The 55564-nt window shown below is 68.8% G+C and carries 54 protein-coding genes and 2 tRNA genes (1 of these 56 cut by a window edge); 26 read left to right on the top strand and 30 right to left on the bottom strand.

What is annotated here, in order from left to right; all coding sequences use genetic code 11:
• The 3 genes in view from ACFXN1_RS32180 to argS are tightly spaced (each overlapping or abutting the next) and all read right to left on the bottom strand, a layout consistent with a single transcriptional unit that may run on beyond the window.
• A protein-coding gene (locus tag ACFXN1_RS32180; RefSeq protein ID WP_379402848.1) for a homoserine dehydrogenase crosses the window boundary here: on the bottom strand, positions 1–434 show its start. Its footprint begins 898 nt before the window's first position; only the first 434 of its 1332 coding nucleotides appear in the window; its start codon is at positions 432–434; its stop codon lies off the left edge, out of view.
• Positions 431–1852 carry a diaminopimelate decarboxylase gene (gene lysA, locus ACFXN1_RS32175; RefSeq protein ID WP_379402849.1) on the bottom strand — a complete coding sequence of 474 codons (1422 nt, stop codon included), beginning with the start codon at positions 1850–1852 and terminating at the stop codon, positions 431–433. Before lysA ends, ACFXN1_RS32180 begins: the two co-directional genes overlap by 4 nt.
• The gene (gene argS / locus ACFXN1_RS32170; protein WP_379390880.1) at positions 1853–3511 is read right to left on the bottom strand and encodes an arginine--tRNA ligase; all 1659 of its coding nucleotides are present in this window, start codon (positions 3509–3511) and stop codon (positions 1853–1855) included. It abuts the gene before it with no gap.
• Between the two features lie 122 nt (positions 3512–3633).
• On the opposite strand from argS, the gene ACFXN1_RS32165 reads away from it, so the two are divergent.
• The 3 genes from ACFXN1_RS32165 to ACFXN1_RS32155 all read left to right on the top strand — a co-directional run bounded on the left by ACFXN1_RS32165 (position 3634) and on the right by ACFXN1_RS32155 (position 5515).
• Positions 3634–4593, top strand: coding sequence for a DUF3105 domain-containing protein (locus ACFXN1_RS32165; protein ID WP_379444136.1), 960 nt, complete (start codon positions 3634–3636; stop codon positions 4591–4593).
• A gap of 11 nt (positions 4594–4604) precedes the next feature.
• The gene (locus ACFXN1_RS32160) at positions 4605–5318 is read left to right on the top strand and encodes a DUF305 domain-containing protein (protein ID WP_379402851.1); all 714 of its coding nucleotides are present in this window, start codon (positions 4605–4607) and stop codon (positions 5316–5318) included.
• A gap of 124 nt (positions 5319–5442) precedes the next feature.
• Positions 5443–5515: transfer RNA gene (locus ACFXN1_RS32155), tRNA-Arg, on the top strand.
• A gap of 57 nt (positions 5516–5572) precedes the next feature.
• On the opposite strand, the gene ACFXN1_RS32150 is transcribed toward ACFXN1_RS32155, so the two are convergent.
• From ACFXN1_RS32150 to ACFXN1_RS32135, 4 genes are read right to left on the bottom strand one after another with little or no spacing between them, the layout of a single operon-like run.
• Positions 5573–6772, bottom strand: coding sequence for a tyrosine-type recombinase/integrase (locus ACFXN1_RS32150; protein ID WP_379441231.1), 1200 nt, complete (start codon positions 6770–6772; stop codon positions 5573–5575).
• On the bottom strand, positions 6765–6938 hold the full coding sequence (locus ACFXN1_RS32145; RefSeq protein ID WP_379441229.1) for a helix-turn-helix domain-containing protein: 174 nt from the start codon (positions 6936–6938) through the stop codon (positions 6765–6767). Before ACFXN1_RS32145 ends, ACFXN1_RS32150 begins: the two co-directional genes overlap by 8 nt.
• Before the next feature lie 14 nt (positions 6939–6952).
• Positions 6953–8671, bottom strand: a complete 1719-nt coding sequence (locus ACFXN1_RS32140; protein ID WP_379463738.1) for a replication initiator — start codon at positions 8669–8671, stop codon at positions 6953–6955.
• 16 nt (positions 8672–8687) lie between these two features.
• Entirely contained in the window at positions 8688–8825 is a 138-nt protein-coding gene (locus ACFXN1_RS32135) for a hypothetical protein (protein ID WP_379441226.1), read from the bottom strand.
• Between the two features lie 397 nt (positions 8826–9222).
• Between ACFXN1_RS32135 and ACFXN1_RS32130 the strand changes: the two genes are divergently transcribed.
• The 3 genes from ACFXN1_RS32130 to ACFXN1_RS32120 all read left to right on the top strand — a co-directional run bounded on the left by ACFXN1_RS32130 (position 9223) and on the right by ACFXN1_RS32120 (position 12069).
• Entirely contained in the window at positions 9223–10065 is an 843-nt protein-coding gene (locus ACFXN1_RS32130) for a sigma-70 family RNA polymerase sigma factor (protein WP_379441224.1), read from the top strand.
• The gene (locus tag ACFXN1_RS32125) at positions 10056–10847 is read left to right on the top strand and encodes a hypothetical protein (RefSeq protein ID WP_379441223.1); all 792 of its coding nucleotides are present in this window, start codon (positions 10056–10058) and stop codon (positions 10845–10847) included. Before ACFXN1_RS32130 ends, ACFXN1_RS32125 begins: the two co-directional genes overlap by 10 nt.
• Before the next feature lie 832 nt (positions 10848–11679).
• Positions 11680–12069 (top strand): hypothetical protein, encoded by a 390-nt coding sequence (locus tag ACFXN1_RS32120; protein ID WP_379441221.1) that lies wholly within the window; start codon positions 11680–11682, stop codon positions 12067–12069.
• 420 nt (positions 12070–12489) lie between these two features.
• Here ACFXN1_RS32120 and ACFXN1_RS32115 read toward each other — a convergent pair whose 3' ends face one another.
• Positions 12490–12624, bottom strand: a complete 135-nt coding sequence (locus ACFXN1_RS32115; protein ID WP_379441220.1) for a hypothetical protein — start codon at positions 12622–12624, stop codon at positions 12490–12492.
• Positions 12625–12635: 11 nt separating this feature from the next.
• The gene (locus tag ACFXN1_RS32110; RefSeq protein ID WP_379402852.1) at positions 12636–12983 is read right to left on the bottom strand and encodes a DoxX family protein; all 348 of its coding nucleotides are present in this window, start codon (positions 12981–12983) and stop codon (positions 12636–12638) included.
• A gap of 176 nt (positions 12984–13159) precedes the next feature.
• Between ACFXN1_RS32110 and ACFXN1_RS32105 the strand changes: the two genes are divergently transcribed.
• The gene (locus tag ACFXN1_RS32105; protein WP_379441219.1) at positions 13160–13582 is read left to right on the top strand and encodes an alpha/beta hydrolase family protein; all 423 of its coding nucleotides are present in this window, start codon (positions 13160–13162) and stop codon (positions 13580–13582) included.
• Between the two features lie 4 nt (positions 13583–13586).
• Here the strand turns inward: ACFXN1_RS32105 and ACFXN1_RS32100 are convergent, their stop codons facing one another.
• The 6 genes from ACFXN1_RS32100 to ACFXN1_RS32075 form a co-directional block, all read right to left on the bottom strand.
• Positions 13587–14186: a TIGR03086 family metal-binding protein gene (locus ACFXN1_RS32100; RefSeq protein ID WP_379441218.1), complete on the bottom strand. Its 600-nt coding sequence runs from the start codon at positions 14184–14186 to the stop codon at positions 13587–13589.
• Positions 14187–14195: 9 nt separating this feature from the next.
• Positions 14196–15599, bottom strand: a complete 1404-nt coding sequence (locus tag ACFXN1_RS32095; RefSeq protein ID WP_379402856.1) for a hypothetical protein — start codon at positions 15597–15599, stop codon at positions 14196–14198.
• A 157-nt stretch (positions 15600–15756) separates the two neighbouring features.
• Positions 15757–16110 (bottom strand): hypothetical protein, encoded by a 354-nt coding sequence (locus ACFXN1_RS32090; RefSeq protein ID WP_379441216.1) that lies wholly within the window; start codon positions 16108–16110, stop codon positions 15757–15759.
• Positions 16111–16233: 123 nt separating this feature from the next.
• Positions 16234–17352 carry an ABC transporter ATP-binding protein gene (locus ACFXN1_RS32085; protein ID WP_379441214.1) on the bottom strand — a complete coding sequence of 373 codons (1119 nt, stop codon included), beginning with the start codon at positions 17350–17352 and terminating at the stop codon, positions 16234–16236.
• Positions 17349–18887, bottom strand: a complete 1539-nt coding sequence (locus ACFXN1_RS32080; protein ID WP_379441233.1) for an ABC transporter permease — start codon at positions 18885–18887, stop codon at positions 17349–17351. Before ACFXN1_RS32080 ends, ACFXN1_RS32085 begins: the two co-directional genes overlap by 4 nt.
• Before the next feature lie 77 nt (positions 18888–18964).
• On the bottom strand, positions 18965–19987 hold the full coding sequence (locus ACFXN1_RS32075) for an iron ABC transporter substrate-binding protein (protein ID WP_379402859.1): 1023 nt from the start codon (positions 19985–19987) through the stop codon (positions 18965–18967).
• Between the two features lie 179 nt (positions 19988–20166).
• Between ACFXN1_RS32075 and ACFXN1_RS32070 the strand changes: the two genes are divergently transcribed.
• Positions 20167–20610: a hypothetical protein gene (locus ACFXN1_RS32070; RefSeq protein WP_379441212.1), complete on the top strand. Its 444-nt coding sequence runs from the start codon at positions 20167–20169 to the stop codon at positions 20608–20610.
• Positions 20611–20617: 7 nt separating this feature from the next.
• Positions 20618–22024 (top strand): metallophosphoesterase, encoded by a 1407-nt coding sequence (locus tag ACFXN1_RS32065; protein ID WP_379441211.1) that lies wholly within the window; start codon positions 20618–20620, stop codon positions 22022–22024.
• Between the two features lie 41 nt (positions 22025–22065).
• On the opposite strand, the gene ACFXN1_RS32060 is transcribed toward ACFXN1_RS32065, so the two are convergent.
• A tRNA-Cys gene (locus ACFXN1_RS32060) sits at positions 22066–22140 on the bottom strand.
• A 127-nt stretch (positions 22141–22267) separates the two neighbouring features.
• On the opposite strand from ACFXN1_RS32060, the gene ACFXN1_RS32055 reads away from it, so the two are divergent.
• Complete coding sequence (locus ACFXN1_RS32055; RefSeq protein WP_379441209.1) at positions 22268–22810, top strand: MarR family winged helix-turn-helix transcriptional regulator; 543 nt, start codon at positions 22268–22270, stop codon at positions 22808–22810.
• A 76-nt stretch (positions 22811–22886) separates the two neighbouring features.
• Complete coding sequence (locus ACFXN1_RS32050) at positions 22887–23942, top strand: hypothetical protein (protein WP_379441207.1); 1056 nt, start codon at positions 22887–22889, stop codon at positions 23940–23942.
• A gap of 177 nt (positions 23943–24119) precedes the next feature.
• Here the strand turns inward: ACFXN1_RS32050 and ACFXN1_RS32045 are convergent, their stop codons facing one another.
• The 5 genes from ACFXN1_RS32045 to ACFXN1_RS32025 are packed head-to-tail and all read right to left on the bottom strand — an operon-like array spanning position 24120 to position 29569.
• Positions 24120–24896 (bottom strand): enoyl-CoA hydratase, encoded by a 777-nt coding sequence (locus ACFXN1_RS32045; RefSeq protein WP_364623263.1) that lies wholly within the window; start codon positions 24894–24896, stop codon positions 24120–24122.
• Positions 24893–25795 (bottom strand): 3-hydroxyisobutyrate dehydrogenase, encoded by a 903-nt coding sequence (gene mmsB, locus ACFXN1_RS32040; RefSeq protein WP_379402862.1) that lies wholly within the window; start codon positions 25793–25795, stop codon positions 24893–24895. The genes ACFXN1_RS32045 and mmsB overlap by 4 nt, the downstream gene beginning before the upstream one ends.
• A gap of 18 nt (positions 25796–25813) precedes the next feature.
• On the bottom strand, positions 25814–26929 hold the full coding sequence (locus ACFXN1_RS32035; RefSeq protein ID WP_379402863.1) for an enoyl-CoA hydratase/isomerase family protein: 1116 nt from the start codon (positions 26927–26929) through the stop codon (positions 25814–25816).
• Positions 26926–28065, bottom strand: a complete 1140-nt coding sequence (locus ACFXN1_RS32030; RefSeq protein ID WP_379402864.1) for an acyl-CoA dehydrogenase family protein — start codon at positions 28063–28065, stop codon at positions 26926–26928. The genes ACFXN1_RS32035 and ACFXN1_RS32030 overlap by 4 nt, the downstream gene beginning before the upstream one ends.
• Before the next feature lie 4 nt (positions 28066–28069).
• Positions 28070–29569 carry a CoA-acylating methylmalonate-semialdehyde dehydrogenase gene (locus ACFXN1_RS32025; RefSeq protein WP_379402865.1) on the bottom strand — a complete coding sequence of 500 codons (1500 nt, stop codon included), beginning with the start codon at positions 29567–29569 and terminating at the stop codon, positions 28070–28072.
• 127 nt (positions 29570–29696) lie between these two features.
• Here ACFXN1_RS32025 and icmF point away from each other — a divergent pair, with 127 nt between their 5' ends.
• The 4 genes from icmF to ACFXN1_RS32005 all read left to right on the top strand — a co-directional run bounded on the left by icmF (position 29697) and on the right by ACFXN1_RS32005 (position 35856).
• The gene (icmF, locus tag ACFXN1_RS32020; RefSeq protein ID WP_379463737.1) at positions 29697–32972 is read left to right on the top strand and encodes a fused isobutyryl-CoA mutase/GTPase IcmF; all 3276 of its coding nucleotides are present in this window, start codon (positions 29697–29699) and stop codon (positions 32970–32972) included.
• Positions 32973–33110: 138 nt separating this feature from the next.
• Complete coding sequence (locus tag ACFXN1_RS32015; protein ID WP_379441204.1) at positions 33111–33506, top strand: hypothetical protein; 396 nt, start codon at positions 33111–33113, stop codon at positions 33504–33506.
• A gap of 216 nt (positions 33507–33722) precedes the next feature.
• Entirely contained in the window at positions 33723–34799 is a 1077-nt protein-coding gene (locus ACFXN1_RS32010) for an amidohydrolase family protein (RefSeq protein ID WP_379441203.1), read from the top strand.
• Between the two features lie 70 nt (positions 34800–34869).
• Entirely contained in the window at positions 34870–35856 is a 987-nt protein-coding gene (locus tag ACFXN1_RS32005) for a methyltransferase (RefSeq protein ID WP_379441201.1), read from the top strand.
• A gap of 27 nt (positions 35857–35883) precedes the next feature.
• Here ACFXN1_RS32005 and ACFXN1_RS32000 read toward each other — a convergent pair whose 3' ends face one another.
• Positions 35884–36561, bottom strand: a complete 678-nt coding sequence (locus ACFXN1_RS32000) for a TetR/AcrR family transcriptional regulator (protein ID WP_379463736.1) — start codon at positions 36559–36561, stop codon at positions 35884–35886.
• A gap of 104 nt (positions 36562–36665) precedes the next feature.
• Between ACFXN1_RS32000 and ACFXN1_RS31995 the strand changes: the two genes are divergently transcribed.
• Genes ACFXN1_RS31995 through ACFXN1_RS31980 form a run of 4 tightly spaced genes read left to right on the top strand, consistent with a single transcriptional unit; the run spans position 36666 to position 40805 of the window.
• Positions 36666–37502, top strand: coding sequence for an SDR family NAD(P)-dependent oxidoreductase (locus tag ACFXN1_RS31995; RefSeq protein WP_379441197.1), 837 nt, complete (start codon positions 36666–36668; stop codon positions 37500–37502).
• Between the two features lie 23 nt (positions 37503–37525).
• Positions 37526–38449 (top strand): ferritin-like domain-containing protein, encoded by a 924-nt coding sequence (locus ACFXN1_RS31990; protein WP_379441195.1) that lies wholly within the window; start codon positions 37526–37528, stop codon positions 38447–38449.
• The gene (locus tag ACFXN1_RS31985) at positions 38446–39222 is read left to right on the top strand and encodes a hypothetical protein (RefSeq protein ID WP_379441194.1); all 777 of its coding nucleotides are present in this window, start codon (positions 38446–38448) and stop codon (positions 39220–39222) included. Before ACFXN1_RS31990 ends, ACFXN1_RS31985 begins: the two co-directional genes overlap by 4 nt.
• Complete coding sequence (locus tag ACFXN1_RS31980; protein ID WP_379441192.1) at positions 39219–40805, top strand: flavin-containing monooxygenase; 1587 nt, start codon at positions 39219–39221, stop codon at positions 40803–40805. Before ACFXN1_RS31985 ends, ACFXN1_RS31980 begins: the two co-directional genes overlap by 4 nt.
• Here the strand turns inward: ACFXN1_RS31980 and ACFXN1_RS31975 are convergent.
• Both ACFXN1_RS31975 and ACFXN1_RS31970 read right to left on the bottom strand, forming a co-directional pair.
• Entirely contained in the window at positions 40764–41534 is a 771-nt protein-coding gene (locus ACFXN1_RS31975; RefSeq protein ID WP_379441191.1) for an SWIM zinc finger family protein, read from the bottom strand. The two genes, ACFXN1_RS31980 and ACFXN1_RS31975, sit on opposite strands and share 42 nt — an antisense overlap.
• Positions 41531–44356, bottom strand: coding sequence for a DEAD/DEAH box helicase (locus ACFXN1_RS31970; protein WP_379441190.1), 2826 nt, complete (start codon positions 44354–44356; stop codon positions 41531–41533). The genes ACFXN1_RS31975 and ACFXN1_RS31970 overlap by 4 nt, the downstream gene beginning before the upstream one ends.
• Positions 44357–44585: 229 nt before the next feature.
• Here ACFXN1_RS31970 and ACFXN1_RS31965 point away from each other — a divergent pair, with 229 nt between their 5' ends.
• A complete protein-coding gene (locus ACFXN1_RS31965; protein ID WP_379402877.1) occupies positions 44586–44948 on the top strand; it encodes a hypothetical protein in 363 nt (120 codons plus the stop codon).
• A gap of 70 nt (positions 44949–45018) precedes the next feature.
• Positions 45019–45726, top strand: a complete 708-nt coding sequence (locus tag ACFXN1_RS31960) for an HNH endonuclease family protein (protein ID WP_379402878.1) — start codon at positions 45019–45021, stop codon at positions 45724–45726.
• Here ACFXN1_RS31960 and ACFXN1_RS31955 read toward each other — a convergent pair.
• The gene (locus tag ACFXN1_RS31955; protein WP_379441188.1) at positions 45667–46296 is read right to left on the bottom strand and encodes a TetR/AcrR family transcriptional regulator; all 630 of its coding nucleotides are present in this window, start codon (positions 46294–46296) and stop codon (positions 45667–45669) included. The genes ACFXN1_RS31960 and ACFXN1_RS31955 overlap by 60 nt on opposite strands.
• A 54-nt stretch (positions 46297–46350) precedes the next feature.
• On the opposite strand from ACFXN1_RS31955, the gene ACFXN1_RS31950 reads away from it, so the two are divergent.
• On the top strand, positions 46351–47052 hold the full coding sequence (locus tag ACFXN1_RS31950) for a methyltransferase domain-containing protein (RefSeq protein WP_379441187.1): 702 nt from the start codon (positions 46351–46353) through the stop codon (positions 47050–47052).
• On the opposite strand, the gene ACFXN1_RS31945 is transcribed toward ACFXN1_RS31950, so the two are convergent.
• From ACFXN1_RS31945 to ACFXN1_RS31935, 3 genes are all read right to left on the bottom strand, one after another.
• Positions 47053–47910: a sulfurtransferase gene (locus ACFXN1_RS31945; protein WP_379441186.1), complete on the bottom strand. Its 858-nt coding sequence runs from the start codon at positions 47908–47910 to the stop codon at positions 47053–47055. It abuts the gene before it with no gap.
• Positions 47911–47977: 67 nt separating this feature from the next.
• A complete protein-coding gene (locus ACFXN1_RS31940) occupies positions 47978–49183 on the bottom strand; it encodes a benzoate/H(+) symporter BenE family transporter (RefSeq protein WP_379441184.1) in 1206 nt (401 codons plus the stop codon).
• 77 nt (positions 49184–49260) lie between these two features.
• Positions 49261–49791, bottom strand: a complete 531-nt coding sequence (locus ACFXN1_RS31935) for an Lrp/AsnC family transcriptional regulator (protein ID WP_354849423.1) — start codon at positions 49789–49791, stop codon at positions 49261–49263.
• Between the two features lie 179 nt (positions 49792–49970).
• Between ACFXN1_RS31935 and pdhA the strand changes: the two genes are divergently transcribed.
• From pdhA to ACFXN1_RS31920, 3 genes are read left to right on the top strand one after another with little or no spacing between them, the layout of a single operon-like run.
• Positions 49971–51050, top strand: a complete 1080-nt coding sequence (pdhA, locus tag ACFXN1_RS31930) for a pyruvate dehydrogenase (acetyl-transferring) E1 component subunit alpha (protein WP_379382042.1) — start codon at positions 49971–49973, stop codon at positions 51048–51050.
• Positions 51047–52030 carry an alpha-ketoacid dehydrogenase subunit beta gene (locus ACFXN1_RS31925; protein WP_379402884.1) on the top strand — a complete coding sequence of 328 codons (984 nt, stop codon included), beginning with the start codon at positions 51047–51049 and terminating at the stop codon, positions 52028–52030. Before pdhA ends, ACFXN1_RS31925 begins: the two co-directional genes overlap by 4 nt.
• A gap of 24 nt (positions 52031–52054) precedes the next feature.
• Positions 52055–53521 carry a dihydrolipoamide acetyltransferase family protein gene (locus tag ACFXN1_RS31920; protein WP_379441183.1) on the top strand — a complete coding sequence of 489 codons (1467 nt, stop codon included), beginning with the start codon at positions 52055–52057 and terminating at the stop codon, positions 53519–53521.
• Here the strand turns inward: ACFXN1_RS31920 and ACFXN1_RS31915 are convergent.
• Positions 53518–53961 carry an acyl-CoA thioesterase gene (locus ACFXN1_RS31915; RefSeq protein ID WP_379441181.1) on the bottom strand — a complete coding sequence of 148 codons (444 nt, stop codon included), beginning with the start codon at positions 53959–53961 and terminating at the stop codon, positions 53518–53520. The two genes, ACFXN1_RS31920 and ACFXN1_RS31915, sit on opposite strands and share 4 nt — an antisense overlap.
• A 42-nt stretch (positions 53962–54003) precedes the next feature.
• Positions 54004–54960, bottom strand: coding sequence for a cupin domain-containing protein (locus ACFXN1_RS31910; protein ID WP_379441180.1), 957 nt, complete (start codon positions 54958–54960; stop codon positions 54004–54006).
• 74 nt (positions 54961–55034) lie between these two features.
• Between ACFXN1_RS31910 and ACFXN1_RS31905 the strand changes: the two genes are divergently transcribed.
• The coding region (locus ACFXN1_RS31905; protein ID WP_379463735.1) for an SDR family oxidoreductase at positions 55035–55564 on the top strand (530 nt) is incomplete at its 3' end.

The raw sequence follows: 55564 nt of genomic DNA, 5'->3' as shown, positions 1-55564 counted from the left end.
GCCCCGGCGACGGCGGCCTCGAAGTACAGGTCGGCACGGTTGGATTCGGCCGCGGCGGCCAGCTCGCCGGTGTAGTCGGCGAGCAGCGCCTTGTTCGCGGTGATCACCGACTTGCCCTTGGTGAGCGCGGACTTGATCAGGTCGCGGGCCGGGTCGATGCCGCCCATGACCTCGACCACGATGTCCACGTCGTCGCGGGTGACCAGGGCCTCGGCATCGGTGGTGAGCAGCTCGGCGGGCAGGCCGCGGTCCTTGCTCAGGTCGCGCACCGCGACACCGCGCAGCACGACCGGAGCGCCGACCCGGCTGCACAGGTCGTCGGCGTGGTCACGAATGATGCGGACCACCTCGGTGCCGACCGTGCCCATGCCGAGGACGGCCACGCCAATGGGATGATCCTGTCCCCACACGCCGCCGTTTCTGTTCTCGGTCATGCCTTCACCTCCAAGCTGAGTAGGTCCTCCACCGTTTCGCGGCGAAGGATCAAGCGCGCCTTGCCATCTCGCACCGCGACCACCGCGGGCCGGGTGAGCATGTTGTAGCGGCTCGACATCGAGTAGCAGTACGCGCCGGTCGCGGCCACCGCCACCAGGTCGCCCGGGCCCACATCCGCCGGGAGCCAGGTGTCACGGATGACGATATCCCCACTCTCGCAATGCTTTCCGACCACTCGCGCGACCACCGGACCGGCCTCGCTGGAGCGCGAGACCAGGCGGCAGTCGTACTCGGCCTGGTACAGGGCGGGGCGGATGTTGTCGCTCATGCCGCCGTCGACGCTCACATAGCGTCGGCGATTACCACCGTCGAGCACAACATCTTTGATGGTGCCGACCTCGTAGAGGGTGACGGTGCCGGGACCGGCGATGGCGCGGCCCGGCTCGACCGCGATGGTCGGCACCGGCAGCCCGGCCCGCTCGGCCTCCTCGGCCACGATGCGGCGCAGGTTGGCCGCGAAGCCGTCCAGGGCCGGCGGATCCTCGTGCGGCAGGTACGAAATGCCCAGGCCGCCACCGAGATCCAGCACGTGCATCTGTTCGGCGCGTTCCATGCCGAACTTGTCGGCGACCTCGCGCAGCAGGCCCAGCATGCGGCGGGTGGAGATCTCGAAGCCGTCGATCTCGAAGATCTGCGAGCCGATGTGCGAGTGCAGGCCGACCAGGCGCAGATTGTCGGACTCGAAGACCCGGGCGATCGCCTGCATGGCGTCGCCGCCGGCGATGGAGAAGCCGAACTTCTGGTCCTCGTGCGCGGTCGAGATGTACTCGTGGGTGTGGGCCTCCACGCCGACGGTGACGCGGATCAGCACGTCCACCACCTGGCCGGCGCGCTTGGCCACCGCCTCCAGGCGCTCGATCTCGATCAGCGAGTCGACGACCACGTCGCCGACGCCCGCCCCGACCGCCATCTCCAGCTCGGGCACCGATTTGTTGTTGCCGTGCAGGGCGATCCGCTCGGCCGGGAAGCCGGCGTGCAGCGCCACCGCCAGCTCGCCGCCGGAGCACACGTCCAGGTGCAGGCCCTCGTCACGGATCCAGCGGGCGACCTCGCCGGACAGGAATGCCTTGGAGGCGTAGTGCACTCGCGCGCCGTCACCGAAGGCGCGGACCATGTCGCGGCAGCGGGAGCGGAAGTCGTCCTCGTCGATCACGAACAGCGGGGTGCCGTACTCGGCGGCCAGCTCGTGCACCGGCACACCCGCCAGCCGCACCACGCCGTCGGCGTCGCGAGAGGCGTTGCGCGGCCACACATTCGCCGGCAGTTCGATCATCTGCGCGGGTGCGCTGGGACGCTCGGCGAGCGTGGGCGCGTGCGGGATGTCCGCGTGGCGGGGTCCTGCGGGGTGGGCACTCATCTACATACGCTCCGGTGCACTGACGCCTAGGAGGCCGAGGCCGTTGGCGAGAACCTGACGGGTGGCTTTGACCAGCTCGAGGCGAGCGGCATTGAGCGGGGTGACCACGTCGTCGCCCTGCGGGATGACGCGCAGCGTCTTGTCGGACTGGAAGGGGTGGTAGGCCCCGGCGAGTTCCTCGAGGTAGCGCACGACCCGGTGCGGCTCCCGCATCTCGGCGGCGGTGGCCACCACGCGCGGGTACTCGCCCAGCGTGCGGATGAGCGCGCCCTCGCGGTCATCGGTCAGCAGCGCGAAATCCGGTGTCACCGAGGCGTAGTCGAACGCGGCCGCGTTGCCGAGGATCTGGTTGGTGCGCGCGTGCGCGTACTGCACGTAGTAGACCGGGTTCTCGCTGTCCTGCCGGGTCCACAGGTCCAGGTCGATGTCGATGCTGGAGTTCACCGAGGAGCGCACCAGCGAGTACCGCGCCGCGTCCACGCCGATCTGCTCGACCAGGTCGTCGAGGGTGACGACGGTGCCCGCGCGCTTCGACATGCGAACGGCGGCGCCATCTTTCACCAGGTTCACCATCTGGCCGATGAGCACCTCGACGGTGTCCGGGTTGTCGCCGAACGCGGCCGCGGCGGCCTTGAGACGGCCGATGTAGCCGTGGTGGTCCGCACCGAGCATGTAGATGCACAGATCGAAACCGCGCGAGCGCTTGTTCTGGAAGTAGGCGATGTCACCGCCGATGTAGGCGGACTTGCCGTCGCTCTTGATGACGACGCGGTCCTTGTCGTCGCCGTATTCGGTGGAGGCGATCCACCAGGCGCCGTCCTTCTCGTACAGCTTGCCGGACGCCTTCAGCGTCTCGATGGCCTGCTCGACCGCGCCGGAGGCGAACAGCGAACTCTCGTTGAAGTACACGTCGAAGTCGGTGCCGAAGTCGTGCAGCGTCTGCTTGATGTGCGCGAACATGAGCTCGACGCCCTCGCGGCGGAACAGCTCGTGCCGCTCGGCCTCCGGGAGTTCCAGCACACCCGGGTTGGCCTTCACGACGGTGTCGGCGATCTCGTTGATGTACGCGCCCGCGTAACCGTCCTCGGGGGTCGGCTGTCCCAGCGCGGCGGCCACCAGCGAGTTGGCGAAGCGGTCGATCTGCGCGCCGTGGTCGTTGAAGTAGTACTCGCGGGTCACGTCCGCGCCCTGGGCCGCCAGGATCCGGCCGAGCGCGTCGCCGACCGAGGCCCAGCGGGTTCCACCCAGGTGGATCGGGCCAGTCGGGTTGGCGGAGACGAATTCGAGGTTGATCTTCGTGCCGCCGAGAGCGTCCGCGGTGCCGAACTTCGCACCGGCCTCGAGGATCTTCTCGACGATCGCGCCCTGCGCGGCCTTGGCCAGGCGAATGTTCAGGAAGCCGGGTCCAGCGACTTCGGCGGCCTCGACGCCCTCTGCGGCCGACAGCGCCTCGGCCAGCAACGTCGCGAAATCGCGGGGGTTCATTCCCGCCTTCTTGCCTACCTGCATGGCCACATTCGTGGCATAGTCACCGTGCTCGGGGTTGCGGGGACGCTCCACCTTGACCTCGTCGGGCAGGATCGCAGGGTCTGATCCGCGTTCGACAAGTACCTTCGCTGCGGTAGCCCGAAGGAGATCTGCAAGGTCAGCTGGAGTCACGAGTCACTATCCTATGGTCTGAGCAGGTGAACGCCGCGAGCGGGCACCACCGGGCAGGTGCCCAGCAAACGATGCGGCCGCGTCGTTTGATTGTCCGACACGTCGAAAAGAGCACAACAAGCATGCCGAGCAAGACCAGTGCCAAGTCGGCCAAGGCCATCAAGGCCGCGGGCAAGTCGGCCGGATCGTCCAGGAAGGGCGGTCGCGGGGGCAGCCTGGGCGGTAAGCGTCAGATTCCGTGGCTCATGATCGGGGCCGTGGTCTGCATCCTCGCCCTTATCGGCGGCATCGCCTGGGTGCTGGTGCCCAAGATCCAGGACAAGCAGGAGCAGGACAAGTACACGCCGTCCGCCCAGAAGAAGGATCCCTCGGATCAGATTCCGGGCGTGGTGAAGAAGGACTACGCGGCGGGCATGCACGTCGCGGCCACCCAGCGCGTGAACTACGACCAGTCCCCGCCCTTCGGCGGTCCGCACGACGGCTCGTGGGCGGTCTGCACCGGCGTGGTGTACGCCAAGGCGATCCGCACCGAGAACGCGGTGCACTCGCTCGAGCACGGCGCGATCTGGATCGCCTACAACCCGGACAAGGTCGATCAGGCCGGCATCGACACCCTGAAGTCGAAGGTCAAGGGCAAGCCCTACAGCCTGATGTCGCCCTACCCCGGCCTGGACACCCCGATCTCCCTGCAGTCGTGGGGTCACCAGCTGAAGCTGAACAGCGCCGACGACAAGCGCGTCGGCGAGTTCATCACCGCGCTGCGCCTGAACCAGTACGCCTACCCGGAGGTCGGCGCGGACTGCGCGAACCCGACCTTCAACACCGACAACCCGCCGGCCTTCGACCCGACCCCGCCCGGCCCCGACGCGGTGCCGATGGACGGCAAGGGCCTGCAGCAGGATGCGAGTGAGCTGGGTGGCGGCGGCGGTATTCCGGGCATGCCCGCCGGCGGTATCCCGGGTCTCCCGAACGGCGTGCCGGGTCTGCCCACCGATGGCACGAGCCTGCCCGGCGGCATCCCGTCCATCCCGGCCCCGACCGACGGCCCGACCCAGCCGGATCAGCCGGCTCCGACCCAGTAGTGCCGCCGTTCATGTCCGACATTCCAGATCGCAGCTCGGAGCCCGATCCCGCCGCTGAACCGGTGCCGCAAACACGCCGCAATCAGCAGCCCGCCCTGCTGGCGATCGGGGTGGTCGCGGTGCTGCTCATCGGTTTCATGGCCGGACTGTTGGTGGGCAATGCCATGCACCACGGCCCGGAGACGCCGGGCGCGGTGGATGTCGGCTTCTCCCAGGACATGTCGGTGCATCACGCGCAGGCGGTGCAGATGTCGGGCGTCGCGCTGTCGGGGACCACGGACCCGGCGGTGAAGCGGCTCGCCTACGACATCCTCACCACGCAGGCCAATCAGGCCGGCCGCATGCAGGGCTGGCTGCAGCAGTGGGACAAACCGCTCCTCTCCTCCGACGGCTACATGGGCTGGATGACGGACATGTCCACGCACGAGCATTCCGGCACCGCCATGCACTCCGGTGCGGTGCAGACCATGCCCGGCATGGCGTCCGATCAGGAGATGGCCGCCCTGGGCCAGGCCACCGGCCCGGCCCTGGACGCGCTGTATCTGCAGCTCATGCTGCGCCACCACCAGGGCGGCATGCCGATGATCGAGTACGCCGCCCAGCGCGCGGACACCGACGCGGTGCGCTCGCTGGCCGAGAGCATGGCCAAGACCCAGAAGAGCGAGGCCGATCTGATGACCCAGATGCTGGCCGAGCGCAAGGTCTCCCCACTGCCGATGAACTGACCGAGCACCTCCGACGAACACGGACCGGGCACAGAAACGCCCGGTCCGTGTTCGTTTTTGGCGCAGCGCGAGCGATGCGATACGCTGTCCCAGCCCGACCGGGAGACCGGACGGGACCATCCCCGCCCTCGTAGCTCAGGGGATAGAGCGTCTGCCTCCGGAGCAGAAGGCCGCAGGTTCGAATCCTGCCGAGGGCACGCGAAACTGTTTGGCCCCGACCAACTTCCAGGTCGGGGCCATTCGCGTCTCCGGGGTTATCCAGCCTCAGTGTCACGAGTTGTCACAACCTCCCCCAAGGTTCGGCCCGCAGCCGCCAGCGCATCGGCCTGCGAATGGGCGTAAGTCCGCTGAGTGAAGCTCGCATCCGCATGGCCCAGCCAGGCCGCGATGACCGCGATCGGGACATGCCGCAGATGCATCGTGGTGCCCGCAGTGTGACGACAGTCATGCAGCCGGATATGCCGAACACCGGCCGCCTTCGCCACCTTGGCCCAGCGATGCGTCAGGGTGTCCGGGTGGTACGGCCGGCCCGCCTCGTCACACGCCACGTACCCGCCGGCGCCGTAGCTCTCCCCCACCGCCAGCTTGTCCGCCGCCTGGCGCCGGGAGGCCCGCTTCAGCACCTCGCACATGTCGTCGTCCATGGGAAGGGTCCGCTCGGAGCTCTCCGTCTTCGGAGTGTCCTCCACGGCCTTCCCACCGGCCGCCGCCCGACCGATCTCCACCGTCAGCGTCCGGGCCTCGAAATCGATGTTCCGCCACCGCAGCCCACCCAGCTCGGCGCGCCGAAGGCCCCGCAGCGCCAGGTACCAGACATGCTCGTTCCGGTCCTCGGCCACACTCGCCAGCACTCGCCGCACCTCGTCCTCGGTGTAGGTGTCCGGCTTCCTGCGCCGCCGCGGAATCGACTTGATCGGCTCAGCGACGTTCTGAGCCACCAGCTTCCGATCCCGCGCGTAGTCGAGGACCATCTCCATCGTGCCGACAACCCGGTTCAGCGACCGCGGAGCCCAGGGCCGACGCACCCGCCCCTTGGCGGTCACTGTGCCCCCCGCACGCAATGCCACGATCAGTTCATCGAGGTGCTTGCGGCTCAGCTTCTGGAGCTCCAGCGAGCCGTACCGTTCCCGGATCGGCGCGAGGTTGTAGCGATAGCCCGCCAAGGTGGTCGGCCGAGCCCAGTGCAGACTCGTCTCCCAGTCGTCGATGATCTCGGCCACCGTCATGTCACGCCGCGCGACGTAGGAGCCCTTGGCCGCCTGGTCCTGGATCTCCGCCAGCGCATGCCGGGCCTCCTGCTCGGTCCGGAAGCGCCGGCGCACCTGAATCCGCTTGCCCGTCTCCGGATCTCGGCCGGCATCAGCGACCATCGAGTACCGGACCACCGGCTTCTTCGTCCGGCGATCGGTCACCGTCAGCTTGGTGATCTGCGGCGGCAGTTGCTGCCTACCCATGGGCTTCCAGCCTCGAAATGTATTCGACCACAGCCGCTTCGGTCACGAACCGACGACGGCCAATCTTCACCGAGCGCAGCTCACCCGAGACGATCAGCTCGTAGTACTTGCTGTGCCCGATCGGAATCCGCTTCCGAACTTCCTGTTCGGTCAATAGCTGCGACATGTCTTGTCTCCCTCCTATGCCGCCGGAACTTGCTTAACCGCTTCTCCCCCTGGTGGTCCCGCCGACATCTGCGCCATCAACACCTGGGCGCGCTGGCGTTGCTTCTGAGCGAGCAGGGACATGATCAGGTGAGCACGAGGCGGGACGGTCGGGTCACCCGGTTCGGCCACCACCACCGTCACCTCGTCCGGGTCCCAGCCGTCCGCCTCGTCCGGAGTCATGCCCACGCCTTCAAGGAGTTGCTTAACGAAGTCGCGACGCTCAGCCGCGTGATCCTTCAGGGTCTTGCCCGTCCACAGCTTCGAGACGAACTGACGGTTACCGGCCACGCCGAGGGAGTCCCGCGAGTGGGCCTTGTTGCGGCAGTGGCCCGGCTGAGTCTTCGAATTCACGCCCTTCGGCACGATGCCGTAGCGCAGCCACACCGGGCAGTGATCCGAGCACGGCGTTCGCAGCAACTCCGCATGCAGGCGTTCGTAGTGCTCCGCGGTGCGCTGGTTCGGCGGCTCGAGGATCTCGGCCACCGACTTGGTGAGGTACTTCGCCAGGTAGCCGATCGCGGCATCGGCCTTCTTGGTGCCCTTCACGATGCCCTTGGGCTTGATCTGCTCACCGAAGCGGATCACATGCGCCGGTTCCATCTCGTCACACGAATCCAGGATGTCTTGAGCGTCCTCCCACTGGTGCAGGGGCACACCGGATTTCGGATCCACGAACGTCCGCGCCTGGTAGTCCCAGACCGGCATGTTCGCGCCCGTGTAGATCTCCTGATCGTGGTGGGGCCACCACACCCGCACGAAGGTCGCCGCAGTGACCTGCCGCAGGACCTCGTTCGGGATCGCACCACGCAGCAGCAGATGCACATGCGGAGCTCCCCGCCGCTGCGGCTCCACCGTGCCGAAGTACTGGACGTTCCAGCCCAACGCCCGCCGTAGATTCTGGGTCCAGCGGTTGAACAGCGCCGAGAAGTGAATGATGTCCCGGGCCGCCCGCACGTAGTCGTAGGAGTCCGGATCGACCGGGGAACCGTCCCCGCACACCTCGCCCTTCTTGTTCACTGCGCCGTCCCGGTGCACACGCCCGTAGCTGTCCATCGTCAGAGTCGCGAACATCCCGGGCCGGTACTTGCCCTCCGCGAAGGTCGCCCCGATCGTGCGACGTTCGACCTTCTTACGCGGCAGGTTCGGGGCCTCCTGAAGACGACGGGTAGAGCGCCGGCGCTTCTTCCCCGGAGCGTCCAACGGCGGCAACCGACGCGCCCCGTTCTCGCGGAGCTCCTTGTCCAGGTCGGCCACGATCTCACGGATACCGGCCATGAGTTCGGTGTCGCCGTCCTTCTTGGCCTGCTGATAGTCCGCAAACAACGACGAGCGAGCACACACCAGATCTTGCTGAAGCTCAGTGACCGGGCGTTCCTCGATCTCGGGTTCCTGGTCCAGGTGCCAGCCCTCCCGACACTGCTGAATCCGGATGGCACGCTTGCGTTTCGAGCACGCCGGGCACACCGACTCCAGAGTGTTGCCACACGCCGCACCGATCGCCTTGCGCTCCCCTGTCACGTGGTTGGTCATCCACATCGCGATCGGCTTGCGGCAGGAACCGAACTTGTCGGCCGCCGACGCTGCGATCTCCAGGAAGTCCTGGGAGGCGACCAACTGTTTCAGCCGAGCCTGGTCGCTCTCCGCGTGTTTCGTAACGCCTTGTGCGGCCGCAGGTTTCGTAACGGCCCTCATGACAGCGGCTGTCACGTCAGAACCACTGCGCCGGATCGTCGATGTCGAAAACCTCGTGAGCTTTCCCGTTGATCCACTCGACAGGGAGACCGAACACCGATACCTCCCGGACAGCAGGGACCTCCGCCACCGGCTCATCCAGAGGGGACAGCATCGAGGCAGCGTCCGCCCACGCCCGATCAGCCTCGGCCCGAGTCGGATATTCGATCAGGCCGTCCGTGCACAGGCAGTTCGAGTTGCCCTGGACCCCGGTCCCGCCGCACCGATCGCACGGACCCCAGATCGTGTCCTGGTGCGCAGCAATGCATTTCGGATCCTCACACCACCGACGGAGGCAGAGGAAGCACCAGCCGACCGAGTTCAGACGAGGCGGACGAACCGCAGTAACTGACGAACGCTCCCGAACCTGCATGATGACCCCCTGGTCACGTTTTCCCTGTTTACACCCCCTAAACTCTTGGTCCGCAGTGTCAGCGGGTCGATTTAGGAGGTATAAACACTGAAGATACACCCGAAGGCGACCTGTCGTAAAGGGGCTCTAAACTCACGCCGTGGCTGCCAACGCTGATGACTTCGAACAGGTCCGGAACGACCCGGATCCGATCCGACGTGGCCAGCGAGCGTCTGCGCTGATGACCATCTATCAGCAGCGGGCCACCGAGCTAGCAAGACTTCGAAAGGCCGCGATCGAAGAAGCCCATCGGGGCGGCCTGAGCTACACAGAGATCGCCGATCAGCTCGGGATCACGAAGGGCCGCATCAGCCAGATCCGGTCCACCGCGCCACAGCCTGAGCGCGCGTTCTTCGGGGTAGGCCCCGTTGCTGTTGGTATCCCCCGGCGAATCGGGTTCGAAGAGGGGCGCGAGCGACCGTTCTTCGACGCCAACGACCAGGCCACACAGGAGGCAGTCGAAGCCACACTGCTACGACTTTCGTTGGCTACCAACCGATTTGCCATCGATCCTGATCGTGAGGAGCTCCCAGAGGGTGACACTGTGATCATCTGCGGACCCAAGTCAGCTCCAGTCGCACGCCGCCTCCTGGACACCGACCCGGTACTTGACTTCGAGCGAACAGACGAAGGCTGGTGGATCACCGACGCCAAGACCGGCCAGCGCCACAGCTCGCCCTATCGGCGTGACAGTTCGATCCGGACAGACATCGGGTACTTCTCCCGGAGAACGGATGCCGGCCGAGCCATCGTCCACATCGCTGGCATCACCAGCGTCGGCTCAGGAGGTGTAGCCCGGTGGCTCGACCAGCATCTCGCCGAGGTATTCAGCCTCACCGCGGAGTTCGTCAGCGGCGTAGTCGAATGCGACTTCGATCCTGACTTTGCCGTCACCGATAGCCGACTCATTGTCGGCCCCTACATGGAAGCCTCATGGACGTAGCCGCCGCACAGCTCGCCGCACAGCCCGACGAAGACCGGCTATTCGTCACGTCAGGCGGTGTCGTCGTACTAGACGGCGCAACCGCGCATGATCCCGAGATGCCGCCAGCGGGAACATACGTCGATGTCCTCGGCGGCGAACTCCGCGACCGCCTTGACTCTGGTCGAGATCTCCGGACCATCCTCGCCGAGTCAATCGAGGCCGCCGCAGAACGACTGAGCTTGCAGCCCGGCAATGCACCATCCAGCACTGTTGCGATCGTTCGAACCAACTGCGGAGCCGTGGACGCCCTTGTCCTCGGAGACTCCCCGATCGCCATCGGCCGCATCAACGGATCGTTCGACGTTCTCAGTGACACCAGACTCGCCGAGCTCAACTTGCCTGAGTCTCAGGGGTACCGAGAACGACTCGCGAGCGGAACGGGCTACGACGAGATCCATCGCAGCCTGCTCCAAGAGCTCCAGCGCAAGCAGCGATCACGCCGGAATCGGGATGATGGCTACTGGATAGCTGAAGCCGACCCGGAGGCCGCCTATCACGCTCTTACCGCCCACTACCCGATCGAGGAGGTGGAATGGGCCGTGCTAGCCACAGACGGAGCATCCACACCTCTGGAGCCACTGCACGTCTCGTGGCCACAGATCGCTCGGATGAATTCCGACGATCTTGATCGTCTTCTCGATCGATGCCAACGCTGGGAAGCCGATCACGATCCTCATGGACAGCTCCAGCCTCGATCAAAGCGCCACGACGATAAGACCATCGCTGTCGCACATCCGTAGGCCAATTCTCACCGTCACGACTGTGATTCTCCGCCCACGTTCTCAGCAGGCAGGAGCCCCAGCCGTTCCCGTCTCCATGGTCATCCCCGTCGCGATGTCGTCGCTTTGCCTAATTTAGCTATACAGACTCAAGAGCGGCGCGCATGCGCGCGCCGCCCCGCGCTAACGCCGCACACCGCACTCCCTCGCTGCGCTCGGTCGCGCGGTGCGTCGGCGCGTTGCGGCACACGCCAGCACGCCGCAAAGGTGCTGAATCGCTCTCCAGGCCAACAACTTCCGCGAGGGGATAGGGAACAGGATCAGGGAAGGGAGCTCCCCCGGCTCCTCCTGCGCGTGCGAGTCCCAGCCTGATCGGGTGAGGATGCCGAGTCGATCACGCCTCACCGAGTCGAGTGCTGGCGCATTCCCGAGGTGGATCACCAACGAGCTGCCGCACGGCTCTGCCGCTTGCCACGAAGCCGCCCGGGGGGCTTCGGCCCCCGCTCCCCCGGTCCATCGGCAACGACGCCGACAGCGAGCCGCCACCGCCGCCGGCTCCAGGACCGGCCCCGATCAGCCCGCTATCCGGTCACGGCCCCGTCCTTCCCGCCGGTCCGGATAGCGAGGCACTCGACACCGGGAACCCCTGCCTCCTCATGGCCCGATTGTCTCGCTCCAGGAGGACGCGTCAAGGACCACCTTCGGTGTCCGCTACGCGGTGGCTTCGCCATCCTTGACCCGCCCTCCTTCCGCTGAGAGCGGCCAGTATGAGGAAGCAGGGAAGAAGAAGTCTTCAGACACCTATCAGCCGAATGTTGCTCCAGCTACCAAACGAACCGCTCACACTTGTCGCGTGGCAATTGGAAGCAACCAAACGCTGACGGCCGAGATGAACCGAGAGCTCACCAACTGGAAACATGGCACGGTCTACTACGCCGTCACCTACTACGCGAGCCGTCTAATCCTTATCACCGCATCCGCGGTCGTAGCAGCGAAGGACAACCTCCATTCCGGACACGTCCTCTCCGCGGTACCCTGGCTCGCCATTCTCGTTGCCGTGCTCACCGCACTCGACACCTGGATGAAGCCGCAGCAGAAATGGCGCGGTTTCATGGAGTCTCGGGACGCACTACAGGACTTGATCTTCAAGCAGCAAGACCCTAACGGGACACTCACTGAAGGCGAGATTATCGACCAGTTCAAAGCGATCCGCGCCGGGCACCACGACAAGAACGTGTTTTGAAGCCTGCCCGCAGTACGTCCGCAATGGCCTCCAGCCCAGAGTGTCACATAGCTGTCACATGTGACAGAGACGCAGGCGGACACACAGGGACGGCACGCCGACAGTACGAGACTCCGCTGAACGATCGAACACCCCTCTGACCGGGCAAAGTCTGCCTCCGGAGCAGAAGGCCGCAGGTTCGAATCCTGCCGAGGGCACCACAGTAGGGCCCCGACCGTGGATCACGGTCGGGGCCTTACTCGTTCGCGGGAGCGGCGGGCCGTTTCGGCACCGAATGACTGACTTATCGTGCCATCGTGACCGATTGGGATTCCGATTCGAGGACTCGGGAGCAAAGGTAGTAACTGTGCATCGCGGTGTCCGGTTGTGCAGGAGGCAGCCGGACACCGCGAGCGCGTTTTCGGGCCACGATCAGAGGTTTCAGGCCGCGGCGAAGGTGCCGCCGCCGATCGACTCCAGGATGATGTCGAATTCCGCTGCGTTGGAATCGATCTCGGCGATGACCCGGGCGCCGAGGGCGGCCGGCCGGGCACCGCGTTCGACGGTGCCGGTCACGCACTAGGCGGTCAGGCCGCGTATTCCAGGGCCATGGCCGCAATCACCGGGACCATGTAGGTCATGGGGAACGGGACGTGGCCGTAGGACTTGGCGCGGACGATGGTGATGATGGCGCCGGTGAAGTACAGCACGATGCCGATGGCGGCCGCGACGCCGAGCGGCGGGTAGAACAGCCCGGCGATCAGGCCGATGGCGCCGGCTGCCTTGGCCAGGCCCAGCCACGGCCACCAGGATTCGGGGACGCCGTACTCGGCGAGGGGCTCGGCCACGAACTTGGCCTTGCGCAGCAGGGAGACGGCCGAGAAGCCCACCCAGAGGGCGGCCAGGACGGTGACGATGTGGTACGCGGTGGACATGGGCGGGGCTCGCATTCTGCTGGATCCGGGTGGCTTCTGCCGATCGGAATGGTGCGGGGGCGAATTCATAGATCCGCGATCCGTTTTCGATCCATCCCCGATACGCCCGCTGTAGCCGGCCGTGCGCACCGCGCACCCGGCCGCCACTCACCGGCAGCGCGGTATCGTTCCTGCCCTTGATCATTCGCGGCGCGCAGACGGTCACGCCGCTGGATCCGGCCCGATTCCTCACGCCTCGTGCGCAATCCATGCTCGCCCAAGCCGATACCGGATGCATCGGCCGGCTGCGGCAACAGGATTCGTGGGGCGGCCGCACCGCCGACGACGTCTTCAACCGTGACGGGGACATCTCCGCACTGATCCGGGTGCTGAACGACAACGACCCCGGCGCACTGACTTTGACGCAGCCGCTGCTGGTATTGCAGGGCCGCGCCGACACCACGGTGCCGGCGCTCGCCACCGACGCCATGGTGGTGCAGCAGCGCGCGGGCGGTCAGCCCGTGCAGTACCACAGCTATCCGGGCGCGGACCACCGCGGCGTGCTCGACGCGTCGTTCGATGACGCACTGGCCTGGGTGGATACCCGGTTCGGCCGGTAGGCGGTCAGGCCGCGGGCTGCCAGCCCGGATCGCGACCGAACCAAGCGGCCAGCCGGTCGTAGGCGGGCGCGTCGGTGGCGATCGGCACCTCGTGCCCGAAAGCCTTTCCGGGACCGCGGAATTCGGGCTTCAGCAGCTTTTTGGACCAGGCCAGGCCATGCTCGGCGAGCTCCGGATCCAGGGTGCGGCCCTGACCGGTGGCCCGGGTGAGATCCCAGGCGTGCATGGCGAATTCGGTGATCTGCTGATCGGCGCGACCGCGCAGCGGGGCCTCCCCGCCCATGCCGGGCACCAGCCGCTCCGGATCGGCGGCGCGCCACGTCTGGAGCAGCGGCTGCGCGCGGGTGCGGAACTCGGCGGCCCAGTCCGCGCCGACCGGGTCGGGCGGTGCGCCCCAGTCCGGCATCTCGCCGCGCGCCGCGATAGTGAAGTCGCGCAGGATCTGGCCCACGATGTGGTCCAGCAGCCCGCGCACGTGCCAGTCCTCGCACGGCGTCGGCAGGGCTGCCTGGTCCGGGGTGACGGCGGCGATGACATCGCCGATCTGGGCGACGGCCCGTTCCAGGAGATCGATCGTCGGGTCCACCGGTGACTTGTCGGCCATGCGGCCAGACTAGCCCTGCGGCAAGACGTTCCGCGCCCCATCGGGCATGACGATCACCCGTGGCGGGAGAGCGGGTTCCGGCGCGGCCACGGCCCGTGGGGATCGGATCCGCCACAGCAGGTACAGCGCGGCCGCACAGCCCAGGGTGATCACCAGGGCCACCGTGCCGGGCATCGCGGAGACCGCCCCGTGCGGATCCCGATACCAGCGCGGCGAGTAGGCGACCCGGCCGAAGCTGCTGCCCCGCAGCGCCACCACCAGGCACGGCACCACCAGTACGGCGAGCGCCACCACGGCGCTGCCGGCGGTCTTCGGGACCGCCGCGCCGAAGCAGAAGCCGATGGCCAGCGCGGTGAGGATCACACCGAGCACCGGGATCACCGCGTACTGGTGCGCGATGCCCGCGGTGCCGGCCGCGAAGACCGCCAGCCCGGCGGTCGCGGCCAGCGCGATCCAGGGCGTGCGCCATCGGCGTCCCACCGCCAGCCCGGCCACCACGGCCAGGACCGGGAATGGTGCGGTCCAATCCGGCCGGGGCACCGCGATGATCGCGCTGCCCGCATTGGCCACCGCCACCGTCAGCAGCACCAGGGTGCCCTCGCGCCCGGGCAGCAGCAGCGCCGCGGCCAGCGCCGCGCCGATGGTGATGGCCGCGGCCACCCCGGCCTGTGCGACGGTGCCGGCGTGCTGCACGAACCACTGCGTCGACAGTGTGGTCGCGGTGACCAGGATCAGCGCGGACAGGATCGGGCCCATCGCCAGATCGGTGTTCTCGTGTTCGCCCGCCGGTTCCGGCTGCTGGACGGCGATCCCCGCGACCAGCAGCGCACCGGCCAGCACGAGCAGCCACGCCGGCGGCGTTCCGGTCGACGCCCATTCGGTGAGGGGATTGCCCCGGCCGCCCGTGGGCGGCAGCGAGGTCTGGTCGGCGATCAGGATCGCGGACAGGGCGCCGATCAGGTATGCGCCCGTCGCGATGGGTTTGCCGAATACCGCGACCGCGAGCGCCCCGAGCAGGATGCCACTGAAGATGGAGTCGATGTAGTTGGCCGTGGTCAGGTTTCCCGGGATCGCCGCGTCGCGGTTCCACAGCTGGTCGATCACCAGCACCACCGCGCTGCCGCTCGAGGCGATCCAGGCCGTCTTGCGCCCGAGCGCGACCACCAGCGCCGCCGAGACCACCGCGAACGCCGCGCCGGCGGCGGCCGCGCGCGGCATGTTCAGCACCAGCAGATCCAGCTGCAGCACCGGGCCTTCGGAGGTCCAGCCCAGATCGAGGGGGGCCATGAGCAGCAGTCCGGCCACCGCCGCGCCCAGCAGGGCGGCCATCGCCTCGATCGGAACCGCGTAGCGTCGCAGCGCCAGGGGCGCGGTCCTGCCCGGCGGGTCTGCCAACGCGAACCTCGCGCCCATTTCGTCACCTACTCCCTCGGTGATGCGACGCCTTCCGCGTTACAGCAATAACGAGCAGCTATCTCTCGCGACACTAACAGCTGCGGTATGTGGGAACCCTGAGAAGTGGAGTCGGTCACAGTCCTTCGGCGGGCCGGGGAGCAGGCCCGGGAGACCGTCAGGCGCAGCGGAAACGGAAGGTCGCCGGCGGGGTGACGCCCGGCACCGAGGTGACCTGAACGGCCGGATCACTGTCCAGCGCACAGCCGATCGGGGTGCTGACCTGAACCCGGTAGCAGCCGAGCGCGCCGTTGTAGACGGCCGTGCCGTCGACGCCCGTGGTGAGAGTCGCCACATTCGCGCCGCCGCCGCAGGGCGCGATGTCGGCGGCCACGCCCGCCATGGGGAACTGCTCGGGGCCGTAGACCGCCTGCACCTTCACCGCGGGATCGGCGGGCGGTTCCGCGGACGCGAGCGGGGCCAGGGCGCACGCGGCGGCGAGAGCGGATGTGACGAGCAGCGTGCGGCGCACCTTGTCTCCTTCGGGACGAGCTGAGGCAGTTCGCCTCTGCGGCCGACGATTCGGCCTCCGCGCCACTATAGGGACTCCCCGGTCCGATCGGTCACATTCCGACCGGCCGGACGGGCCGATCGCTCAGACCGCGGAGACCGCGCCGACCCGGCTCACGGCGGCCGCGCCGGTTGTCCGGCCGGCGGCGGCGCACTGCTCGGCGGTGAATGCGACTGCCGCGCCGAGGACTTCGAGCTCGACCCGGTCGCCGACCGTGGGCGCGTCCACGCTCACCCGGCGCACCTGGACAGGTTCGGGGCAGCCGTCGAGGTCGAGGGTGAGCAGGACATCCGCACCCCGGAACTCGAGGGCGCGCACGGTGGCGCAGCCGGCGCGACCGTCGGTGGCCGCCCGGGCCAGCAGCTGTTCGGGCCGCATCATGACCGCGCCCGCACCGGTCGGCGCGTTCACCTGCACCGAGATGCGGCCGAGCACGGTCTGAGCGGTCTCCGTGCCGATGGTGGCGTCGAGAAGCACTGTGTCGCCGAGGAATCCGGCCGTGAACAGGTCCGCGGGGGCCGCGTACACCTGCTCCGGCGTGCCGACCTGGGTGAACCGGCCCGAGCACATGACCGCGACCTGATCGGCGAAGGACAGCGCCTCCTCCTGATCGTGGGTGACCAGGATGCTGGTCATGCCCGCGGCGCGCAGGGTCTCGGCGACGGCCTGCCGGGTGGCGGCGCGGAGTCCGGTGTCCAGGGCGCTGAAGGGCTCGTCCAGCAGCATGAGATCGGGTTTGCGGGCCATGGCGCGGGCCAGGGCGACGCGCTGCTGCTGGCCGCCGGAAAGCTGATGCGGCCGCCGATCCGCGTAGGACGGGTCGAGCGAGACCATGTCGAGCAGTTCGGCGACGTGCTGCCGGTGCTTGCGCCGCGCACCCAGTCCCCCGCCGAGCCCGTAGGCGATGTTCTGCCCCACCGTCAGGTGCGGGAACAGCGCCCCGTCCTGTGCCACGTAGCCGATTCTGCGCCGGTGCGACGGCACCGAGAAGCCCTGGCGGGTAATGGTTTCCCCGCCGACGGACACCGATCCGGCGTCCGGGTTCTCGAATCCGGCGATTACCCGCAGCAGCGTGGTCTTGCCGCATCCGGAGGATCCGACCACCGCCGTGGCGCTGCCGTCGGCGACGTCGAGGCTGATGCCGTCGAGCACCGGCGCCTGTCCGAAGGTCTTGCGAACCTGGTCTACGACAAGACGACTCACAGTCCCGCCGCCTTCCTGGATTGGGTGAACAGCAGATAGGTGACCGGCACCGAGACGATGATCATGATCAGCGCGTACGGCGCGGCGGCCGCGTAGTCCAATTCGCCCGACAGCTGCCAGAACTGCATGGCGAGGGTGTTGGTGCCGTTGGGGGCCAGCAGCAGGGTGGCGGTCAGCTCGGTGGCCACGGCCACGAACGCCATGGCCGCCGCCGCGGCCGCCGCGGGCGCGGTGAGCCGCAGGGTGACGCGGAAGAAGGTGGCGGCCGGGGATTTTCCGAGCGCCTGCGAGGCCTCCTCCAGCCCCACCGGCACCTGCGCCAGCCCGGCACGCACGCTCACCAGCGCGCGAGGCAGGAACATGAGCGTGTAGGCGGCCAGGATGGTCGCGGCCGTCTGATAGAGCACGGGCAGCCAGCGAATCGACACGGTCACCAGTGCCAGCGCGATCACGATGCCCGGCAGCGAACTGGTGATGTAGTTGGCCCCCTCGATGATCCGCGCGAACCGCGAGGTGGAGCGCACCGCGACCCAGGCCACCGGGAAGGCGCACAGGGTGGTGATCACCGCGGCGGTGGCGGCCAAACCGATGGTCTGACCGAGAGATTCGCCGATATCGGTGGTGTTCCACACCGCCGAGCCGCCGATCTTCAGCCACCGGCCGATGGTCCACAGCGGCACGCCCAGCGTCGCCGCCAGCGCGGCGGCCAGCAGCGCGAACAGGGGAATCTTGGCCAGGCCCAGGCGAATCCGGTTCGCGCCCCGCTGCGCGCCGCCGCCGATCCGGGCGTAGCGGGCCCGGCCGCGCACGGTGGCCTCACCGGCCAGCAGCACCAGGCACAGCACCACCAGCACGCCCGAGAGCGTGCTGCCCGCCGCGCCCGCGAAGCTGGACTGGTACTGCTGGAAGATGGCGGTGGTGAAGGTGTCGAATCGGATCATGGCGAAGGCGCCGTACTCGGCCAGCAGGTGCAGCGAGATCAGCAGTCCGCCACCGAGAATCGCCAGCCGCAGCTGCGGCAGCACGATGCGTGTGAAGACGGCGACGGGCCCGGAGCCGAGGGCCCGGGCCGATTCCTCCACGGCGGGATCCAGCCGCCGCAGGGTGGCCGCCGCCGGGAGGTACACCAGCGGGAAGTACGAGACCGTCGAGACGAGCACCCCCGCCCAGAGCCCGTGCAGCGAGGGGATGGCGCTGACCCAGCCGTAGCTGTTGACGAAGGCCGGAACCGCGAGGGGGGCCGCGAAGATCGGGCCCCACCAGGCCGCGCCCGGCACGTCGGTGCGTTCCACGATCCAGGCCAGGCCGATGCCCAGCGCCACGCAGATCGGCACGGTCAGCACCACCAGTTCGGCGGTGTTGCGCAGCAATTCGGCCACGCGTGGGCGGAACACCAGCTGTGCGGTCTCGTGCCATCCGGTCGAGACCAGCGTGGACACGATGTACCCCAGCGGCACGAAGGTGGCCGCCACCATGAGCAGGGCGGCGATCGTGACGATCGCCCCGGGCCGGATGGCCGATGCACTCGGGACCATCCTGGTCAGCGCCCGAGAGACCCTGCTGGGCAGGTCCTTCGCGGCCGGGGTGGGTACAGCGGTCCGAACAGCCACGGTTAGAGCAGACCCGCCTCGGTCATGAGCTGCGTGACCTTCTTGGCGTCCAGCTTGCTCGGGTCGATCTTGGGCGCGTCGAGCGAGGCCAGCGGCGGCAGCGCCGGGTTGGCCGCGACGTCGGCGGCCACCGGGTACTCCATGGAGTCACCGTCACGCAGCACCTCCTGGCCCTGCTTGGAGGTGATGAAGGCCAGGAACTTCTGGGCGTTGGCCTGCTTCTTGCTCGACTTCAGCACGCCGCCACCGGAAATGGAGACGAACGCGCCCGGGTCCTGGTTCTTGAAGTAGAACAGCTGGGTGTTGCCGCTGTTCTCCTTGGTCTTGGCCTGGTCGCGGTACCAGTAGTAGTGGTAGATCACGCCGCCCTCGAACTGGCCGGAGTTGGCGCCCTTCATGACGGTGGTGTTGTTCTGCGAGGTGACCGCGTTGTCCTTCATGCCCTTCAGCCACGCCTTGGTGGCGTCCTCGCCCTTCTGGGCGAGCAGGGCGGCCACGATGGCCTGGAAGTCCGCGCCGGAGGCGGCACCGCTCCAGCGGCCCTTCCACTGCGGCTGCTGCAGATCCAGCAGCGACTTGGGCAGCTGGTCGGCCGGGAGCTTGGCGGTGTTGTAGACGAAAACGGTGGAGCGCGCGGCGATTCCGGTCCACTTGCCGGTGGACGGGCGGAACTGGTCCGGCACCTGGGCCAGGGTGTCCTTGTCGACGTCGGAGAACAGGCCGGCGTTCTCGACCAGCGCCATGGCCGGGGAGTTCTCGGTGAGGAAGACGTCGGCGGGCGAGTTCTTGCCCTCGGCCACGATCTGGTTGCCCAGGTCGGTGTCACCGCCGTTGCGGAGGGTCACCTTGATGCCGGTGTCCTTGGTGAACGCGTCCACCCACTCCTTGGTGAGGGATTCGTGTTGCGCGTTGTAGACCAGGATCTCGTTGTCGTTCTTCGACGAGCTGGAGCAGGCAGTGGTCGCGCCGAGCACCGCGATCGCCGCCAGCGCACCGGAGACCAGTTTCCATCGAGCCGCCGTCATGACCGTCCTTTCGCTTGCCCAGCCTCGTCTATGAGGTTTGCCTAACCAACGTACCGTCCCATGTCACGGGTTCAAATGCCACCCCACCAATCGACACGGAATCGCTGTAGTCTGCGTGCGTTCCGGGGACGGCCCCGGACGGACAGCAACCGAAGATCGGCCGGAGTCGAAGGATCTCGATGAGCTTGCAGCGGCGTACCCCCTTGACCATCGGACTCGGCGTGGCCGCCGTGGTGCTCGTGGGAGGTGGCATCGCCACCGCGGTGACGTTGAACGGCAAGGACTCCGGACCGAGCGACGACAAGCGTGTCGAGACCGCGGTGCGCGATTTCTACGACGCGCTCTCCGTCGGCGGCGCGTCGCAGGCTGTCGGCAAGACCTGCGCCGGCGACCGCGCCCAGTACGACGCGCTGCCCGAGGCCCAGCGGAAGGCCATGGACCAGGGCAAGATCTCCATGAAGGTCGATTCGGTGCAGGGCATCACCATCACCGGCGACCGCGCCACGGCTGTCACCCTGGGCACGCTCACCCTGCCCGGCACCGCCGACAGCAAGCGTTCCACCGATGAACACCTGCGCAAGGAAGACGGCGTATGGAAGGTCTGTTCCACCGACGCGAAGTAGGACGGCCATGAGCTGCTGCGGCCCGAACCGGCGGCAGCTGCTGGGCCTGCTGGCGGCGGCCGCGGCCCTGCCGCTGGTGGCGCCGAGTCCGGCTCGGGCACAGCCGGATTCGCTGGTGGCGACCGATCTCGAGGTCGTCACCATCACCGAGCAGTCGGCCGTCTTCACCTGGACGACGCTGGGCCCGGACGCGGCCGGCAACCCTGTTCCGGTGGAGACCGGCGGCGAAGTCTGGCTCGGTCCCGCGGACGGGACCGGGCTGCGGCAGGTCTTCGGCGACCCGCAGCCGACCGCCTGTCACTACGCCGAGGTCACCGGGCTCGAGCCCGGGCGCGCCTATCGGTTCGAGGCGCGTTCCCAGGGCATCGCGGCCGCGCCCGCGCTGAATGTCGCCACCCGCCTGCCGAATACGCCGGAGGCGCAAGGGGTCTTCACCACGCTGGTGCCGCCGCCGGGCCGGCTGCTGCGAACCCTCGCCCTGTCCAATGACATTCACTTCGGCGAGGAGGTCAGCGGGCTCATCACCGCCGGCCTGCCGCCCGGAGTGCGCCAGGAGCCCGGTCTCGCACCGTATCCCGAAGTCATGCTGACCGCGCTGCTCGACGATATACACCGGCCCGACCGTGCCGTCGACCATCTGCTGCTCGCCGGTGACCTCACCGCCGAGGCCACCCCGGACCAGGTGCGCGGCGTCCACACCCACCTCGCGAACTGGGGTGCGCCGGGCCGGGAATGGTTCGCCGCCCGCGGCAATCACGACCGCCCGCACCTGGGCTCGGACTACGCGGACTGCAGCCCGTACCTCGACCACTACGACTGCTGGGGTGATTCCTTCACCGCCCGACAGCAATTGGCGGCCTACGAGGTCGGCGAGCTGCGCCTGATCGCCCTGGACACCACCCAGCTCGACGCCCCGGGCGGCACTTTGGACCGGTCCCAGCTCGACGAGCTGCGGGACCGGCTCACCGGCGACCCGGACCGTCCCACACTCGTTTTCGGTCATCACCCGGTCACCACCGAGTCCGGCGGGTCCAATCTGGCCGGACCGAGCTTCATTCTCGATGCGGCGAATGCCGCCGAGCTGCAATCGATCTACCGCTCCGCGCCCGGCGTCTTCCTGCACCATGCGGGGCACACCCACCGCAACCGCCGTACCCGGCCCGATCTGCCCATCCCGGTCGAATTCCTGGAAGTGGCGGCGGCCAAGGAATATCCGGGCGGTTACTCGCTGCTGCGCCTCTACGAGGGCGGCTACATGCTGAATTTCTACAAGACCCGCACCGAGGCCGCGCGGCGCTGGAGCACGCGGTCGCGGGGCGAATACTTCGGTCTGCTGCCCGAATACACGCTGGGCACGACCGCCGACCGCAATTTCGTGGTGCCGCGCGATCTCTCCGGCGTGATCGCGAGCTGAATGCGAAAACGCCTCCCGGGTGTACGGGAGGCGTTTTCCGATGGAGCGACCGACGGGACTCGAACCCGTGTGACAGGCTTTGCAGGCCTGCTCCTGACCAACTCGGACACAGCCGCAGGGTGTACCCAATAGTGCGGCGAATCGGGCCTGCGGCCGAGGTTTTGAATCACCGTGATTCGTATGCTCCCCGGGGATCGGCTCGGCGCTGCGACCAACCGGTTCGCGACGTGCGATGATCGGGTCATGTCTCGACCACGTCCACTGCCACTCGACCCGATCGAGGAGGCGCACCGTCAGTGGACCGAGCACGGCTGGGGTGACGTGGCCGACGGAATGGCGGCGGTGACGTCACTGGTGCGGGCGCAGCAGATCGTGATGGCACGGGTGGACGAAGCCCTGCGGCCGTCCGGTTTGACCTTTTCCCGGTACGAGTTACTGATGCTGCTGAGCTTCAGCAAAACCGGCGCGCTGCCGATGGCGGTGGCCAGCGCCCGCCTGCAGGTGCACCCCACCTCCGTCACCAACACGGTGGACCGGCTGGAGGCGGCGCACTTGGTGAAGCGTGTGCCACATCCCAGTGACCGGCGGGCGACGCTGATCGAAATCACCGATGCCGGAAGAGAATTGGTGGCCAGGGCCACCACCGAGCTGAACCGGCGAGTTTTCGCCGAGGCCGGACTGCCGTCGGAACGATTGCAATTGCTGCTGCAATTGCTGTCGGAGTTCCGGCAGAGCGCCGGCGACTTCGATCCAGGTAGCTCGCCGACACGATGGGCCGGTCAGTAACCGGTCAGCGACCCAGCAGCCAATTTCCTGCGTCATAGTCTTGGATTCGGCTCGCAAAAGGTTCACCATTGAGCGCATGGTGCTGGTCCTCGGGGTGTCGGCGGGCGCTGCTGGCGCACGTGCCATGCTCACCCATTCCGACCAGCCTCACCTGCCTCCCATCGACCGTTGCAAGGTCCTGCGCCGGGCCGGTGATCGCGGCATGGAGGACCCCGTTTTCGAGGCCATCCAGCAGATGCGCAAGTCGGCCGCCGAGCGCGACGAATTCATTACCGGCATTGCCGTGACCTGCCGCTCGGCCACCCATGCCGAGGCGATTCGCACCGCCGCGGGCCGCAACCGCCTCACGGTCATCGATGAGCCGGTGGCCCAGCTCCGATATCTCCGATTCACCCGGAAGCTACCCAGCGAGGGTTCGGTCCTGCTCTACGACCTGGGTGCTTCGGGACTGACCCTCACCCAGATCGACTGCCGCAACGATGCCGTCCTCGCCACCAAGCGCAGCACCGTCCTGGGTGGTGACGGCCACGACGCGCTGTTGCGCTGGCTGCTCACCCGCGCCGGGGTCACCGTGGATCTGGCCACCACCCGCCGCCAGAAGGAGGCGCTGGCCTCCGAGCGCGTCCTGGCCATCTGCGACCCGATCACCGGGCAGCGCACCGTGGTCACCCGCAGTGATTTCGCCGAACTGGTCGAAGCGGGCATTCATCACTCGGCGTCCTTCGTCCGCCACATGATCGACGAGACCGGCATCCAGCCCGCCGGAATGGCGCTGCTGGGCGGCTGCACCCGCAACAAGAGCATCCGGGACGAGCTCAAACAGCAGCTGGGCTATCCGCTCATCTACGATCCCGAACCCGAATTCGTCTCCACCCGCGGCGCGGTCCTGCTGGCCGCCGAACGGCCATCGGCCCGCAGCATCCGCAGCGTGCACCTGGCCCAGGCCGCCACCTCCCACGAGGCCCCCGCCACCTCCCCCGTCTCCCGCCGCAAACTCGTTGCGGCAGTGGCGGTTACCGCCACCCTGGGCGGCACCATCGTCGGCGCGCTGGCCATGAACCGCGACGGCGGCGAACACCCCGACGGCAAGCCCCCGACCGTCGAAGTGGTCGGCCCGCCCAAACACGGCTGACGCCGGCGCCCACATCGATGACCTAGAGCACGAGGCCCACCCAAACACGCCTGACGCCGGCGCCCGCGCCGATGACCTCGAGCACGAGGCCCGCCGGGCAATACCTGCCCGCTCTCGTCAACGTGCCCCGCTGCCTCAGGCAGCGGGGCACGAGAGCTCCGAGAGTGGTTGCGGCGCTTACTTGTTGGTGAAGTTCGCCGGGCGCTTCTCGACGAAGGCGGTCATGCCTTCCTTCTGGTCCTCGGTCGCGAAGAGCGAGTGGAAGACGCGGCGCTCGAAGCGCAGGCCCTCGGTGAGGGTGGTTTCGAAGGCGCGGTCCACCGCTTCCTTGGCGATCATGACCGACGGCAGCGACATGGACGCGATGGTCTCGGCGACCTCCATGGCGGTGGCGACGAGGTCGGCGGCGGGGACGATGCGCGAGACCAGGCCCGCGCGTTCGGCTTCCTCGGCGTCCATATTGCGGCCGGTGAGGATCAGGTCCATGGCCTTGGCCTTGCCGACGGCGCGGGTGAGGCGCTGGGAGCCGCCCATGCCGGGGATGACGCCGAGCTTGATCTCGGGCTGCCCGAACTTGGCGGTGTCGGCGGCGAGCAGGATGTCGCACATCATGGCGAGTTCGCAGCCGCCACCGAGGGCGTAGCCGGCGACCGCGGCGATGATGGGCTTACGGAACGCGACCAGTCGGTCCCAACCGGCGAAGTGGTCGGTCAGGAACATGTCCATATAGGACTTGGACTGCATCTCCTTGATGTCCGCGCCGGCCGCGAAGGCCCGGTCGGACCCGGTCAGCACGACCGCGCCGACCTCGTTGTCGTTCTCCAGCTCGTCCAGCGCCGCCGAAATGTCGGCCAGGACCTGCGAGTTCAGCGCGTTGAGGGCCTTCGGCCGGTTCAGCGTGATGAGGGCGACACGCCCCTTGCGCTCCAGCAGAATGGTCTCGAAGTCTGTCACGCCGGTTCCTCTCCCGATCGCTTGCGGATATCGGTGACGATAGCCGAGAAGTCCTTGCCCGCTTCCTCCTGGTTGAAGCGGCTGTAGATCTCCGCCGCCAGCTGCCCGATCTGCCCGTCGACGCCGTTGGCCCGCAGCGCGTTCGCCGCCAGACCCAGGTCCTTGGACATGAGCGCGGTCGCGAAGCCGGGCTGGTAGTCATTGTTGGCCGGGCTGGCCGGAACCGGTCCGGGCACCGGGCAGTAGGAGGTCAGCGCCCACGACTGCCCCGAGGCGGTGGACACCACGTCGAAGAACTTGTCGTGGGTGAGCCCCAGCTTCTCGCCCAGCACAATCGCTTCCGAGAGGCCGATCATGGAAATGCCCAGCAGCATGTTGTTGCAGATCTTGGCGGCCTGACCCACGCCCGCGCCGCCGCAGTGCACGACCTTGCCGCCCATGACCTCCAGCAGCGGCAGCGCGTCGGCGAAGTCGGCGTCCGCGCCGCCCACCATGAAGGTGAGGGTGCCCGCCGCCGCGCCCGCCACGCCGCCGGAGACCGGGGCGTCCAGGGCCCGATGTCCCGCTGCCGCAGCGAGTTCCGCGGCCTGCTTGGCATCGGCGACGTCGATGGTGGAGCAGTCGACGAACAGGGTGCCCGGCTTGGCGGCCGGGAGGATCTCGCCGTAGAGGTCGAGCACGATGCGGCCGTTGGGCAGCATGGTGATCACGATGTCGGAGGCCGAAACCGCTTCCGCGGCAGTGGCGACCACGGTCGCCCCGTCCTGGCGGGCCTGATCCTGGGCCGCGGGCACCGGGTCGAAGGCGAGGACGTCGTATCCGGCCTCGACCAGGTTGGCGGCCATGGGTCCGCCCATGTGGCCCAGCCCCAGGAACCCGACCTTGGTGTTAGTGCTCATTGCTCGTCCTTCAATGCTCTATTCGCCTGAAACAGGTGCGGCCAAACCCAATTCGCGATCGCCGAGCGCGCCGAAGTAGGCGTCCACGTCGGCCTCGGTGACGTCCGCCAGGGTGGCGGGCGACCACTGCGGGTTGCGGTCCTTGTCGATGACCTGGGCGCGGATGCCCTCCACCAGGTCGTGGGTGTTCAGGGAGGCGACGGAGACCCGGTACTCCTGGTTCAGCGCCGTCTCGAGGTCGGCGGCCCGGCGCGCATCGCGCAGCGAGCGCAGCGTGACCTTCAGCGCCACCGGCGATTTCGACAGCACGTCGGCGGCGGCCTTGGCGGCCTCGGCCCGGCCGTCGAGCTGCAGCCGGTGCACGATCTCCTCGACGGTGTCCGCGCTGTAGCAGGAGTCGATCCACTCCTGCTGTGCCACGAACTCCGAGACCGGTGCGGGCTGTGCGAACTTGGCGATGGCCACGTCGACCTCGGCCGTGGTCAGCGCCTCCAGCAGCGCCGGAATGTGTTCCGACGGAACGAAATAGTCGGCGAACCCGGCCGCGATGGCATCACCGGCGGACATGCGCGCGGTGGTGAGCGCGACATGAGTGCCGATCTCGCCCGGCGCGTGTGCCAGCAGGTAGGTGCCGCCGACGTCCGGGATGAAGCCGATGCCGGTCTCGGGCATGCCGACCATGGACCGCTCGGTCACGATGCGATGCGAGGCGTGCCCGGACAGGCCGACGCCGCCGCCCATCACGATGCCGTCCATGACCGCGACATACGGCTTCGGGTAGCGGCCGATGAGGGCATTGAGGATGTACTCGTCGCGCCAGAACGTGCCGCTCGGGGAATCCGCGGCCACCTCGGGCGAATCACCCTGGGCCACAGCGTGCTCGGCGTCGTTGTGGATGGCGACGATGTCGCCGCCCGCGCACAGCCCGCGCTCGCCCGCGCCGGTGAGCACCACCGCGCGCACCTCGTCGTCGTCCGCCCAGGCCCGTAGCGCGTCCAGGATGGTCAGCGCCATCGGGTGATTGAGCGCATTGATGGCGCGGGGCCGGTTGAGCGTGATCAGGCCGAGGCCGTCGCGCCGCTCGATCAACACCTCGGGTTCGTGCACCGTGCTCTTCGATGCCTCAGCGCTCATGCTGCTCCTACCACCGAGCGGGCGACGACCACCCGCATGATTTCGTTCGTGCCCTCGAGAATCTGATGCACCCGCAGGTCGCGGACGATCTTCTCGATGCCGTATTCGGCCAGGTAACCGTAGCCACCGTGGAGTTGCAGGGCCTTGTTGGCCACCTCGAACCCGGCGTCGGTGGCGAACCGCTTGGCCATGGCGCACAGCTCCACCTTGTCGGGGGCGTCGGCGTCCAGCGCGGCCGCGGCCCGCCACAGCAGGGTGCGAGCGGCCTCCAGCGAGGTGCGCATATCGGCCAGCTCGAACTGCAGGGCGGTGTTGTCCAGCAGTCGCGAGCCGAACGCCTTGCGCTGGGCCATATAGGCGACGGTCCGATCGAGCGCGGCCTGCGCCCCTCCCATCGAGCAGGCGGCGATGTTCAACCGTCCGCCATTGAGCCCGTTCATGGCGATGCGGAAGCCGTTGCCCTCCTCGCCCAGCAGGTTGGCCGCCGGGATCCGGGCATTGTCGAGAATGACCTGCCGGGTGGGCTGTGCGTTCCAGCCCATCTTCTTCTCGTTGGCCCCGAAGGACAGCCCGGGCGTATCGGCCGGGACGATGAAGGCCGAGATCCCGCGCGCCCCTTCGTTTCCGGTGCGCGCCATGATCACGTACACGTCGGTGCTGCCCGCGCCGGAGATGAACTGCTTGACGCCGGTGAGCAGGTAGTCGTCGCCGTCACGGACGGCCTTGGTGCTCAGCGCCGCCGCGTCGGAGCCGACGCCCGGCTCGGTCAGCGCGTAGGAGGCCAGCAGGTCCATGGAGCTCAGCCCCGGCAGCCACCGATTGCGCTGCGCCGCATCGCCGTAGGTGTCGATCATCCACGTGGCCATATTGTGGATGGAGATGTAGGCGGCCACGGCCGGGCAGCCGGTGGCCAGCTGCTCGAAGATGCGCACGGCGTCCAGCCGCCGCAGCTCCGAGCCGCCCACGTCCTCGCGCACATAGATACCGCCCAGGCCGAGCGAGCCCGCCTTGCGCAGCACGTCCACCGGGAAGTGCTTGCGCTCATCCCATTCCAGGGCACTGGGCGCGAGCAGCTCGTCGGCGAAGGAGCGGGCGGTCTCGACGATCGCCTTCTCGTCCTCGTCAAGTACGAACATCAGGTCAGTCCATGGTCGGGATGACGAAGGCGTTGGACTCCTTGAGTCCCGCGGGCCAGCGCTGCGTCACCGTCTTGGTCTTGGTGTAGAAGCGGATCGAGTCCGGGCCGTGCTGGTTGAGGTCGCCGAAGCCGGAGCGCTTCCAGCCGCCGAAGGTGTGGTACGCGATCGGCACCGGGATCGGGACATTGATGCCGACCATGCCGACCTGGACGCGGGCGGCGAAGTCGCGGGCGGTGTCGCCGTCGCGGGTGAAAATGGCGACGCCATTGCCGTATTCGTGCTCGTTGGGCAGGCGCAGCGCCTCTTCGTAGTCCTTGGCGCGCACCAGCATCAGCACCGGGCCGAAGATCTCTTCCCGGTAGATCCGCATCTCCGGGGTGACCTGGTCGAACAGCGAAGCGCCCGCGAAGAATCCGTCCTCGCCGCCCTCGACGACCAGGCCGCGTCCGTCGATCACCAGTTCCGCGCCCTCGTCGACGCCGATCTGGACGTAGTTGTTCACCCGGTCCACGCCGTCGCGGCCGACCAGCGGGCCGAAGTCCGCGCCCGGGTCGTCGGAGACGCCGACATTGAGCTTGTTGATGCGCTCGATGAGCTTGGCGCGCAGGCGATCCGCGGTCTCCTCGCCCACCGGCACGGCGACCGAGATGGCCATGCAGCGCTCGCCCGCGGAGCCGTAGCCCGCGCCGATCAGCTGGTCGGCCACATCGTCGAGGTCGGCGTCCGGCATCACGATGGCGTGGTTCTTGGCGCCGCCGAAGCACTGGGCGCGCTTGCCGTTGGCGGAGGCGGTCTCGTAGATGTACTGCGCGATCGGGGTGGAGCCGACGAAGCCGACGGCCTTGATGCGCTCGTCGTGCAGCAGCGTGTCGACGGCTTCCTTGTCGCCGTTGACCACATTGAAGATGCCCGCGGGCAGTCCGGCCTCGAGGAACAGCTCGGCCAGGCGCAGCGGCACCGAGGGGTCGCGCTCGGAGGGCTTGAGCACGAAGGCATTACCGCAGGCCAGCGCCGGTCCGGCCTTCCACAGCGGGATCATGGCCGGGAAGTTGAACGGGGTGATGCCCGCGACCACGCCCAGCGGCTGCCGCATGGAGTACACGTCGATGCCGGTGCCGGCGCTCTCGGTGTACTCGCCCTTGAGCAGGTGCGGGATGCCGACGGCGAATTCGATGACCTCGAGGCCACGCTGGATATCGCCCTTGGCGTCGGCGATGGTCTTGCCGTGCTCGCTGGAGAGCAGTGCGGCCAGCGAATCCATCTCGTCCTGCACCAGGGTCAGGAACTTCATCAGGATCCGGGCGCGCTTCTGCGGGTTCATGGCGGCCCAGGCCGGCTGTGCGGCGGCGGCATTCGCGATGACCGCCTCGACCTCACTCTTGCTCGCCAGCGGCACGCGCGCCTGAACCTGGCCGGTGCTGGGGTTGAACACATCGCCGAAATTGCCCGAAGTTCCCGGGACGTGCTTCCCGCCGATGAAGTGGGTGAGTTCGCGAGCCATGCCAGTCCTGTCTCGATGCTTGCGCGCCGATTGCGCGGTCTGTGGCGATCCTATAGTTGGACATCCAAGTATTGGCTGTGGGATAATTCACAGCACCCAGAGAGCCTCCGAGAGTTGGAGCAACCGCATGCCCGATCTGCATGTCCCGGTTCATCCAGTGCGGTTCGTGACCGCAGCGGCGCTGTTCGACGGCCATGACGCGGCCATCAACATCATGCGAAGAATCCTGCAGGCCCAGGGAGCCGAGGTGATTCATCTGGGGCACAACCGGGCCGTGCGCGACGTCGTGGACGCGGCCGTCACCGAGGACGTGCAGGGCGTCGCGGTCAGCTCGTATCAGGGCGGGCACATCGAGTACTTCGAGTACCTGGCGCAGGCCTTGAAAGAGGCCGGGGCCGAGCACGTGAAGATCTTCGGCGGGGGCGGCGGGGTGATCATTCCCGAGGAGATCGCGCGGCTGGCGGAGTCGGGCGTGACCATCTTCTCGCCGGAGGACGGGCAGCGGCTCGGGCTGCCGGGGATGATCAATCACCTGATTTCGGCTTGCGACGTGGATCTTTCACACACACCCGCGTCGGTGGAGGCGGTGCTGAGCGGGGATCGGGCGGCGCTGGCGCGGACCCTCACCTGCCTGCAGCAGGGGACGCTGCCGGAGGCGGACCGAGCGGCGCTGACGGCCGCGGCGGCCGTGCGGCACGTGCCCGTGCTGGGCATCACCGGCACCGGCGGATCCGGAAAGTCATCTCTCACAGACGAACTCGTGCGACGGCTGCGCACCGATCAGCAGGACAAGCTGCGGGTCGCGGTGCTGGCGGTGGACCCGACCCGGCGGCGCGGCGGGGGTGCGCTGCTGGGCGACCGGATCCGGATGAACGCCCTCGACGGCGAACGGGTCTACTTCCGGTCGCTGGCCACCCGGGGTGAGCGGGAACTGCCGCACGATATCGACACCATGGTGATCGCCTGCAAGGCAGCGGGATTCGATCTGGTGATCCTGGAGACGCCCGGCATCGGACAGGGTGACGCGGCCATCGCCGAGCACGTGGACGTGTCGCTGTACGTGATGACGCCGGAGTTCGGCGCGGCCTCCCAGCTCGAGAAGATCGACATGCTCGATTACGCGGATGTGGTGGCCATCAACAAGTTCGAGCGGCGCGGGGCCGAGGACACGCTGCGCGATGTGTCGCGGCAGCTGGTGCGGAATCGGGAGGAGTTCCACGCCATGCCCGAGGATATGCCGGTCTTCGGCACCAGCGCAGCGACCTTCAACGATGACGGGGTGACAGCGCTCTACCAGCACCTGAGCGGACTGCTCGCCGAGCAGGGGCTGCCGCTGCAGGAAGGCGTGCTGCCGCGGGTGGCCACCCGCACCTCCACCCGCTTCGCCCAGATCATTCCGCCCGCCCGCGTGCGCTATCTGGCCGAAATCGCGGAAGCCGTGCGGGATTACCACGCCGGCACCGCGCGCGAGATGGAGGCCGCGCGGCGTGTCCAGCGCCTGGAGCAGGTACTCGCCGAGCTGCCGGGCGACGGCGCACTCCCGGCTTCCCCGGCGGACGCGGCCACCGGCGATGCCGTCACGTCCGATACTGCCGGAGAGGTGCTGCGCGGGCTGCTCGCGCAGGCTCGCGCCGACCAGACGCCGGAAACCGCTGCACTGCTGGCGGAATGGCCCGCGGTTGCGGAATCGTACCGGGGCGACGAACAGGTGGTGCGGGTCCGCGATCGGGAGCTGCGGACGGCGCTGCGCCGGGAGACATTGTCCGGCAGTTCGATTCCCCGGGTGGCGCTCCCCCGCTTCACCGATCACGGTGAGCTGCTGCGGTTCCTGCGCTCGGAGAACCTGCCGGGACGCTTCCCGTTCACCGCCGGAGTGTTCCCGTTCAAGCGGGACAACGAGGATCCGGCGCGCATGTTCGCGGGCGAGGGCGATGCCTTCCGCACCAACCGCCGGTTCAAGGTGCTCTCCGAACACGCCGAGGCCAAACGGCTTTCGACCGCCTTCGACTCGGTCACGCTGTACGGGCACGACCCGGCCGAGCGGCCGGACATCTACGGCAAGGTCGGCACCTCCGGGGTGTCCATCGCCACCCTCGACGATATGAAGGCGCTCTACGACGGCTTCGACCTCGACGCGCCTGCCACCTCGGTGTCCATGACCATCAACGGTCCCGCGCCGACGATTCTGGCCTACTTCCTCAATGCCGCCATCGATCAGGCGGTGGCGGAGTTCGCGGCCGAGCAGGGCCGCGAGCCCACCCCCGACGAGGCGGCCGGCCTGCGCGCCCGCACCCTGGCGACGGTGCGCGGCACCGTGCAGGCCGACATCCTCAAGGAGGACCAGGGCCAGAACACCTGCATCTTCTCCACCGAGTTCAGTCTGCGCATGATGGCCGACATCCAGGAGTGGTTCGTGCGCAACGGCGTTCGCAACTTCTACTCGGTGTCCATCTCCGGCTATCACATCGCCGAGGCCGGGGCGAACCCGATCAGCCAGCTGGCCTTCACGCTGGCCAACGGTTTCACCTATGTGGAGGCGTATCTCGCGCGGGGCATGGACATCGACGACTTCGCGCCCAACCTGTCATTCTTCTTCTCCAATGGCATGGACGCCGAGTACTCGGTGATCGGCCGGGTGGCGCGGCGCATCTGGGCGATCGCCATGCGCGACCGGTACGGGGCCAACGAGCGGTCGCAGAAGCTGAAGTACCACGTCCAGACCTCCGGGCGGTCGCTGCACGCACAGGAGATGAGCTTCAACGACATTCGCACCACGCTGCAGGCACTCATCGCGGTGTACGACAACTGCAACAGCCTGCACACCAATGCCTACGACGAGGCGGTCACCACGCCGACCGAGGAATCGGTGCGGCGGGCACTGGCCATCCAGCTCATCATCAACCGGGAGTGGGGGCTCGCGATGAACGAGAACCCGCTGCAGGGCAGCTTCATCATCGACGAGCTGACCGATCTGGTGGAGGAGGCGGTGCTGCGCGAGTTCGAGCGGATCAGCGAGCGCGGCGGGGTGCTCGGGGCCATGGAGACCGGCTATCAGCGCGGGCGGATCCAGGACGAGTCCATGCTCTACGAGCGACGCAAGCACGACGGCAGCCTGCCCATCATCGGGGTCAATACCTTCCGCAATGGGCACGAGGAAGCACCTCGGGTGCTGGAATTGGCCCGCGGCACCGAGGCGGAAAAGCAGTCTCAGCTCCAACGAGTCCGCGAATTCACCGATCGGCACCGGGATGCGGCGCCGGCGGCGCTGGCCCGGCTCGCGGCGGCCGCGGCGAGCGACGAGAATGGTTTCGAGGTGCTGATGGATGCCGCGCGAGTGTGCACACTCCAGCAGGTCACGGACACCTTCTTCACGGTGGGCGGTCAATACCGGCGCAATGTCTGATAAAAACGTCCGATTCTGGTGCGTGCCGATTTCCGATCGAAAGCAATTTCTCAGCTATATCTGAATCGTTCGGTTCGATCACAGCTGACATTCGATTCGGATCGGGGAATCGGGGTCGCGGAGGACAGGAAGACCATGATGCGTCGTACCACCCGGAGAACCACCGCCAGACTGATCGCCGTCGCACTGCCCGTCGCGGCCGCCGCCACCCTGTTCGCGGGCGTGGCCTCGGCGGAAGCGCCGGACAGCGCGCCGGCCCCGGCCGTACAGCCGGTCCAGGCCACCCCGGTCGCCGCCGGCGTCCCGTTGGACCCGGTGGACACCAACCCGAATGCCCAGTTCCCCGACCCGGCCCTGAACGGCGCGGCCGCGGGCGCGCTCACCGGCAGTGCGGGCGGCGCGGCCCTCGGCTCGGTCGTCGGCTCCGTCCCCGGCATGATCGGCGGCTCGGCCCTCGGCGCCCTGATCGGCGGCGGCATCGGCGCCCTGGTCGGCATCCTCGACCCCAACGTCATTCCGCAGGTGCTGCCGTAGCCGCGAATCGCACCACCGCACAACAACTGTGCCGCGCCCACCTCGCCGGGCGCGGCACAGTCGTCTACCGACCCGCCGGGATGCCGGCCGGGGCGACGACCGCGGCGGTGTCGCCGGGGTGGCGAGGGCGGGGCGTGCTTCGATGTCCGAACACGCGAGCTCGAGCGGATGGGCGTGGAACAATCCGAACAGGCTGACCCAGACGGAAGGCATCTCATGGACCTCGCGGGAATGACTGTCGTGGACGCCCACATTCACCAGTGGGATCCGCTCACCACGCCACGCGAGTTCAGCGGGCTGGCGAAGCTGTTCCGGTATGTGCCGGTGCCGATCGATCTGGCGAAACGGCTGGCGCCGCGGCGCGACCGCGAATTCGTCGGGGATCCAACACCTGTCGTCCATCCGTACCTGCCGCGCGACTATCAGGAAGACGCCGGGGACGTGCCGGTCGAGGCCATCGTGCACATCGAGGTGGAGTGGGTCGGCAAGGGTCCGCTCGGGCCCGCCGACGAAACCCGGTGGGTGAGCAGCCTGCCCTTCGGCGTGGACACCCCCGCGCTCGGGGCGATCATGGGCGCGGGCGACCCCACCGCCGCCGAGTTCGCCGAACTGCTCGACGCGCACCGGGCCGCCTCGCCGCTGTTCCGGGGCATTCGCGCCCGCGTCGAATACCACCCGGACCCGGACGTGCGGGCGACCCGCAAGACGCCGGGCCTGCTCACCTCTCCCGCCTTCCTGGACGGCTTCGGCGCGCTCGCCGACCGCGAGCTCGCGTTCGAGGCGTGGGTGTACTCGGGGCAGCTGCCCGAGGTGGCCGCGCTGGCCGAGCGCTATCCCGGCACCACCATCGTGCTCAACCATCTCGCCACGCCCGCAGGCATTTTCGGGCCGGTCGGGCGGAACACCGGGCGCAATCCCGGGCAGCGGCGCGAGCTGTTCGTGCGCTGGCGCGACGACCTCACCGCTCTCGCCCAGCACGCCAATGTGGTGGCCAAGGTGAGCGGCCTGATGATGCCGATCCTCGGGCATCCGGTGCCGCGGCGGGGTCAGCCGACCCCGGTTCCGATACTGGTGGAACGGATTTCGCCGATGCTGGAGCACGCGCTCGACGTGTTCGGGGCCGATCGGCTCATCTGGGGCTCGAATTTCCCTGTGGACAAGCCGATTACGAGCATCCCGAATGCCGCGGAGGCGGTGGCCACCGCGCTGGCCGGGCACGGGGCCGACGACAAGGCCATCGAGCAGATCTTCCGCCGCAATGCCGAACGGGTGTACGGGATCGACGTGCTCTGAGCCCACTCCCCGGGACGGATTTGCCGCGTCTGCCTTTGCCGGAGGGTCGCTGTGGCTATCGTGATGCGCCATGGAACGGATCCTGCGGATCGGAATGGGTTTCTGGGAGTCCCGGACCTTGCTCAGCGCTGTCGAACTCGGCGTGTTCACCGTGCTCGGGCATCGGCAAATGACCGCCGAGCAGCTACAGCGCGAACTGGGCCTGCATCCGCGGTCCGCCCGCGACTTCTTCGACGCGCTGGTGGCCATGGAGATGCTGCGGCGCACCGACGATCGGTACGCCAATACCGCCGACACCGCCACCTACCTGGACAGCACCGGCAGCGAGTACATCGGCGGCTTCCTGGAGATGGCCGCGGCCCGGCTCTACCCGTTCTGGGGCCGGCTCACCGAGGGCCTGCGCACCGGGCAGCCGCAGAACGAGGCCCGCGACGGCGGCGACTTCTTCACCACGCTCTACCGGGATCCGCAGCGGCTCTATGACTTTCAGCGCGCCATGACCGGGCTGTCGCTGCCCAGTGCGCACGCCCTCGCCGAGGTGTTCCCGTGGCATCGCTGGAAGTCGATGGCCGACATCGGCACCGCCCAGGGCGCGCTGCTGCGCACCGTCCTGGAGACCAATCCGCACCTGCACGGCATCGGCTACGACCTGGCGGCGGTGGAGCCGATCTTCACCGAATACAGTGCGCCGGTGGCGGATCGGGTCATCTTCCAGGCCGGCGACTTCTTCACCGATGAGCTGCCCGAGGCCGATGTCCTGGTCTTCGGTCACATCCTGCACGACTGGGACCTGCCCACCAAGCTCATGCTGCTGGAGAAGGCCCACCGCGCCCTCCCCGACGGCGGCGCCATCCTCGTCTACGAGTCGCTCATCGACGACGACCGCCGCACCAATCTCTCCGGTCTGCTGATGAGCCTCAACATGCTCATCGAGACCCCCGGCGGCTTCGACTACACCGCCGCCGACCTGCGAACCTGGCTGGCCGACACCGGTTTCCGCGACCCCCAGACCGAACACCTCGCCGGGCCGGAGTCCATGGTCTGGGCGGTCAAGTAGCCCATCGGCCGGGCAGGCCAGGATCACTCAGCCCGGCAAAGCGAGGTACTGCGCGCCGAGCAGATCGGCGGTGCGGCTGACGTGGTCGACGATCCGGGTGGCGTCGGCATCGATGGCGCCCGTGCGCCAGGCGGTCAGGAGTTCGATGAAGCCGCCGATGCCCATGAGAACGCCCATGCGCAGGTCGGATTCGTCGACGCCGGGCCGCAGGTAGGGGCGGGCGGTGGCGATCAGCAGGTCGGTGGCCTCGGTGAGCATGGCGGTGCGGCGTTCCTCGAGGATGCGGCTGCCGGCATGGTCGCCGAACAGGATGCGCGCCGGACCCTCCGACTGCAGGGCGACCGCGCGGGCGATGGCCAGGCGCAGAATGCCCAGTGCCGGATGCTCGAGGTTCTCGGCGACCACCGCCGAGAGTTCCGCCAGCACCTGGAATCCGACCTCGTCCCAGACCGCGCCCAGCAGTTGGTCGCGGTCGGCGAAGTGCTCGTAGAAGTAGCGGTCGTTGAGGCCCGCGCGGGTGCACACGCCGCGCATGGTCACTGCGGCCCAGCCGTTTTCGAGCCAGATGTCCAGCGCCACCGCGATCAGCCGCTCGCGGCGCTCGGCGCGGCGTTCCTCCTGGGTGCGGCCGCCCCAGGTGCCGCCGCGCCGGGTCGGCGCGGGCCCCGGGGACACGTCGGCGGCTGCCGGTGCGGGCACGTCCATAGTTGACAAAATAGCGCACCGGGAGCCTAATTGGTGGCAGGTGCGGCCAGTGGTGGCACACGCCACCAATTGACTGCCCGGACGGCACGGCCCCGGGAGTTCCCATGCGACTCAACCCCTTCGGCGGACCCCGCCGCACTCAGCAGGCGGACGCGGTGGTGACCGGTGCGGGCAGCGGCATCGGCCGCGCCTTCGCGATCGAGATCGGCAAGCGCGGCGGGCGGGTGGTCTGCTCCGACATCGACGCCGGGCGCGCCCGCGACACCGCCGAAATGATCGGCGACACCGGGGGAAAGGCCTTCGACACCGTCTGCGACGTGAGCAGCCTGGACCAGGTGACCGTGCTGGCGAACACCGCCGAGGAATGGTTCGGCAAGAGCCCGGATCTGGTGGTCAACAACGCCGGTATCGGGCGCGGCGGCACACTCATCGGCGACACCCCGCCCGCGGAATGGCATCAGGTGCTCGACGTCAATCTGTGGGGCGTCATCCACGGCTGCCATGTCTTCGCGCCCCGGCTGCGCGCGAGCGGGCACGGCTCGATCGTGAACGTGGCCTCCGCGGCCGCCTTCGGGTCGGCGCCGCGCATGGGCGCCTACAACGTGAGCAAGGCCGGGGTGCTGGCGCTGTCGGAAACGCTGGCCGCGGAACTGTCCGGCACCGGCGTCACCGTCACCGTGCTGTGCCCCACCGGGGTGCGGACCAACATTCTGGAAGGCGTGGAGATCGGCGACGAGACCATCCAGCTCTGGGGCGACCGCCTCATCCGCTGGACCGGCCGGCCGCCCGCGTCCATCGCCCGCGCCACCCTCGACGCGGTGGATCACGGTCAGCTGTACGTGGTCCCGCAGCTCGAGGCCAAGGCGATCTGGCAGTCCAAGCGACTGCTGCCCGAGACCTACACCCGCGCAGCCGGATTGCTGGAGCGGCTGGTGCGGTAGCCACAGCGGCAAGGAGTTGAACAATGGCGTTCGCGTATTCCGACATGCTCGGTGTCGTCCAGGATCGGCAGTGGGCGCTGGCCGATCTCGACTGGGACGCACCGGGAGCCGAGCTCATCACCGATGAGCAGCGACCCGCGCTCGCGGCCTTCATGGCCGATCTGGTGTGGATCGAGCACGTCGGCGCCCGCGGGTTCGCGGCGCTCACGCTGCGCGCCCCCGACGGGCCGCTCAAGGAGATCTACCGGTACTTCCACGCCGAGGAGCAGAAGCACGCCAATGCCGAACTTGCCCTGATGCAGCGCTGGGGCATGCTCGACGGCGACGCGATGCCGCTGCCCAACAAGAACATCCGGCTCGTCATCGAATGGCTGGACCGGTACGGGGACGACCTGTCCCTGCCGGTGCTGGGCACCGTGATCCCCTCGCTGGAGTGCGCGCTGGACGGGGCACTGGTGAAGTTCCTGCTCGACGAGGTGCGGGATCCGCTGTGCCACGAGGTGTTCCGGCACATCAACAGCGACGAGTCCCGGCATCTGGCGGTCGGGTTCCAGGTGCTCGAGCAGCTCGGCGCGGGACCGCTGCGGCGAATCGCCATCGAGACAGCGGGTTTCGCGCTGCGGCCCACCTTCCTGCTCGGCGCGCTGCTGTACACGCCGCTGCTGTCCCGCATGTCCGCCAACATCATGGCGATGGGGCTGGACGAGGAGAAGCTCTGGAATGCCGTGCGGCGCTACGAGAAAGCCGGTGAGCGCAGCCCGGACATCAAACGCGTGCCGCTCTACCACGTGGTCCGGCTGCACGGCATGGCCACCATCAACCACTGGCAGCCGATCCAGGGCATCAACGACGCCCTGAACAAGGCCATCGACCGATTCCCGGTGCGCGTCCTGCGCCACACCCCTTCCTGGTCCAAGGCCCTGACCTACGAGCCGGTGGCGAAATGACCGCCCCGATCCGCCGGAGCGACCCGGGCAGAGCCCGCGACGCCTTTACCGGGCCCAAGATTCACTGCACCCGCTGGCGTGACCAGCACGAGCTGGACCGCCTCCACGTAGCGGTCATCGGCAGCGGCGCCGCACTGGCGAGGGTGGTCCCGCCGATCGTCGCCCAGGCGCGCAGAGTAACCGTGTTCCAGCACGATCCGATCTGGATTCTGCCCACCCCACCCGTCCCCGGAGCCGGAATTCTGTTGCGCCGGTTGCCCGCCGATGCGCTGGGACTGCTGCCCAGCGACTCCGCGCCGCCGTTGCCCGGAGCTCCGGCACGCCGGGAAGAGCGTGGGGCCGCCCGCCAGGGGGACAGCACCGCGCCGGCCGGCAGGCGTGCAGAGGAACACGGCCCGACACGAGCGGCGCGCAAAGATGGTCCACCGCATGCCGGATCCAGGGAGGTTACCCGTGGAGTTCCGGGGCCCGCCTCGAGCGCGCCGGGCGCCTCGGGGCCGGGCGTCCTGCGCTGGTGCGCGCAGCAGGCGCTGCGGCGGGCTGCCGCGGCGAATCTGCGTGCGCAGGTGGGGGATTCGTGGGAGCGGCGGCAGCTGACGCCGGATCGGCCCGCCGCGGTGCGGGTGCACAGTCGCTACTACCGGGCCCTGCGGCAGCGGAACTGCCGGCTCATCAGCTGGCCCATCGCCCGGCTCGCGCCGCTCGGGATTCGCACCGTGGACGGGGTCGAGCATCGGGTGGACTGCATCATCTACGCGGAGGACGCATCGTGACAAAGACCGTCGTGGACCACGAGATCGTCATCGTGGGCGCGGGATTCTCGGGAATCGGGACCGCGATCGCGCTGCGCAAGGCCGGTTTCGACGATTTCGTCATGATCGACGAGGCGGACGGGGTGGGCGGCACCTGGCACTGGAACACCTATCCCGGCATCGCCGTGGACATTCCGTCGTTCAGCTACCAGTACTCGTTCGAGAAGCAGCGCTCCTGGTCGCGGGTGTACGCGCCCGGACGGGAGTTGCAGGCGTACGCCGAGCACTGCGTCGAGAAATACGGGCTGCGGCCGCGGATCCGGTTCGGCACCACCATCGCCCGCGCCGACTTCGACGACGTGCTGCACCTGTGGCGGGTGCGCACCACCGACGGCGACGAGCTCACCTGCCGCTTCCTGATCGGCGCGACCGGGGTGCTGACCCGGCCCAAACTGCCCGATATCCCCGGCGCGGAGCGATTCCGGGGCGAAACCATGCACACCGCGCGCTGGGATCACGGGATCGATCTGCGCGGCAAGCGGGTCGGCATCATCGGCACCGGCGCCTCGGCCATCCAGATCATTCCCGAGATCGCCCCGGAGGTATCGGAACTCGTTGTCTTCCAGCGCACTCCGATCTGGTGCCTGCCCCGGCCGGACGCGCCCCTGCCGCCACCGGTGCGCGCCCTGATGCGGCTGCCCGGCGGGCAGTTCCTCACCCGCTGGCTCAGCCAGGCGTTCGTGGAGCTGACCTTCCCACTCTCGGCGCACTACTACAAGGTGCTGCCCATGGTGAAGCTCGGCGAGCGCACCGGGCTGGCCCACCTGCGCGATCAGGTGCAGGACCCGATCGTCCGGGAGCAGCTCACGCCGAAATACGCGCTGGGCTGCAAGCGGCCGTCGTTCTCCAACGACTACCTGAAGACCTTCAACCGCGAGAACGTCACGCTGGAAACCGATCCCATCACCGAGATCACCGCCACCGGACTGCGCACCACCGGCCGCCACCACCAGGTCGACGTGCTCATCATGGCCACCGGCTTCAAGGTCATGGAGTCCGGCAATATGCCCACCTTCGACCTGCACGGCAGCGGCGGTCTGCGCCTCGAGGACTGGTGGGACACCCACCGCCTCCAGGCCTACGAGGGGGTCAGTGTGCCCGGCTTCCCCAACTTCTTCACCATCATCGGCCCCTACGGCTACAACGGCGCGTCCTACTTCACCCTCATCGAGATGCAGACCACCCACATCCTGCGCCTGCTCCGTAATGCCCGCCGCCGCGCCGCCACCCGCATCGAGGTCACCCCCGAGGCCAACGAGCGCTACTTCCAGGAAATGCTCGCCCGCCGCGGCACCCAGGTCTTCTGGCAGGACAGCTGCACCCTGGCCAATTCCTACTACTTCGACAAGAACGGCGACGTCCCGCTGCGCGCCATGAGCACCCCCGAAGCCGCCTGGCGCGCCGCCCATTTCGACCTGCGCGACTACCACTTCGAATCCCTCGGCGAACGCCGCACCACCGTCCGCCCCGCGGCCCGCACCGCGACGGCCCAGCCGGATGCCTCAGGTGTCGAGGGCGCGGTAGAGGGCGCGGAGTTCGCGTAGACCGGCGGCGACGGACTGCTCGTCCTCGGCCGTCATGCGCAGGGCCTGGCGGAGCAGGACGGCGTCGAGATCGTCCGGGGCCGGACGGAATTCGGGCTTGGGGAGGGCGGGGAGCGCCGTGTTGTCGCCGTAGAGATCGGTGGATTCGGCGGGCGGATCGGCGCGCTGGACGCTGCCGATGAGGGCGTCGAGTTCGATGCCACGCAGGGTGAGCAGTTCGCCCGGGCGCTCGTCGAGGCGTTCGGCGATGACGTAGCAGACGGCGGCGGCGTGCTTGCAGGGCCAGCCGGAATCGGGGCAGCTGCACGAGAAGTCGAGCTCCGACACCGTGGTGGGGAGCAGCAGCGGGCCGAGGGCCTGGGGCAGGGTGCCCGCGGCGATCTCACCCAGCATGCCGGGCGTGGCACGGACCAGGTCCACCAGCTCGTCGAGGCGGTCGTCGCGCAACTGCCGCAGGGTCAGCACCGAGATGAACGGGCGGGGTTGGCTGCCCTGCACTTCCGCGCTCACCAGGCCGGGCTCCAGGCGGTAGTTCACCACCTGACCGGTGCGGGCGTAGGAACGGCCGCGAGCCAGGCGACCGGCGTCCGCGACGCCCTCGACCGCTTCCAGAAACGAACGGCCCCACCAGGTCCGGGCGAACGCGGTGCCCCGGCGGCTGCGCGGCTGCACCCCGCCGCGCACCGGGCGGCGCTTGCCGTACTCGCTGAAGTCGATGACATTGCTCATTCGCCGACCGCCTCCGATCCCAGGGCGAACAGTTCCCGCAATTCGTCGTCGCCGAGTTCGGTGATCCAGTTCTCGCCGGTGCCCACGGTGAGGTCGGCGAGCTGACTCTTGCCCTTCAGCATGTCGTCGACGCGCTCCTCGATGGTGTCGACGCAGACCAGCTTGCGCACCTGGACATCACGGCGCTGGCCGATGCGGAAGGCGCGGTCGGTGGCCTGGTTCTCCACCGCCGGATTCCACCAGCGGTCCAGGTGCACCACGTGATTGGCGGCGGTCAGGTTGAGTCCGGTGCCGCCGGCCTTGAGCGACAGCAGCATGAGCGGCGCGCCGTCCTCCTCCTGGAAGCGGGTGACCATGTCGTCGCGGCGCTGCTTGCTCACCCCGCCGTGCAGGAACGGCACCTCCGCCCCGAAACGCTCGGACAGGAAGGGCGCCAGCAGGTTTCCGAACTCCGCGAACTGGGTGAACAGCAGCGCCCGCTCCCCGTCGGCGATCGCCGACTCCAGAATGTCCTCCACCAGCGCCAGCTTCCCGGACCGATGATGTCCCCGGCGCAGCAGCGCCGACCCGTCGCTGAGGAAATGCGCGGGATGGTTGCACACCTGTTTGAGCCGGGTCAGTGCGGCCAGCACGGCGCCCTTGCGCTCCATGCCCTCGGCCGCCTTCAGCTTGGCCGACATATCGTCCAGCACGGCCTGATACAGCGCCGCCTGCTCCACGGTGAGGTTGGCCCGCACCGTCATCTCGATCTTCTCCGGCAGATCCGAGATCACCGCCGGATCGGTCTTGACCCGGCGCAGCACGAACGGCGAGGTGATGGCGCGCAGACGGGTGACGGCGTTCTCGTCGTGCTCTCGCTCGATCGGCACCGCGAAGCGGGCATGGAACTCGGAGGCCTTGCCCAGCAGCTTGGGATTGGCGAAATCCAGGATCGAGCGCAGCTCCTCGAGCCGGTTCTCCACCGGGGTTCCGGTGAGCGCCAGGCGGTGTCGCGCCGGCACCAGCCGTGCCGCGCGCGCCTGCCGGGTCCCGGCGTTCTTGATGTGCTGTGCCTCGTCCAGCACGACCCGCTGCCAGTCCTGGCGCTTCAGGTCCTCGACATCCCGGGCCAGCAGCGCGTAGGTGGTCACCACAAGATCCGAATCCGCCACCGCCGCAGCCAATTCCGCGCCCGACCGCCGACCGGCGCCGTGGTGCACCAGCACCCGGAGATCCGGGGCGAAGCGTTCGGACTCGCGCTGCCAGTTGCCCACCACCGACATCGGGCACACCAGCAGGGTAGGCCCGACGGCCTCCGATTCACTTGCGGCAGCAGCTGTTTCCCGCTCGTGCACCAGCAGGGCCAGCACCTGCACGGTCTTGCCGAGACCCATGTCGTCGGCGAGGATCGCCCCGCATCCGAGCCGGCTCATGGCCGCCAGCCAGGTCAGGCCGCGCTGCTGATACGGCCGCAGCTGGGCCTTCAACCCGACCGGATCCGGGACGGGCTCGACCGACCGCTCACCGTCGAAAAGCTCCGCGGCCCAGCCGGTCGCGGTGACCTCCTCCAGCGGCACCCCGATCACCGGATGCGCGGACAGCTCGGCGAACAGGCCGCCGACGGTGGTCTCGATCTCGTCGGTGCGGCCCGAGACGTAGTCGGCGGCCGCGGCCAGCATGCGGTGATCGGCCTGCACCCACTCCCCGCGCAGCCGCACCAGATCCGATTTCGCGTCCACCAGCCGCGACATCTCGGCGGGCGTCAGCACGGTGTCGCCCAGCGCCAGCTCCCAGCGGAAGGACACCAAACCCTTGAGCCCGACGGCGGTTTCGGTGGCGGCCGGGCTCTGCACCCGCAGCTTCATGGCGGGCGCGGCCACCCGCCAGGCCCGCGGCAGCAGGAGCCGCACCCCGGCCGACCGCAGCGCGTTCGCCCCGTGCACGACCAGATCCATCACCACCTCGGTGGGCAGGAACAGATCCATGCTGCGGGCATCGCCGGGTAGATCGCGCAGGCGCGGATACGCCTGCTTGGCGGCCGCCAGCTTCTCCCCCGCAATTCGCATGAGCTGCGGATCCCCCGGCAGCAGCACCGGTTGCGGCGCCTCCCCTTCCTCGCGCAGGCAGACCTCGAGCCGCCACAGTTCGCCCGGTTCCTCGCCGTCCGGTTCCAGCAGCCGCAGCACCAGCTCCGGCTCGTCGGCGGTGAGACTGGTCCGCCAGTCGTCCAGCACCGAGGCCACCCGATGCGATCCGGTCTCCAGCGGCGTCGCCTCCGCCAGCGCGGTCAGCAGCGGATGCGACCCCGATTCCCGATCCGGCCGTTCCGGAATGTGCAGTCGCACGAGGGGATCGGCCAACTCACCGACGAGGTTCTCCAGCACCTCGGCAGGCCGCCCGGCCACCTGCAACGCGCCCGGCATGGCCACCGCGAGCTCCGCCAGCCAGGCCCGCTGCCGCTGCCCGCCCACCAGCCGCCACCGCACCCACCACTCCCCGTCGTCCCGCCGCACCTCCGGCACCACCCGCCCCGCCCGCACCCACCGCTGCACCCCGCGCGCCACATGCCCGAGAAACCGCAGATCCCCCGCCACCGCCCCCGCCGGTAGTTCCTGCGACAGGACCCGGGCAGCCGTCTCCGGTGCCAGCGCATGCGCCCGCACCCGCGTCTGCTCCGGCCCGTGCTCCCCCCGCACCAGCACCTGCGCCCGATGCCGCCACTTCGCCCCGCGCACGATCGACCCGAGCGGCTCCGGCAAACCCTCCGCATCCCCGGCCGTGTCCTCGCCCGGGTCGTGCCACAGCACCAACCCGGACCCCGGCGACCACAGCCCGTGCAACATCCGCCCATCCAATCAGTCACCTCCGACAAGCCGGCCGGCCCCTCTTTATTTCTGATCGGATACGGAACATACTGGATAAATCCGCAGGTCACCGCAGGCGTCGGTGTCCGCTGTGTCCGTTGTACGACATCGTCGTGCCCGGACGGCAGCCGCGCGGGGCGCACCCGACAATCCACCGCGACTCAATCCGGAGCCGTGGCACTTTCGAGACCGTAGGGAGGCCGTGACGATGACGATTCTGCTCCAAGTGCTCGAGCAGAGCTTCACCCCCACGACACAGTGGGAACGGCGGAAATTCACCTTCGTGGACACGAGCAAGATCGTGGGGATGCGCCTGGACGGGCAGTCCGGGGTGTGGCTGGATCTGTCCCGGCCCGGCGAGTCGCAGCGCCTCGCCCGCACCGCCGACCCACGCGACTCCATCACGTTCCTGCTCACCGTTTTCGCCAAGATCGCCGAATGCGAGGAGCAGGGCGGTTCGTGGCTCATCGGCCACGACGGCGCGTGTGTGGATTCCATTGCGGCAACCCGCTTTCCGCCGCAGCTCTCCGAAACCGCCGCGGACGACATCCTCGCGCACGCCTGGCTCTAGTAAGCCCAACGGGAGTGCGAAGTCCGCGTGACGGCACTCACCGATCGGCTGGTGCGGTACACGTATTGCCGTGTGGCTCACGGGCGGAACCTTCCTGCTCCGGCTGCTCGGCGCGGTGGTCGTCCTGCTCGTGGTCCTTGGGTGCGAGTCCCTCGGGCAGGTGACCCCGGCGCCGGGTAGCCCCACCCGCGTCCAGCTCGAACGGCTGCTGGCGGGTGTCCGCACGGTGCCCGCCCGGCCGCGTCCGGGCGGTTACGAACGTGGTTGCGGCAGCGGGCAGGGATGCGTGTTCGGACCGGCGTGGACCGATGATCACGACGGGCCGGGCGGTCACGACGGGTGCGACAGCCGCAATACCGTGCTGGCCAGGCAGCTCACCCGGGTGGCCTTCCGGCCCGGGAACGGTTGCGTGGTGGTGGCCGGGTCGCTGGACGATCCCTATACCGGGCAGCGCATCGCCTTCGATCGGGCCGCGGCCAAGGCCGTGCAGATCGATCACGTGTATCCGCTGGCGGCCGCCTGGGATCTGGGCGCGGCCGGGTGGCCGCTGCCGCGGCGCGTGCGCTTCGCCAACGACGTCGACTACAACCTGCTCGCGGTGGACGGAAAGACCAACGAGGACAAGGGCGATCGCACGCCCGGCGACTGGCTGCCGCCCGCCCGCGCGAACCGCTGCTTCTACGCGGGCAAGTACCTGATGGCCGCGAACCGGTACGGGCTACCGGTCACCGCCGCCGACCGGGACGCCCTGTCGCGGGTCGCCCGCGGCTGCCCATAGCGTGGCGAAGTGGCGGTAGGCCTGATCGGCGGTGAGCTCCTGGCGCGGATCCATGACCGATTCGAGCAATCCGTATATACCCCAGGACAGAAATGTGATGGTCGCGCCCGCCGCGACGGGGTCCGGCCCGAGCCGCGGGCCCAGGTGCTCGGTCAGCAGTTCGGCGTACATCTGCCGGATCGACCGCAGCACAATGGTGTTCGCCCGCTGCCGGACCAGTGGCCGGTACACGTCCGGATGCGCCGCGACCAGCTTGAACAGGATCTCGACGGGGGCCAGCGGCGGCGGTTCGCCCGGATAGCAGGCCAGCTGGGCCGAAATCTCGCCTCGCACATGCTCGATACAGCTGACCAGCAGCAGATCGTCCTTGTCGCGGTAGTGCGCGTAGAAGGTGGAGCGGCCGACATCGGCGCGATCGATGATGTCCTGCACCGTGATCCGGGCATAGGACCGGTCCTGCATGAGCTCGATGAGCGCCCGGTGCAGTGCCGTGCGGGTGCGGCGGACGCGGCGGTCGGCCTCCGGGGCCGTTCCCGGACGGATTCCATCCGACTGTCCGGAATCGTACACATCCCCAGAAACTGCGCCTGGCCTGGACTTTTCCATCCTTCGATGATTGACCACATGACCCAGCACGAGCAAGTGTCCGATATCGAATCCCGGCCCGTCGGGGCCCTCATCACCTGGCCGCGCCGCTATCAGCTGCTCACCGACGTCTACTTCCTGGGCCGCGCGGGCAGCCTGGCGCGGTACTTCGCCACGACCAGCGGCATCCGCCCGGGCGATCACGCTCTCGATCTCGGTTGCGGCCCTGGGCGGCTGGCCAATGAGCTGGCCCGGCAGGCCGGACCGGACGGCCGGGCGATCGGCGTGGACCCGTCGCCGCAGATGATCGCCTACGCGACCGCCCACGCCGCCCCCAACTGCAGCTTCGACCTCGGCGCGGCCCAGTCGCTGCCCTACCCGGACGCCTCGTTCGATGTGGCGACCTCGACCTTCGCCATGCACCACATCGCCGAATCCGAGCGAAAGACCGCCCTGGCGGGCGTCTTCCGCGTCCTGCGCCCGGGCGGCCGCCTGCTGCTCGCCGACACCCATCCGACCTCGGGCCTGCGCGGTCTCGCCGTTCGCGCCATGGCCCAGCTGGCCGCGCACCGCGCCGGCGGCCAGGGGCACTCCCATGACGGCGACGGGGCCGGGGATCCGCTGTCGGCGGTCGACATCCGCCGCTACCGCGACGTGCTCACCGACATCGGTTTCACGGCAGTCGAATTCCGCACCGGCCCGTTCGCAACCGGCATCCTCACCGCCGTCAAACCCGGCTGATCAGGCCGGTTCGGCGCCGGTGGCGGCCGGCCGCTTGGGGTCGTTGGACCACTGCGACCAGGAGCCGGGATAGAGCGCGGCGTCGATACCGGCGACGGCCAGCGCCGCGACCTGGTGGGCGGCCGTGATGCCGGAACCGCAGTACACCGCGACCGGCCCGGAACCGAATCCATCGAAACGGGAACGCAATTCGGGGGTCGGCTTGAATTGCCCAGCGGCCGTGAGGTTCTCGGCGGTCGGCGCGCTCACCGCACCCGGAATGTGCCCGGCGCGCGGGTCCACGGGTTCCACCTCGCCGCGGTAGCGCTCGCCCGCGCGGGCATCCAGCAGCAGGCCCGGCCAGCCGGCCGCGCCATCGGCGTCGATGGTCGGCATATTGTCCGGGGACAGGACCACGGTGCCCGGCTGCGGGGCGGTTTCGTCCCCGGTGACGATCTTGCCCCCGGCCTGCTCCCACGCCGGCAGTCCGCCGTCGAGAATGCGCACATCGGCCACGCCGCCCCAGCGCAGCAGCCACCAGGCCCGCGCGGCGGCCATGCCGCCGGTGGCGTCGTAGACGACCACCAGGTCCCCGTCGGACACGCCCCAGCTGCGCGCGCACTTCTGCAGGTGCGCCAGGTCCGGCATGGGGTGGCGGCCCTTGGCGGCGGAGGGCGGATCGGCGAGTTCGGTTTCCAGGTCGACGAATATCGCGCCCGGAATATGGCCGTCCAGATAATGCTGCGGTCCGTCCGGATCTCCGAGCGCCCACCGGACGTCCAGCAATCGCACCCGGCCGCCGCTCTGGCCCAGCAGGTCCGCAAGCTCCGCAACCGAAATCAGCACCGAACTCAAGCCAACTCCTCTTCGCCGATTCATCGCCCGTTGAAGCCGAACCACCCCACCCTAGCCACCGCCGGCCGCACCCCGCAGCCTGCCCGGTCCGCTATTTCGACGGGGGCAGGAACCAGCGCGCCAGCAGGCCCGCGACCAGCGCCCAGAAGGCCGCGCCGATGCCGAGCAGCGAGATTCCGGACGCGGCCACCAGGAAGGTGAGCGCGGCCGCGGAACGATGGGCGGCGGGCGTCAACGCGGCGGTCAGCGCACCCGCCAGGGTGGCGATGAGGGCAAGGCCCGCAACGGTTTCCAGGACGCCCTTCGGCGCCGCGGCCACCAGCATCACCAGCGCACCCGAGGCCAGTGCGAGCACCAGGTACATGCCGCCCGCGGTGAACGCGGCGATCCACCGGCGCCGCGGATCCGGATGCGCGGACGGCGCGGCGGAGAGCGCGGCACTGATGGCCGCCAGGTTGATGGCGTGCCCGCCCGCGGGCGCACCGAGCATGGTGCCCAGGCCCGTGACCGTCATGGCCGCCCGCCACGGCACCTGATAGCCGAAGGTCTTCATGACCGCCGTACCCGGAATGTTCTGCGCGGCCATGGTCACGATGTAGAGCGGCACCGCGACCCCGATCACTGCCTGCCAACTCCAGTGCGGCACAGTCCATTCCACCCGCGGCACCATGGCCGACAGGTCCATGCGGCGATGGGTGACGGCGATGTCGACACCCGCGCCGACGGCCGCGACCGCGAAGGCGGCCAGCACCGACCAGCGCGGCGCGAAGCGTTGCAGCACAAGCCAGGTCGCGATGACCGGCACCACCACGGCCGGGCTCACCGGCACCGCCTTCACCGGCGCCAGGCACATGGGCAGCAGCACCCCGGCCAGCATGGCCTGCGCGATCTCCACCGGAATCGCCGCGATGAGCGCGCCCAGCCGCTGCCAGAAACCGGTCAGCACGATGAGTCCGCCCGCCACCGCGAACGCGCCCACGGCGGCCGCCCAGCCGCCGGACACCGCGCCCGTACTGGCCAGCAAGGCCGCGCCCGGGGTGGACCAGGCCAGTGTGATCGGTATCCGGTACCGCCGGCTCAGCACGATCATGCCGAGGGCCTGGGTCACGCAGACCGCCAGCAACCCGGACGCCGCCTGCGCCGAGGTCGCCCCCATGGCGGTCAGGCCCGCCAGCACCACCGCGAACGAGCTGGTGAATCCGACGAGCGCGGTGACGATTCCGGCCCCGATCGGCTGCCCGATCCCGGCCGTGCGCGGACTCCCGACCTCCGGAGTGCTGGTGACGCTGGTGCTCATCGAGTCATCGTCGCGGTCCAGTCACCCCGAGGTCAGCGGCCAATCCCCCGAAACTGGACTGAAATTCACCGAAACAGTCAGAACCGGTCGGCATCCTGCGGGTGGCCCCCCGACCCGTTCTGCAATGCCAGCCGCTCCAACAGCGGCGTCACACGCGGCCCGACCAGCGACCGCATCACCAGCGCCATATTGGTGCGCTCCACCCCTGGGATCTTCAGAATGCTGCCGGTCAGGCGGTACAGATCATCCGCGTCGGCGGCGACCACCCGGACCGTCAGATCGGTCGGCCCGGTCATGCCGCAGACCTCGGTGACCTCCGGAATCTCGGCCAGTTCGGCAACCACCGAGTCGAGCCGATGCTGATCCACCACCACCGCCACGAAGGCTGCCAGTGGATAACCCAGCACCCGGGGATCGACCCGGCGCTCGAAGCTGGCCAGCACCCCGCTCGCCTCCCAGCGAGCCAGCCTGGCCTGCACGGTATTGCGCGAGAGACCCAGGCGAGCGGCCAATTCGACACCGGTCGCGCGCGGGTTGGCCACCAGCTCCAGCAACAGCCGGGCATCGGTGGCGTCCAGCGGGGCAGAAAGGGGCTCCCTGCTGCTCATGGGGATCAGTATGACATCTGTGACCGGCCATCGACCGAGCATTCTGCACAGTTGGGCGCGCCATACTTGCACACATCGCTCAACGGAGGATGCTGTGTGGTACAGGACACACATCGGTTGCTCACGGGACACAATCCCCGGGCGACAACGGTGTAACCCGGTGTCAGGAGGCGATATCCATGCCCGAGAAGAACACCTACCCGGTGCAGCTCGTACAGCCCGACGGTCATCGCGTACTGGATCGCGTACACGCCCCGCTCGTCGCCGATATCGACGGCACCCGACTCCGAGCCATGTACACCGACATGGTGGTGGCCCGGCGCATCGACACCGAGGCCACCGCCCTGCAACGGCAGGGCCAGCTCGGACTGTGGCCGCCACTGCTGGGCCAGGAGGGCGCGCAGATCGGTTCGGCCCACGCCCTCGCCCCCGACGACTATGTGTTCTGCAGCTATCGGGAGGCGGGTGTCGCCTACTGCCGCGGCGTCCCGCCCGAGGACCTCACCCGGCTGTGGCGCGGCGCCGCCCACTCCTGCTGGGACGCCGACGCGGTCAAGATGACCAATCCCTCGATCGTGGTGGGGGCGCACGGTTTACACGCCACCGGCTACGCCTACGCCGCGCACCTCGAAGGCGCCGAGATCGCCACCATCGCCTACTTCGGCGACGGTGCGACCAGTCAGGGCGATATCGCCGAGGCGCTCGGATTCGCGGCCGGCTGGAGTGTCCCGGTGGTGTTCTTCTGCCAGAACAATCACTGGGCGATCAGCGCGCCGGTCCGGATACAGAGCGCCACCCCGATCGCGCGGCGCGCCCTCGGCTACGGCATTCCCGGCGTGCAGGTGGACGGCAACGACGCCCTCGCGGTGCTGGCCGTGACCCGGCAGGCGCTGCTGCGCGCACGGGCCGGCGGCGGGCCGAGCTTCATCGAGGCCATCACCTACCGGATGGGCCCGCACACCACCGCCGACGACCCCACCCGCTACCGCACCGCCGCCGAACTCGAGATCTGGCAGCAGCGCGATCCCATCGACCGCCTACGGCGCTTGCTCGAACGAGAAGAGCTGTGGGACACCGCCTTCGAGACCTCGGTCGCCGAACGCGCCGACGAGGTGGCGACCCGGCTGCGCACCGCCACCCTCACCATGCCCGATCCGGAACCCACGGAGCTGTTCGACCACGTGTACGCCACACCGCATCGGCTGATCGAGGAGGAACGCCGCGAGTACGCCGCCTATCTGGAGGGAGCGGGGCGATGAAGACCACCTTCGCCGGAGCCATCAACCACGGACTGCGCCGCGCGCTGGAGGACGACCCGAAGGTCCTGCTGATGGGTGAGGACATCGGGCGGCTGGGCGGGGTCTTCCGAGTCACCGACACGCTGCAGAAGGATTTCGGCAACAACCGCGTCATCGACACGCCGCTCGCCGAATCCGGAATCGTGGGAACGGCTTTCGGAATGGCATTGCGCGGATTTCGGCCGGTCTGTGAAATCCAGTTCGACGGATTCGTGTATCCGGCCTTCGACCAGATCGTCTCGCAGGTTGCGAAAATCCACTCCCGCACGCGCGGAAAGGTGATCGCGCCCATCACCATTCGCATTCCGTTCGGCGGCGGCATCGGCTCGGTCGAGCATCATTCGGAATCACCGGAGGCGTATTTCGCGCACACCGCGGGATTGCGGGTGGTCTCGCCGAGCAATCCGGCCGACGCGTATCTGATGATCCGCCAGGCCATTGCCCTCGACGATCCGGTGATCTTCTTCGAGCCCAAGCGCCGGTACTGGGACAAGACCGAGGTGGATTTCGACCGGCTGGACCAGGATGGCGGACCGGCACTGGACCAGGCCCAGGTCTGCGCCAGCGGGGAGGACGCCACCATCGTGGCCTACGGCGGCACCGTCGCCACCGCGCTCACCGCCGCCGATATCGCGGCGTCGGAGGGACATTCGATCGAGGTGATCGATCTGCGCAGCCTGTCCCCGATCGATTTCGACACCATCGAAACCTCGGTGCGGAAAACCGGACGGCTCATCGTGGTCCACGAGGCGCCCGTATTCGCCGGGCTGGGAGCCGAAATCGCGGCACGCATAACGGAACGCTGCTTCTACCATCTGGAATCACCGGTATTGCGCGTCGGTGGCTTCGACATCCCCTATCCCCCGGCTAAACTCGAGCGGCACCACCTGCCCGACCCCGATCGCATTCTCGCCGCGGTCGATCGCTCGCTCGCCGCCTAACGGTCAAGCCACGGAGGAAGCCCGGTGGAAGATCAGCAGCAGGTCATGGAATTTCGTTTGCCCGATCTCGGAGAGGGATTGGCCGACGCGGAATTGGTGTCGTGGTCCGTCGCGGTCGGCGACACCGTGGACCTGAACCAGATCATCGCGGAGGTCGAGACCGCCAAGGCGCAGGTGGCGCTACCGAGCCCGTACGCGGGCCGGGTGCTGGAACTACTGGCGGAACCGGGCGACACGGTGCCGGTCGGCGCGCCGCTCATCCGGATCGGCGTGGCGGCGCGGACCGGTGCTGCCGCGGCGCCGAGCGCCGGTGCGGAGACGGGCGGCGGTGCGGCGACGGGCGGCGAGACCGGTGCGCAGCCGCCGGAAGAACGGCGGTCGGTGCTGGTCGGCTACGGCCCCGACAGCGAGCCGGTGTCCCGTCGCGCCGCCCGGGCCGCCGCGAAAACTACTGACGCACCGACTGTTTCGAGTCGGCGCGCCATGGGCTCGGACGGCGCCGAGGGACTCGGCAGCTCGGCACCGGCCGGACGGCCCGCCGCCACCCCCGCCGCCCGGAAACTGGCCCGCGAGATCGGGATCGATCTGGGGGCGGTGATCGGGACCGGGCCGCAGGGCGCGGTCACCGTGGAGGACCTGTACGGGATGCGGCCCGAAGCCCTTGGGACGGGCCACATTCCGATCCACACCCCGCCGCCGCCCGCCACCGTCAGCGCCCTGCCGACGCCGCATCCCGCGCCGGAGGTGCTGCCCATGCATCCGGCGGCCGGCGGACGCGCCGCCCCGGCCGAACGCGAAACCCGCACGCCCATCAGTGGAATCCGCAAGCGCACCGCCGCAGCCATGGTGGCCAGCGCCCAGCACATTCCCCAGGCCAGCACCTTCGTGACCGCGGATTTCACCGCGTCCATGGAGCTGCTCGAGCATCTGCGGGCCACACCCAGCTTCACCGGCCTGACCCTGACTCCGCTGGCGCTGGTGGCGCGGGCGACGCTGGCGGCGCTGCTCGAGTTCCCCGAGATCAATGCGGCCTGGGATGAACCCAATCAGGAGATCGTCACCAAGCACTACGTGAATCTGGGCATCGCGGTCGCGACCGAGCGCGGACTGCTGGTGCCGAATCTCAAGGACGCGCAGGGGTTCACGCTGCGCGATCTGTGCCTGGAGATCGCCGGGGTGGCCGGCAAGGCGCGGAGCGGCACCGCCACGCCCGCCGACTTGACCGGCGGCACCTTCACCATCACCAATGTCGGCGTCTTCGGCGTGGATACCGGTGTGCCGCTGGTGAATCCGGGCGAGGGCGCCATCCTGTGCCTGGGTTCCATCCGCAAGCGCCCGTGGGTGCATCGCGACGAACTGGCCGTGCGCTGGGTGACCAGCCTGGGGCTCAGCTTCGATCACCGCATGATCGACGGTGAGCAGGGCTCGCGCTTCCTGGCGAGCATCGCGGCCCTGCTGGAGGATCCGCTGACCCTGCTCGGCCGGGTCTAGCCCTCCGCGGGCGCGGTGACCACCAGCGGCTCGGCCGCCGCGCGGATGACCGCCGGGATCGGCACCGGCTTGCGGGTCTGCTCGTCCACGTAGACGTGGGTGAAGGTGCCGGTGGCGACCAGCTCCAGGCTGTCGCTGGCGTCGCGGAAGACGGCCAGCTCGTAGTTGATGCTGGAGTTGCCCAGCCGCGCGACCCGGATGCCCACCCGCAGCATGTCCGGGAAGCTGATCGAGCCGAGGAACGTGCAGGAGGTCTGCGCCACGACGCCGATGGCGTGCAGGTCGCGGATATCGGTGCCGGTGGCGCTGATCAGCCAGGCATTCACCGCGGTATCGAAGTACGAGTAGTACGTCACGTTGTTCACGTGACCGTAGTGGTCGTTGTCGGCCCAGCGCGTCGGCACCGGCCAGAGCACCGGGTATCCCTGATCTTGCGTCACCCCGCGACCCTAACCCGCCCCGCCCGGCCGAACCCTGACCGGTCAGGCGGAGCGTTCGTCAGGGGTGGCGCGGTGGTCCCGGGGGCTGATGCCGTAGTGGCGTTTGAAGGCGGTGGACAGGGCGAAGGCGCTGCCGTAGCCGACCCGGCGGGCAATGGATTCCAGGGTGGCGTCGGTTTCGTGCAGCAGGTCGGCGGCCAGGGCCAGCCGCCAGTCGGTGAGGAAGGCCATCGGCGGCTCGCCGACCAGCTCGGTGAACCGGCGGGCCAGGGCGGCCCGGGAGACGCCGACCTCGGCGGCCAGCGACGCCACCGTCCACGGGTGGGCCGGATTGTGCTGCATCAGGCGCAATGCCCGGCCGACCAGCGGATCGCCGTAGGCGTGATACCAGGCGGGCGCGTCGGAACGGGAGAACCAGGCGCGCAGGGCGGCGATGAGCAGCAGATCCAATAGTCGATCCAGCATGGCGCTCTGGGCGGGCAGGTCCTTGGCGGCCTCGTCGACCAGCAGATCCAGCACCCGGGCATCGACTTCGCCGCGGCCGAGCACCGCGACCGGCGGCAGCGCCCGCAGCAGGCGCCGGCTGGCCGCCGACTCGTGCTCGTAGGTACCGGTGACCAGCACGGTCTCGGCGTCGGCGCTGGTGCCCCAGCTGCGCACCCCCAGACTCAGTGCCTCGCACAGCACTTCACCGTCCATGGTGGTGGTGATATTGCCGGGTTCGATGAGCACCTGCGGCGGCGTGGCCGGATCGTCGGCGACGACATAGTGGTCGGGGCCCCGGAAGATGGCGATATCGCCGGTGCTCAGCTGTCGCGGCGGAGTCGGCTTGCCGCCCTTGGGCTCCGGTGTCACCCAGCCGCCGCCGCGCACCACCGCCACCACGGTCAGCGGGGCCTCGTCGCGGATGCGCAGGGACCAGGGCGGGTCGACCGACGAGCGCATCACGAATGCGGCTCGCGCGCGTGGTCCTTCGAGCAGGCTGGCCAACGCATCCATACCGAAGACGATGGCAAATGCCCGTGCGCTTCTCAACCATGTTCGCGCTCGCCGAATCCCGGTGTACTCGATACATGATCATCGAAAACACCTCGAACAGCGCAAACACCGTTCTCGTGCTCGGTGCGACCGGGAAGACCGGGCATCGGGTGGCCGCCCTGCTGGGCGCGCGCGGCGTGCCGGTGCGGGCCGGTTCGCGCACGGCCGCAATCCCGTTCGACTGGACCGACCGCGGCACCTGGGCGGCGGCCCTGGCGGGAGTGGATGCCGTGTACCTGGCCTACCAGCCGGATCTGGCGGTTCCGGGCGCGCCCGCGGATATCAAGGCGTTCTGCGATCAGGCGGTCGCCGCCGGCGTGCGCACGCTGGTGCTGCTGTCCGGTCGCGGCGAGCCCGAGGCGCTGGAATGCGAAGCCATCGTGCGGGATTCGGGCCTGGGGTGGACCGTGGTGCGGTGCGCCTGGTTCGCGCAGAACTTCAGCGAGGGCGCGTTCGCCGATTTCATCCTGGCCGGTGAGGTCGCGCTGCCCGCCGGGGATGTGCCGGAGCCGTTCGTGCACGCGGACGATATCGCCGAGGTGGCGGTGGCGGCGCTGCTCGACGA

It is taken from the genome of Nocardia sp. NPDC059154, from assembly GCF_042755705.1.
GTDB lineage: Bacteria > Actinomycetota > Actinomycetes > Mycobacteriales > Mycobacteriaceae > Nocardia.
This window is presented reverse-complemented; position numbering and strand designations above follow the sequence as displayed.

What these genes read in the sequence shown, in the direction of transcription:
- ACFXN1_RS32070 (WP_379441212.1), top strand. Translation starts at nt 20,167, where the DNA reads ATGAGCTTGCAGCGGCGTACCCCCTTGACCATCGGACTCGGCGTGGCC.
- ACFXN1_RS32150 (WP_379441231.1), bottom strand. Translation starts at nt 6,772, where the DNA reads ATGGGTAGGCAGCAACTGCCGCCGCAGATCACCAAGCTGACGGTGACC.
- pdhA (WP_379382042.1), top strand. Translation starts at nt 49,971, where the DNA reads ATGCCCGAGAAGAACACCTACCCGGTGCAGCTCGTACAGCCCGACGGT.
- ACFXN1_RS32145 (WP_379441229.1), bottom strand. Translation starts at nt 6,938, where the DNA reads ATGTCGCAGCTATTGACCGAACAGGAAGTTCGGAAGCGGATTCCGATC.
- ACFXN1_RS32160 (WP_379402851.1), top strand. Translation starts at nt 4,605, where the DNA reads ATGTCCGACATTCCAGATCGCAGCTCGGAGCCCGATCCCGCCGCTGAA.
- ACFXN1_RS32055 (WP_379441209.1), top strand. Translation starts at nt 22,268, where the DNA reads ATGTCTCGACCACGTCCACTGCCACTCGACCCGATCGAGGAGGCGCAC.
- ACFXN1_RS32080 (WP_379441233.1), bottom strand. Translation starts at nt 18,887, where the DNA reads ATGGTCCCGAGTGCATCGGCCATCCGGCCCGGGGCGATCGTCACGATC.
- ACFXN1_RS32140 (WP_379463738.1), bottom strand. Translation starts at nt 8,671, where the DNA reads ATGAGGGCCGTTACGAAACCTGCGGCCGCACAAGGCGTTACGAAACAC.
- ACFXN1_RS32095 (WP_379402856.1), bottom strand. Translation starts at nt 15,599, where the DNA reads ATGGGCGCGAGGTTCGCGTTGGCAGACCCGCCGGGCAGGACCGCGCCC.
- ACFXN1_RS31965 (WP_379402877.1), top strand. Translation starts at nt 44,586, where the DNA reads ATGACGATTCTGCTCCAAGTGCTCGAGCAGAGCTTCACCCCCACGACA.
- ACFXN1_RS32165 (WP_379444136.1), top strand. Translation starts at nt 3,634, where the DNA reads ATGCCGAGCAAGACCAGTGCCAAGTCGGCCAAGGCCATCAAGGCCGCG.
- ACFXN1_RS32030 (WP_379402864.1), bottom strand. Translation starts at nt 28,065, where the DNA reads ATGTTCGTACTTGACGAGGACGAGAAGGCGATCGTCGAGACCGCCCGC.
- ACFXN1_RS31975 (WP_379441191.1), bottom strand. Translation starts at nt 41,534, where the DNA reads ATGAGCAATGTCATCGACTTCAGCGAGTACGGCAAGCGCCGCCCGGTG.
- ACFXN1_RS32110 (WP_379402852.1), bottom strand. Translation starts at nt 12,983, where the DNA reads ATGTCCACCGCGTACCACATCGTCACCGTCCTGGCCGCCCTCTGGGTG.
- ACFXN1_RS32025 (WP_379402865.1), bottom strand. Translation starts at nt 29,569, where the DNA reads ATGGCTCGCGAACTCACCCACTTCATCGGCGGGAAGCACGTCCCGGGA.
- ACFXN1_RS31990 (WP_379441195.1), top strand. Translation starts at nt 37,526, where the DNA reads ATGGCGTTCGCGTATTCCGACATGCTCGGTGTCGTCCAGGATCGGCAG.
- ACFXN1_RS31945 (WP_379441186.1), bottom strand. Translation starts at nt 47,910, where the DNA reads ATGAATCGGCGAAGAGGAGTTGGCTTGAGTTCGGTGCTGATTTCGGTT.
- ACFXN1_RS31910 (WP_379441180.1), bottom strand. Translation starts at nt 54,960, where the DNA reads ATGGATGCGTTGGCCAGCCTGCTCGAAGGACCACGCGCGCGAGCCGCA.
- ACFXN1_RS32035 (WP_379402863.1), bottom strand. Translation starts at nt 26,929, where the DNA reads ATGAGCGCTGAGGCATCGAAGAGCACGGTGCACGAACCCGAGGTGTTG.
- ACFXN1_RS31950 (WP_379441187.1), top strand. Translation starts at nt 46,351, where the DNA reads ATGACCCAGCACGAGCAAGTGTCCGATATCGAATCCCGGCCCGTCGGG.
- mmsB (WP_379402862.1), bottom strand. Translation starts at nt 25,795, where the DNA reads ATGAGCACTAACACCAAGGTCGGGTTCCTGGGGCTGGGCCACATGGGC.
- ACFXN1_RS31970 (WP_379441190.1), bottom strand. Translation starts at nt 44,356, where the DNA reads ATGTTGCACGGGCTGTGGTCGCCGGGGTCCGGGTTGGTGCTGTGGCAC.
- ACFXN1_RS31995 (WP_379441197.1), top strand. Translation starts at nt 36,666, where the DNA reads ATGCGACTCAACCCCTTCGGCGGACCCCGCCGCACTCAGCAGGCGGAC.
- ACFXN1_RS32135 (WP_379441226.1), bottom strand. Translation starts at nt 8,825, where the DNA reads ATGCTGTCCCCTCTGGATGAGCCGGTGGCGGAGGTCCCTGCTGTCCGG.
- ACFXN1_RS32005 (WP_379441201.1), top strand. Translation starts at nt 34,870, where the DNA reads ATGGAACGGATCCTGCGGATCGGAATGGGTTTCTGGGAGTCCCGGACC.
- ACFXN1_RS32050 (WP_379441207.1), top strand. Translation starts at nt 22,887, where the DNA reads ATGGTGCTGGTCCTCGGGGTGTCGGCGGGCGCTGCTGGCGCACGTGCC.
- ACFXN1_RS32000 (WP_379463736.1), bottom strand. Translation starts at nt 36,561, where the DNA reads ATGGACGTGCCCGCACCGGCAGCCGCCGACGTGTCCCCGGGGCCCGCG.
- lysA (WP_379402849.1), bottom strand. Translation starts at nt 1,852, where the DNA reads ATGAGTGCCCACCCCGCAGGACCCCGCCACGCGGACATCCCGCACGCG.
- ACFXN1_RS31940 (WP_379441184.1), bottom strand. Translation starts at nt 49,183, where the DNA reads ATGAGCACCAGCGTCACCAGCACTCCGGAGGTCGGGAGTCCGCGCACG.
- ACFXN1_RS32100 (WP_379441218.1), bottom strand. Translation starts at nt 14,186, where the DNA reads ATGGCCGACAAGTCACCGGTGGACCCGACGATCGATCTCCTGGAACGG.
- ACFXN1_RS31985 (WP_379441194.1), top strand. Translation starts at nt 38,446, where the DNA reads ATGACCGCCCCGATCCGCCGGAGCGACCCGGGCAGAGCCCGCGACGCC.
- ACFXN1_RS32075 (WP_379402859.1), bottom strand. Translation starts at nt 19,987, where the DNA reads ATGACGGCGGCTCGATGGAAACTGGTCTCCGGTGCGCTGGCGGCGATC.
- ACFXN1_RS32010 (WP_379441203.1), top strand. Translation starts at nt 33,723, where the DNA reads ATGGACCTCGCGGGAATGACTGTCGTGGACGCCCACATTCACCAGTGG.
- ACFXN1_RS31935 (WP_354849423.1), bottom strand. Translation starts at nt 49,791, where the DNA reads ATGAGCAGCAGGGAGCCCCTTTCTGCCCCGCTGGACGCCACCGATGCC.
- ACFXN1_RS32015 (WP_379441204.1), top strand. Translation starts at nt 33,111, where the DNA reads ATGCGTCGTACCACCCGGAGAACCACCGCCAGACTGATCGCCGTCGCA.
- ACFXN1_RS32125 (WP_379441223.1), top strand. Translation starts at nt 10,056, where the DNA reads ATGGACGTAGCCGCCGCACAGCTCGCCGCACAGCCCGACGAAGACCGG.
- ACFXN1_RS31925 (WP_379402884.1), top strand. Translation starts at nt 51,047, where the DNA reads ATGAAGACCACCTTCGCCGGAGCCATCAACCACGGACTGCGCCGCGCG.
- ACFXN1_RS32065 (WP_379441211.1), top strand. Translation starts at nt 20,618, where the DNA reads ATGAGCTGCTGCGGCCCGAACCGGCGGCAGCTGCTGGGCCTGCTGGCG.
- icmF (WP_379463737.1), top strand. Translation starts at nt 29,697, where the DNA reads ATGCCCGATCTGCATGTCCCGGTTCATCCAGTGCGGTTCGTGACCGCA.